General features: G+C 74.7%; 44 protein-coding genes (1 of these 44 running past the window's edge). 33 read left to right on the top strand and 11 right to left on the bottom strand.

The genetic code is table 11. The annotated features are described in order from the left end of the window. Positions 1-1,020: the 5' portion of an ATP-dependent DNA ligase gene (locus ACLFMI_RS09420; RefSeq protein ID WP_410947378.1), read on the bottom strand. The gene continues 543 nt to the left of window position 1, outside the view; only the first 1,020 of its 1,563 coding nucleotides appear in the window; its start codon is at positions 1,018-1,020; its stop codon lies off the left edge, out of view. A gap of 106 nt (positions 1,021-1,126) precedes the next feature. On the opposite strand from ACLFMI_RS09420, the gene ACLFMI_RS09415 reads away from it, so the two are divergent. Together ACLFMI_RS09415 and ACLFMI_RS09410 are read left to right on the top strand one after the other, a co-directional pair. Further along, positions 1,127-3,667: a DEAD/DEAH box helicase gene (locus ACLFMI_RS09415; RefSeq protein ID WP_410947377.1), complete on the top strand. Its 2,541-nt coding sequence runs from the start codon at positions 1,127-1,129 to the stop codon at positions 3,665-3,667. Positions 3,668-3,784: 117 nt separating this feature from the next. Continuing rightward, positions 3,785-5,917, top strand: coding sequence for a putative bifunctional diguanylate cyclase/phosphodiesterase (locus ACLFMI_RS09410; RefSeq protein ID WP_410947376.1), 2,133 nt, complete (start codon positions 3,785-3,787; stop codon positions 5,915-5,917). A gap of 4 nt (positions 5,918-5,921) precedes the next feature. Here ACLFMI_RS09410 and ACLFMI_RS09405 read toward each other — a convergent pair whose 3' ends face one another. After that, positions 5,922-6,710, bottom strand: coding sequence for an LLM class F420-dependent oxidoreductase (locus ACLFMI_RS09405; protein WP_410947375.1), 789 nt, complete (start codon positions 6,708-6,710; stop codon positions 5,922-5,924). A 114-nt stretch (positions 6,711-6,824) separates the two neighbouring features. Continuing rightward, complete coding sequence (locus ACLFMI_RS09400) at positions 6,825-7,766, bottom strand: alpha/beta hydrolase (protein WP_410947374.1); 942 nt, start codon at positions 7,764-7,766, stop codon at positions 6,825-6,827. 117 nt (positions 7,767-7,883) lie between these two features. Between ACLFMI_RS09400 and ACLFMI_RS09395 the strand changes: the two genes are divergently transcribed. Beyond that, positions 7,884-8,807: a hypothetical protein gene (locus ACLFMI_RS09395; protein ID WP_410947373.1), complete on the top strand. Its 924-nt coding sequence runs from the start codon at positions 7,884-7,886 to the stop codon at positions 8,805-8,807. Further along, on the top strand, positions 8,801-9,154 hold the full coding sequence (locus ACLFMI_RS09390) for a GntR family transcriptional regulator (protein ID WP_410947372.1): 354 nt from the start codon (positions 8,801-8,803) through the stop codon (positions 9,152-9,154). Before ACLFMI_RS09395 ends, ACLFMI_RS09390 begins: the two co-directional genes overlap by 7 nt. 6 nt (positions 9,155-9,160) lie before the next feature. Here the strand turns inward: ACLFMI_RS09390 and ACLFMI_RS09385 are convergent, their stop codons facing one another. After that, positions 9,161-10,399, bottom strand: coding sequence for an acyl-CoA dehydrogenase family protein (locus ACLFMI_RS09385; protein WP_410947371.1), 1,239 nt, complete (start codon positions 10,397-10,399; stop codon positions 9,161-9,163). A 186-nt stretch (positions 10,400-10,585) separates the two neighbouring features. Between ACLFMI_RS09385 and fdhA the strand changes: the two genes are divergently transcribed. Continuing rightward, the gene (fdhA, locus tag ACLFMI_RS09380; RefSeq protein ID WP_410947370.1) at positions 10,586-11,800 is read left to right on the top strand and encodes a formaldehyde dehydrogenase, glutathione-independent; all 1,215 of its coding nucleotides are present in this window, start codon (positions 10,586-10,588) and stop codon (positions 11,798-11,800) included. A gap of 85 nt (positions 11,801-11,885) precedes the next feature. Here the strand turns inward: fdhA and ACLFMI_RS09375 are convergent, their stop codons facing one another. Beyond that, positions 11,886-12,692, bottom strand: coding sequence for an NAD(P)-dependent oxidoreductase (locus tag ACLFMI_RS09375; protein WP_410947369.1), 807 nt, complete (start codon positions 12,690-12,692; stop codon positions 11,886-11,888). 92 nt (positions 12,693-12,784) lie between these two features. Here ACLFMI_RS09375 and ACLFMI_RS09370 point away from each other — a divergent pair, with 92 nt between their 5' ends. After that, complete coding sequence (locus ACLFMI_RS09370; protein WP_410947368.1) at positions 12,785-13,546, top strand: HpcH/HpaI aldolase family protein; 762 nt, start codon at positions 12,785-12,787, stop codon at positions 13,544-13,546. A gap of 128 nt (positions 13,547-13,674) precedes the next feature. Here ACLFMI_RS09370 and ACLFMI_RS09365 read toward each other — a convergent pair whose 3' ends face one another. Then, a complete protein-coding gene (locus tag ACLFMI_RS09365; RefSeq protein WP_410947367.1) occupies positions 13,675-14,361 on the bottom strand; it encodes a TetR/AcrR family transcriptional regulator in 687 nt (228 codons plus the stop codon). Positions 14,362-14,562: 201 nt separating this feature from the next. Between ACLFMI_RS09365 and ACLFMI_RS09360 the strand changes: the two genes are divergently transcribed. From ACLFMI_RS09360 to ACLFMI_RS09300, 13 genes are all read left to right on the top strand, one after another. Beyond that, on the top strand, positions 14,563-16,683 hold the full coding sequence (locus ACLFMI_RS09360; RefSeq protein WP_410947366.1) for an acetate--CoA ligase family protein: 2,121 nt from the start codon (positions 14,563-14,565) through the stop codon (positions 16,681-16,683). A 31-nt stretch (positions 16,684-16,714) separates the two neighbouring features. Next, positions 16,715-17,452, top strand: a complete 738-nt coding sequence (locus ACLFMI_RS09355; RefSeq protein ID WP_410947365.1) for an enoyl-CoA hydratase-related protein — start codon at positions 16,715-16,717, stop codon at positions 17,450-17,452. Between the two features lie 79 nt (positions 17,453-17,531). Next, positions 17,532-19,133: an ABC transporter substrate-binding protein gene (locus ACLFMI_RS09350; RefSeq protein ID WP_410947364.1), complete on the top strand. Its 1,602-nt coding sequence runs from the start codon at positions 17,532-17,534 to the stop codon at positions 19,131-19,133. Positions 19,134-19,163: 30 nt separating this feature from the next. After that, complete coding sequence (locus ACLFMI_RS09345; RefSeq protein ID WP_410947363.1) at positions 19,164-20,108, top strand: ABC transporter permease; 945 nt, start codon at positions 19,164-19,166, stop codon at positions 20,106-20,108. Next, entirely contained in the window at positions 20,105-21,013 is a 909-nt protein-coding gene (locus ACLFMI_RS09340) for an ABC transporter permease (RefSeq protein ID WP_410947362.1), read from the top strand. The genes ACLFMI_RS09345 and ACLFMI_RS09340 overlap by 4 nt, the downstream gene beginning before the upstream one ends. Then, on the top strand, positions 21,013-22,044 hold the full coding sequence (locus tag ACLFMI_RS09335) for an ABC transporter ATP-binding protein (RefSeq protein WP_410947361.1): 1,032 nt from the start codon (positions 21,013-21,015) through the stop codon (positions 22,042-22,044). Before ACLFMI_RS09340 ends, ACLFMI_RS09335 begins: the two co-directional genes overlap by 1 nt. Beyond that, positions 22,041-23,147 (top strand): ABC transporter ATP-binding protein, encoded by a 1,107-nt coding sequence (locus ACLFMI_RS09330; protein ID WP_410947360.1) that lies wholly within the window; start codon positions 22,041-22,043, stop codon positions 23,145-23,147. Before ACLFMI_RS09335 ends, ACLFMI_RS09330 begins: the two co-directional genes overlap by 4 nt. Beyond that, complete coding sequence (locus ACLFMI_RS09325) at positions 23,144-24,421, top strand: CaiB/BaiF CoA transferase family protein (RefSeq protein ID WP_410947359.1); 1,278 nt, start codon at positions 23,144-23,146, stop codon at positions 24,419-24,421. The genes ACLFMI_RS09330 and ACLFMI_RS09325 overlap by 4 nt, the downstream gene beginning before the upstream one ends. Then, entirely contained in the window at positions 24,418-24,588 is a 171-nt protein-coding gene (locus ACLFMI_RS09320) for a hypothetical protein (RefSeq protein WP_410947358.1), read from the top strand. The genes ACLFMI_RS09325 and ACLFMI_RS09320 overlap by 4 nt, the downstream gene beginning before the upstream one ends. After that, positions 24,585-25,568 carry an acyl-CoA dehydrogenase family protein gene (locus tag ACLFMI_RS09315; RefSeq protein ID WP_410947357.1) on the top strand — a complete coding sequence of 328 codons (984 nt, stop codon included), beginning with the start codon at positions 24,585-24,587 and terminating at the stop codon, positions 25,566-25,568. Before ACLFMI_RS09320 ends, ACLFMI_RS09315 begins: the two co-directional genes overlap by 4 nt. Next, positions 25,565-26,668 carry an acyl-CoA dehydrogenase family protein gene (locus ACLFMI_RS09310; RefSeq protein ID WP_410947356.1) on the top strand — a complete coding sequence of 368 codons (1,104 nt, stop codon included), beginning with the start codon at positions 25,565-25,567 and terminating at the stop codon, positions 26,666-26,668. Before ACLFMI_RS09315 ends, ACLFMI_RS09310 begins: the two co-directional genes overlap by 4 nt. Further along, positions 26,665-27,456 (top strand): enoyl-CoA hydratase/isomerase family protein, encoded by a 792-nt coding sequence (locus tag ACLFMI_RS09305; protein WP_410947355.1) that lies wholly within the window; start codon positions 26,665-26,667, stop codon positions 27,454-27,456. The genes ACLFMI_RS09310 and ACLFMI_RS09305 overlap by 4 nt, the downstream gene beginning before the upstream one ends. 165 nt (positions 27,457-27,621) lie before the next feature. Next, complete coding sequence (locus tag ACLFMI_RS09300) at positions 27,622-29,613, top strand: HNH endonuclease signature motif containing protein (RefSeq protein WP_410947354.1); 1,992 nt, start codon at positions 27,622-27,624, stop codon at positions 29,611-29,613. 53 nt (positions 29,614-29,666) lie between these two features. Here ACLFMI_RS09300 and meaB read toward each other — a convergent pair whose 3' ends face one another. Genes meaB through ACLFMI_RS09285 form a run of 3 tightly spaced genes read right to left on the bottom strand, consistent with a single transcriptional unit; the run spans position 29,667 to position 34,758 of the window. Next, entirely contained in the window at positions 29,667-30,647 is a 981-nt protein-coding gene (gene meaB, locus ACLFMI_RS09295) for a methylmalonyl Co-A mutase-associated GTPase MeaB (protein WP_410947542.1), read from the bottom strand. Positions 30,648-30,649: 2 nt separating this feature from the next. Then, the gene (gene scpA, locus ACLFMI_RS09290) at positions 30,650-32,842 is read right to left on the bottom strand and encodes a methylmalonyl-CoA mutase (RefSeq protein WP_410947541.1); all 2,193 of its coding nucleotides are present in this window, start codon (positions 32,840-32,842) and stop codon (positions 30,650-30,652) included. A 29-nt stretch (positions 32,843-32,871) separates the two neighbouring features. Then, positions 32,872-34,758, bottom strand: coding sequence for a methylmalonyl-CoA mutase family protein (locus ACLFMI_RS09285; protein ID WP_410947353.1), 1,887 nt, complete (start codon positions 34,756-34,758; stop codon positions 32,872-32,874). A gap of 271 nt (positions 34,759-35,029) precedes the next feature. Here ACLFMI_RS09285 and ACLFMI_RS09280 point away from each other — a divergent pair, with 271 nt between their 5' ends. Genes ACLFMI_RS09280 through ACLFMI_RS09265 form a run of 4 tightly spaced genes read left to right on the top strand, consistent with a single transcriptional unit; the run spans position 35,030 to position 38,425 of the window. Further along, a complete protein-coding gene (locus ACLFMI_RS09280; protein WP_410947352.1) occupies positions 35,030-35,551 on the top strand; it encodes a MarR family winged helix-turn-helix transcriptional regulator in 522 nt (173 codons plus the stop codon). 3 nt (positions 35,552-35,554) lie between these two features. Then, positions 35,555-37,051: an acyl-CoA synthetase gene (locus tag ACLFMI_RS09275; protein ID WP_410947351.1), complete on the top strand. Its 1,497-nt coding sequence runs from the start codon at positions 35,555-35,557 to the stop codon at positions 37,049-37,051. Between the two features lie 45 nt (positions 37,052-37,096). After that, positions 37,097-37,702 (top strand): molybdopterin-dependent oxidoreductase, encoded by a 606-nt coding sequence (locus ACLFMI_RS09270; RefSeq protein WP_410947350.1) that lies wholly within the window; start codon positions 37,097-37,099, stop codon positions 37,700-37,702. Between the two features lie 3 nt (positions 37,703-37,705). Then, entirely contained in the window at positions 37,706-38,425 is a 720-nt protein-coding gene (locus ACLFMI_RS09265; protein ID WP_410947349.1) for an FAD-binding oxidoreductase, read from the top strand. Positions 38,426-38,443: 18 nt separating this feature from the next. Here ACLFMI_RS09265 and ACLFMI_RS09260 read toward each other — a convergent pair whose 3' ends face one another. Then, the gene (locus tag ACLFMI_RS09260; protein WP_410947348.1) at positions 38,444-39,202 is read right to left on the bottom strand and encodes an SDR family NAD(P)-dependent oxidoreductase; all 759 of its coding nucleotides are present in this window, start codon (positions 39,200-39,202) and stop codon (positions 38,444-38,446) included. 173 nt (positions 39,203-39,375) lie between these two features. On the opposite strand from ACLFMI_RS09260, the gene ACLFMI_RS09255 reads away from it, so the two are divergent. The 10 genes from ACLFMI_RS09255 (at position 39,376) to ACLFMI_RS09210 (ending at position 56,792) form a co-directional block, all read left to right on the top strand. Then, positions 39,376-40,317, top strand: a complete 942-nt coding sequence (locus tag ACLFMI_RS09255) for an alpha/beta hydrolase (RefSeq protein WP_410947347.1) — start codon at positions 39,376-39,378, stop codon at positions 40,315-40,317. A 266-nt stretch (positions 40,318-40,583) separates the two neighbouring features. After that, the gene (locus ACLFMI_RS09250; RefSeq protein ID WP_410947540.1) at positions 40,584-45,065 is read left to right on the top strand and encodes a Pls/PosA family non-ribosomal peptide synthetase; all 4,482 of its coding nucleotides are present in this window, start codon (positions 40,584-40,586) and stop codon (positions 45,063-45,065) included. Between the two features lie 14 nt (positions 45,066-45,079). Continuing rightward, positions 45,080-45,826 (top strand): BPL-N domain-containing protein, encoded by a 747-nt coding sequence (locus ACLFMI_RS09245; protein ID WP_410947346.1) that lies wholly within the window; start codon positions 45,080-45,082, stop codon positions 45,824-45,826. A gap of 281 nt (positions 45,827-46,107) precedes the next feature. After that, positions 46,108-47,544 carry a heparan-alpha-glucosaminide N-acetyltransferase domain-containing protein gene (locus ACLFMI_RS09240; RefSeq protein WP_410947345.1) on the top strand — a complete coding sequence of 479 codons (1,437 nt, stop codon included), beginning with the start codon at positions 46,108-46,110 and terminating at the stop codon, positions 47,542-47,544. Positions 47,545-47,554: 10 nt separating this feature from the next. Then, on the top strand, positions 47,555-49,030 hold the full coding sequence (locus tag ACLFMI_RS09235; protein ID WP_410947344.1) for a M1 family aminopeptidase: 1,476 nt from the start codon (positions 47,555-47,557) through the stop codon (positions 49,028-49,030). A gap of 107 nt (positions 49,031-49,137) precedes the next feature. Beyond that, positions 49,138-50,646, top strand: a complete 1,509-nt coding sequence (locus tag ACLFMI_RS09230; protein WP_410947343.1) for a cytochrome ubiquinol oxidase subunit I — start codon at positions 49,138-49,140, stop codon at positions 50,644-50,646. Positions 50,647-50,655: 9 nt separating this feature from the next. After that, positions 50,656-51,690: a cytochrome d ubiquinol oxidase subunit II gene (cydB, locus tag ACLFMI_RS09225; RefSeq protein ID WP_410947342.1), complete on the top strand. Its 1,035-nt coding sequence runs from the start codon at positions 50,656-50,658 to the stop codon at positions 51,688-51,690. Next, positions 51,690-53,516 carry a thiol reductant ABC exporter subunit CydD gene (cydD, locus tag ACLFMI_RS09220; protein WP_410947341.1) on the top strand — a complete coding sequence of 609 codons (1,827 nt, stop codon included), beginning with the start codon at positions 51,690-51,692 and terminating at the stop codon, positions 53,514-53,516. Before cydB ends, cydD begins: the two co-directional genes overlap by 1 nt. Further along, positions 53,513-55,231 carry a thiol reductant ABC exporter subunit CydC gene (gene cydC / locus ACLFMI_RS09215; RefSeq protein ID WP_410947340.1) on the top strand — a complete coding sequence of 573 codons (1,719 nt, stop codon included), beginning with the start codon at positions 53,513-53,515 and terminating at the stop codon, positions 55,229-55,231. Before cydD ends, cydC begins: the two co-directional genes overlap by 4 nt. A gap of 217 nt (positions 55,232-55,448) precedes the next feature. Next, on the top strand, positions 55,449-56,792 hold the full coding sequence (locus ACLFMI_RS09210) for a GH39 family glycosyl hydrolase (RefSeq protein ID WP_410947339.1): 1,344 nt from the start codon (positions 55,449-55,451) through the stop codon (positions 56,790-56,792). A gap of 43 nt (positions 56,793-56,835) precedes the next feature. Here ACLFMI_RS09210 and ACLFMI_RS09205 read toward each other — a convergent pair. Further along, positions 56,836-57,671: hotdog domain-containing protein (locus ACLFMI_RS09205; RefSeq protein WP_410947338.1), on the bottom strand; the 836-nt coding region annotated here is incomplete at its 5' end.

Below are 57,671 nucleotides of genomic sequence, written 5' to 3'. Positions count from 1 at the left end.
GGGTGCCGGGGCCGAGCCGCCGTCGGGGCGCGCCGGGGCCGCCGCGGGCGCGCCCGGGTCGACCCCGGCCGCCAGGTCCTCGTCCTGCTCGTCCGGGGCGACCAGTCCCCGCCAGGACGGCAGCGCGAGCCGGCCCGCGGCCGTGCGGCCCCGGTACTCGACGGCGGCGACCAGGCCGGGCTCGAGCCAGCGGGCGTTCTCGGCGACCGTCTCCGGCACGTCGGACGGCGGCCGCTCGGTGCCGGGCGCTGCCAGCACGGTGCGGGCGTCGGCGTCCGCGGCACCGATCCCGACCCGGCCGACGTAGCGCGGCCCGTCCGGACCGGGCAGCGCGAGCAGCACCGCGGCGATCCGCTCCGGGCGACCGGCGGGCGCCCCCCGCGACGCCGGGACCCAGCCCGCGACCAGCACCTGCCGACGCCGGCGCAGCGGCACCCGCAACCAGTTCCGGGTCCGGCGGCCCGGCTGGTACGGCACGTCGAGCCGCTTGAGATGCAGCCCGTCCAGCCCGTACTGCTCGGCGGTGCGCACCACCAGGTCGGCCTCGTCGCGCCCGAACGAGGGCGGCACCAGGATCGCCGGCCCGCCCAGCCCGAGGCCCTCCAGGAGCTCCCGGCGGCGCCGGTAGGTCAGCTCCAACACCCGCCGGCCGTCCGCCCAGAGCAGGTCGGTGACGACGTAACCGACCGGCACCGCGGACCGCAGCGCGTCGTCCGGGGCGACCGTCGCGGTCCGGCGCAGCAGCGGCCCCTTCGACGGCCGGCCCGCCTCGTCCAGCGCGACGACGGTGCCGTCGAGCACCATCCCGCCGGGCGGCGCCTGCTCGCCCAGCACGGCCAGCTCCGGGAACGACCCGGTGATGCTGCGCGCGGTCGAGGACAGCAGCCGGACTCGGCCGGGGCGGGCGTAGGCCACGCAGCGGTGCCCCTCCCAGGCGAACTCCACGGCCCACCGGTCCGGGTCGGTCGCCTCGGCGAGCTCGCCGGCGGCGGGCAGCATGGGCGGCACGAGCTCGGGCATCCCCGACTCCGCCGACCCCCTGGCCCCCACCACGGGGACACCGTAGCCGGGCGTCCTGCGGAGGGCTCCGGGCCTCCGCAGGACCCCCGGGCACACTGGACCCATCATGACGCTCACCGACCGGCTCTCCCGCACCCCTGACGCCGACCCCGCCGACCTGGTCGAGACCTTCGCCGACTGGGCGTTCGACGAGCGGGGCCTGTCGCTCTACCCGGCACAGGAGGAGGCGCTGCTGGAGCTGGTCACCGGTGCGAACGTGATCCTCTCGACGCCGACCGGATCCGGGAAGTCGCTGGTCGCGATCGGGGCGCACGCCGCAGCGCTGTCCCGCGGCGAGCGCACCTTCTACACCGCGCCGATCAAGGCACTGGTCAGCGAGAAGTTCTTCGCGCTGTGCGAGGTGTTCGGCGCGGACAAGGTCGGGATGCTCACCGGCGACGCCGCGGTCAACGAGAAGGCCCCGATCATCTGCTGCACCGCGGAGATCCTGGCGAACCTGGCGCTGCGCACCGGCTCCGGTGCGGACGTCGGCTCGGTGGTGATGGACGAGTTCCACTTCTACGCCGACCCGGCCCGCGGCTGGGCCTGGCAGGTGCCGATCGTCGAGCTGCCGCAGGCGCAGTTCGTGCTGATGAGCGCCACGCTGGGCGACACGTCGTTCTTCGCCGAGGACCTGACCCGGCGCACCGGCCGGGAGACCGCGCAGATCACCTCGGTCCAGCGGCCGGTCCCGCTGCACTTCCGCTACGTCGTCGAGCCGCTGCACGAGACGCTGGCCGAGCTGCTGGAGACCCGCGAGGCGCCGGTCTACGTCGTGCACTTCACCCAGCAGGCCGCCGTCGAGCGGGCGCAGGCGCTGACGAGCGTCAACGTCACGTCCAAGGAGGACAAGGCCGCGATCGCCGAGACGATCGGGGCGTTCCGGTTCTCCTCCGGGTTCGGCCGGACGCTGTCCCGGCTGGTCCGGCACGGGATCGGGGTGCACCACGCCGGGATGCTGCCGCGCTACCGGCGGCTGGTGGAGACCCTGGCCCAGGCCGGGCTGCTCAAGGTCATCTGCGGGACCGACACGCTCGGCGTCGGGATCAACGTGCCGATCCGGACCGTGCTGTTCACGGCGCTCTCCAAGTACGACGGCCGCCGGGTGCGCCCGCTCAAGGCCCGCGAGTTCCACCAGATCGCCGGGCGGGCCGGCCGGGCGGGCTACGACACGGTCGGCACGGTCGTCGCGCAGGCCCCCGAGCACGACATCGAGAACGCCAAGGCGCTCGCCAAGGCCGGGGACGACCCGAAGAAGCGCCGCAAGGTTGCACGCAAGCAGCCCCCGGAGGGGTTCGTCGGCTGGTCCGAGACGTCCTACGAGAAGCTGCAGCAGGCCCGGCCCGAGGCGCTGACCAGCCATTTCGCGGTCACCCATGCGATGCTGCTGAACGTGGTCAGCCGCGGCGGCGACACCTACGCGGCGATGGAACACCTGCTCACCGACAACCACGAGCCGCGCAAGCGGCAGCGCACGCACATGCTCCGTGCGATCGCGATCTACCGGGCGCTGCGCACCGCGGGGGTCGTCGAGGAGTACGACGAGCCCGGCGCCACCCGCCGCCGGGTGCGGGTGGTCGACGAGCTGCAGCTGGACTTCGCGTTGAACCAGCCCCTGTCGCCGTTCGCGCTGGCGGCGTTCGAGCTGCTCGACAAGGAGTCCCCGGACTACGCCCTGGACGTGCTCTCGGTCGTCGAGTCCACGCTGGACGACCCCCGCCAGGTGCTGGCCGCGCAGCAGAACAAGGCGCGCGGCGAGGCGGTCGCGGCGATGAAGGCCGAGGGGCTGGAGTACGAGGAGCGGATGGCCCGGCTGGAGGACGTCACCCACCCGAAGCCGCTGGCGGAGATGCTCGAGGCCGCGCTGGAGTCCTACCGGCGCGGCGCGCCCTGGGTCGCCGACGCCGTGCTGTCGCCGAAGTCGGTGGTGCGGGACATGAGCGAGCGGGCGATGACGTTCACCGAGTACGTCTCGCACTACCAGCTCGCTCGTTCCGAGGGCCTGGTCCTGCGCTACCTGGCCGACGCCTACCGCGCACTGCGCCAGACCGTCCCCGAGCACGCCCGCACCGAGGAGCTCACCGACCTCATCGAGTGGCTGGGCGAGCTGGTCCGCCAGACCGACTCCTCGCTGCTCGACGAGTGGGAGAAGCTCGCCGCCGGGGCCGACAGCGAGGCCGCCGGGGGCGAGGTGACCCCGCCCGGGGCGGAGGTCGGCGTCGCGGCGCCGGCCGGGGTCTCCGGCAACGCCCGGGCGTTCCGGGTGCTGGTCCGCAACGCGCTGTTCCGCCGGGTCGAGCTGGCCGCGCTGGGCCGCTACGCCGAGCTCGGCGAGCTCGACGCCGACGCCGGCTGGTCCGCGCAGCGCTGGCGGGAGGCGCTGGAGCCCTACTTCGAGATCCACGACCGGATCGGGTTCGGCCCGGACGCCCGCGGCCCGGAACTGTTCGACCTCACCGAGGAGACCGACCGCTGGCTGGTCCGCCAGGTACTCGACGACCCGGCGGGCGACCGGGACTGGGCGATCACCGCCGAGATCGACCTGGCTGCCTCGGACGAGGCCGGGGAGACCGTCGTCTGGGTGACGGCGGTGACCGACCGGACCTGAACGGATCACTCGGGGAGGTGACACGCTCCCCCGGTCGGCCGCATCCGCACCCCGGGATCGGTTACGGTGTTCAGCGATCACGGGGCACTTCCCCACCGGATGAACGGGGGTCGGTGGATGCGCCACGCCGCGGACGGGGCCGCCGGAGGGGATCCCCTCGCCGGTGCCGCGCTCCCGGATCCGGACCTGCTGTGCGGACGCTGGTGCGCCGAGCTGGCCGGTCGCACCCCGCTGGCGCCCGGGGACCTGTCGCCGCTGGTCGGCCGGCTGGTCGCGGCCGTGCACGATGCCGCGGCGGCCCTCGAACACGATCCGTCGGGCCCCGCCGGGGCGGCCCGGGACCTGGTGCGATCCCGGCTCACCGACCCCGGCCTGCTGGAGGCCGTCCAGGTCCTGGTGGGCGACGCGCTGGCCCCGGCCGCGGACACCCCGGGCCGGGTCAGGCGACTGACCGCGGTGCAGGCCGCGCTCGCCGGCGGGTTCACCACCGCGCTGCGACTGCAGGTGCTGACCGAGCACGAGCAGATCACCGCCGCGGCGCTGGAGGCACGCACGGCCGCCGAGCAGGCCCGCGGCGAGTCCGAGTCCCGGTTCGCGGCGATCTTCGACTCGGCCGCGGTCGGGGTGGTCGTGTTCGACCCGCTCGGCCACTCGCCGGTGGCCAACGAGGCCGCCGCCGGCATCGTCGGCTACAGCCGCGAGCAGCTGACCCGGATGGCCGTGCACGACTTCATCTCCCCGGAGGACGCACCGGAGGTGTGGGCCGAACGGCCCCGGCTGCTGGACGGGTCGCTGGACCGGCTGCAGGTGGTCCTGCCGTTGCGGCGCGGGGACGACACCCGGATCTGGGTCGACGCCGTGGTCACCCCGCTGCGCGAGCCGGGCCGGCCGGCCACCCACCTGATGGCGGTGTTGCAAGACGTCACCGACCAGGTGGAGCTGAAGCAGCGGCTGGAGCACCAGGCCTCGCACGATCCGCTGACCGGGCTGCCCAACCGCTCGCTGTTCTTCGACCGGCTGGCCGCGGCGATCTCCGGGGTGCGGTCGGAACGGGACCGGCCCGGGGTCTGCTACCTGGACCTGGACGGGTTCAAGGTCGTCAACGACACCCTCGGGCACCAGGCCGGCGACCGGTTGTTGCAGGTGCTCGCGGAGCGGCTGCGCCGCACCCTGGAACCGGACGGGCACCTGGTGGCCCGGATGGGTGGCGACGAGTTCGTGGTGCTGCTCGAGTGCCCGGACCGGGCCGTGCTCGAGCAGGTCGCCGGCACCGCGCTGGACACCGTGCGGCGCCCGGTCCGGATCGACGGGCGCGACATCGTCATCTCGGCCAGCGTCGGCGTCGTCCGGCACGACGGTGAGCTGGGTCCGGACGAGATCATGCAGGCAGCCGACACCACCCTCTACTCCGCCAAGCGGGCCGGCCGCGGCCGCTACGTGGTCTACGACCAGGAGCGGCACCGCTCCGACGTCCGCCGGTTCGAGCTGTCGTCGCAGATGCCGGAGGCGTTGCGCCGCGACGACTTCGTGGTCGTCTACCAGCCGCTGGTGCGGCTGGCCGACGAGCGGACGATCGGGGTCGAGGCGCTGGTGCGCTGGCAGCGCCCGGACGGCGAGCTGCTCGGCCCGGACCGGTTCATCCCGCTGGCCGAGGAGACCGGCCTGGTCGTCCCGCTGGGCCGGCGGGTGCTCGACGAGGCCTGCCGGCAGGGCCGGGTGTGGGCCGACGCGCACCCCGAGCAGCCGCTGCTGATCAGCGTGAACGTGGCGGCCCGCCAGATCGGCGAGTCCGACCTGGTCGCCGACGTCGCCGCGACCCTGGAGCGACACGACTGGCCCGCCGAGCGGCTGCAGATCGAGCTGACCGAGAGCGACCTGATGGGAGGCTCCGGGCGACCGTCGGCCACGCTGCGCGAGCTGGACCGGATGGGCGTGCGGATCGCGATCGACGACTTCGGCACCGGCTACTCGAACCTGGCCTACCTGCGCCACCTTCCGGTGCGCGTGCTCAAGCTGGCCGGGCACTTCCTGGCCGGGTCGGCCGAGCGCGACGACGTCATCCTGCGCACCCTGATCCAGCTCTCCTCGGCACTGGACCTGGAGGTCACCGCGGAGGCGGTGGAGACCGCCGAGCAGGCGAAGCTGCTGCGCGACTACGGCTGCGCGAACGCGCAGGGCTGGTACTACGCCCCCGCCGTGACGCCGGACCGGGTCCCGGACCTGATCCGGGACCCGTTCCTGGGCTCCTGACCGTTCAGCCGTTGCGCTCGTCGCGCCAGGCGATCCACTCCTTGAGCAGGCCCAGGTCGTAGCCGGGCCCGTCGCCGTCCTGGCCGACGGTGAACAGCCGGACGCCGGCGTCGTGCAGCCCGGGGCCGACCTCCTCCGGGGCGCCCTCGACGGCGGCCGAGCGCTCGATCTCCGCGGGGTCGCGCCCGATGTCACGGCAGTGCCCGTCGAGCACGGCGCACTTGTGCGTGACGGTCTCCGCGTCGCCGAAGCCGTGCCAGATGGTGGCGTGCTCGGCGGCGTAGCGCAGCGTCTTCTTCTCGCCCCCGCCGCCGATCAGGACCGGGATGTCCCGGGTCGGGGCCGGATTGAGCCTCTGCCAGCGGGAGCGGATCCGGGGCAGCGCCGCGCCCAGGTCGTTCAGCCGGCCGCCGGCGGTGCCGAACTCGTAGCCGTACTCGTCGTAGTCGCGGCGGAACCAGCCCGACCCGATGCCCAGGATCAACCGGCCGCCGGAGATGTGGTCGACGGTGCGGGCCATGTCGGCCAGCAGATCGGGGTTGCGGTAGCTGTTGCACGTCACCAGGGCGCCGATCTGCACCCGCGAGGTGGCTTCCGCCCAGGCGCCGAGCATGGTCCAGCACTCGAAGTGCTTGCCGTCGGGCTCGCCGTAGAGCGGGAAGAAGTGGTCCCAGTTGAACACCACGTCGGCGCCGGCCTCCTCGGCGGCGGCGACGGTGCGGCGGATGTCGGCGTAGTCGGCGTGCTGGGGCTGCAGCTGCAGCCCGATCCGGACGGGACGGGAGTCGTTCATGAGCCCATCCTCGCCCCGGCCCCTGCGGCCCGCAGGTCCGGAGCCGTCACCCGGAGATCGCCGGGATCGTGCCCGGAGCATCGGTGTGCGGCCGCCCCGTCACGACCCCGGCGATCACGGCGCGGGCGGCGACAGCAGGGCGGCGACAGCGTCCAGGGACTTCTCGGCAGCCGTCTCGGCGGCCTCGACCGCGCCGAGGAACGCGACGTAGCCGTGGATCAGCCCGGGCCCCTCGACCCGGGTGACCGGCACGCCCGCGGCCGCCAGCGCGTCGGCCCAGTCCCGGCCCTCGTCGTGCAGCGGGTCGAACTCCGCGGTCGCCACCACCGCGGGCGCGACGCCGGACGGATCGGCCGAGGTGTCGGAGCCCAGCGGCGCCACCTCCGGGTCGGCCACGGCGTCGCCGGAGAGGTACAGCTCCCAGAACCAGCGCATCGCGTCCGCGGTGAGGAAGTAGCCCTCGGCGTTGTCCTGCATGGACGGTGTCGCGCAGGCCGGGTCGAGTGCCGGGTAGAACAGCAGCTGCGCGGCCAGGTCCGGGCCTCCGCGGTCCCGGGCGCGCAGCGCCAGCCCGGCGGCGAGAGACGCGCCTGCACTGTCCCCGGCCACCCCGAGCGGCCGGTCCGGATACCGGCCGGCGACGGCCAGCAGGGCGGCCCAGGCGTCGTCGATCGGGGCGGGGTGCGGGTGCTCGGGCGCCAGCCGGTAGTCCACCGCGACGACCACGGCGCCGGTCGTGTTGGCCACCCGCCGGCACACCGGATCGTGAGTGACCAGGTCGCCCAGCACCCAGCCGCCGCCGTGCAGGTAGAGCAGCACTCCGCCACGGTCGTCGGTCGGGACGTAGGTGCGCACCGGAACCGGCCCCGCGGGCCCCTCGACGGTCCCGTCGGTCACCGCGGCGACCTGCTCGGGCACGAAGTCCGGGCCACGCCGCGCGGTGGCCAGCGCCCGGTAGTGCTTCCGGGTGGTGACCGCGTCCTCGCGGACCAGCGGCAGCGCGCCGGCGCTCTGCAGGGTGTCCAGCACGGTCCGGAACTCGGGATCCAGCGGCATGATCCGCACGCTATCCCGCGACCGGCGGCCGCGGAAGTTCGTTTGTTCTAGTACATTGCAAACAAGTCAGCACTGCGTACCGGAACTCAGCACTGCGCACCGGAACGAGGACCTGCGATGGCCGACCCGGAAGTCCGCACCACCCGCCGTCGCACGCTGGTGGCGATCGTCGGCGCAGGGGCAGGCATCATCGCCGGGCTCGGCACCGCCGCGGCCGCCGGCGACCGGGGGCAGACCGGCCCCGCCTCCACGGTGGCGCTGCTGATGGTCGTCCTGTTCGGCACCGGGCTGGTCTTGGCCGTCGCTCTCGGTGCGGCCCATCAGCGCGAGCAGGCGGCGTCGACGTGGGGCCTGGTGCCGCTCGGCGTCTGGTGGCCCGGTGCGGAGCTGGTCGACCTACCGGTGGCGTGGTGGGTGGTCCTCGTCCCGGTCGCCTCCGGCGTGGCGTACCTGCTCGGACGGTTCCTGGCCGGCCCCGACCCCGTTCGGCCGGCGTCCGGACGGCCGCCCGCGGACGCCGTGCGGGTACCGGTGTCGTCCGGGGAACGGTTGGTCTGGGCCCGCTCGCTCACCTCCCGGCCCGCCCTGCTGCTCGCCGCGTTCGTGGCGGCCGCGGCCGCGGTGCAGTTCTGGTCAGCCGCGTACGGCACCCCGCAGAGCGCCGTCGCGGGCGCGTTCATGACAGCCGCGGCGTGCTGGGCCCTGCTCACGTCGTACGCCCGGGTCCGGGTCGGCGCCGACGGAGTGCGGGTGGAGCAGCCGCTGCTGCGCCGCGACCTCGCCACGGCCCCGATCGGCGAGGTCGTGCAGGCACGGGCGGTGCAGCTCGACCCGTACCGGCTGCGCTGGAACGAGTACGGGGTGCTCCGGTCCCGCGGCGTCTCCGGGTTCCGCGCCACGCGCCGCGGCCGGGCGCTGGCTCTCGATCTGACCGGCGGCCGGGAGTTCCTGGTCACCGTGCCGGACGCGGACACGGCCGCCGGCCTGATCAACGCCGAGCTGGACCGCCAGCGGTCCGGGGAGGGGGATCTCCGGTGCTGATCCGGGTGGACCCGTCGTCCCCGGTCCCGCTCGGCGACCAGGTCGCGGCCTCGGTGCGGCGTGCCGTCGCCGACGGGCACGCCGCACCCGGCGACCGGCTCCCGCCGGCCCGCGAGGTGGCCGCGTCACTGGAGATCAACGTGCACACAGTGCTGCGCGGCTACCAGCAGCTGCGCGACGAGGGGTTGGTCGACCTGCGCCGCGGCCGGGGTGCGGTGCTGACCGCCCGGGCGACCGGCGAGCGCGCGGAGCTGGACCGCAAGGCTGCCGAGCTCGCCGCGCTGGCCCGCCGGCTCGGGCTCGGCGAGTCCGATGTGCTCGGTGCGGTCCGGGCCGCGCTCCGCTGACCGGTCTCATCCCAGCGGGCTGCGCGGCAGCAGCCGGTCCGCGATGATCTTGCGCTGGATCTCGCTGGTGCCCTCGAAGATCGTGGTGAGCCGGGCGTCCCGCCAATGCCGCTCGACCTGGTGCTCGGTGGTGTACCCGTTCCCGCCGTGCAGCTGGATGCCGTCCGCGGTGACCTCCGCGGCCATCTCGGTAGCCATCAGCTTCACCATCGCGGCCTCCCGAGCGCCCGCCTCGGCTGCCTCGGTGCTCGCTCCGCCTGCGCTCCGCTCGGTATCCAGCCGGTGCGCCACGTGCTGGTAGAAAGAGCGCGCCTGCTCGACCCGGGCCGCCATCGTGGCGAGAGTGAACCGGACCGCCTGGAAGTCGCTGATCGGGTGCTCGAACTGACGGCGCTGCTGCAGGTAGACGACGCAGTCCTCGACCGCGGCGCGGGCCAGTCCGACCGCGCGGGCCGCGGTGTGCACCCGCGCGATGTTCAGCCACGCCTGCGCGTCGGCGAAGCCCTCCCCACCACTGCCGAGCTGGTTGGCCACCGGGACCCGCAGGCCGTCGAACTCGAGGTCCCAGGTGACGAACCCGTGGTAGCCGATCTTGTCGATCGTGGTGCCGGTGAGGCCGTCCGGGAAGCTGTCCCGCTCCTTCTCGACGACGACCGTGGCCAGTCCCGCCGAGCGCTTCTCCCCCGGCTCCGGGTCGTCGGTGCGCACCAGGACCTGGATGAAATCGGCAGCCCGGGCGTTGCCGGTCCAGCGCTTCCGGCCGGTGATCACGAAGTCGTCGCCGTCCCGGACGGCGCGGGTCTCCACCGCGGCCAGGTCCGAACCGGCGTCCGGCTCGGAGAGCGCGATCGCGCCGATCCACTGCCCGCGGGCGCTGCGCCGCAGCAGCTCGGCGCGGCGGTCGGGATCCGCGACACCGGTGCCGGCGCCCTGCGCGCGGGCGATGATCGACCCGACGCTCATCCAGGCCCTGGCCAGCTCCTCGGCGACCATGCAGTACTCGAACGCGCCCAGGCCCAGCCCGCCGTGCCCGGTCGGCACGGTGATCCCGAAGAATCCGAGCTCGCCCATCTCGTCGAGCAGCGAGCGTGGGATCTCGCCCTTGCGCGGGTCCAGCTCGTCGGCGACCGGGAGCACCCGGGACATCGCGAACTCCCGGGCTCGCTGCTGCAGTGCCTCCCGCTCGGGGGTGTGGTGCGGCGTGGCCAGGACCGGGATCGGCGGTTCGATGAACTCGTCGGTCATCCGGGCAGTATCGGGCCCCGGGCTCCCCTCTGCCGACCCGGAGCGCGGAGCGGCCGGTCCTCGCCACGAAGGTGTGGTCTGTGCCACGGTCGGACATCGGCGGTGCGGCCGGAGGGCAGGCGGGCCCCGGCGCGACGCCGGCCGGTCCGTGCCCGCGGCCCGGCGCCCGCAGCGAAGGGATCGGACATGTCCGACAACCGTGTCGTCGTCTACAAGGGACCGGGCGAGGTCGCCGTCGAGTCGATCGACTATCCCCGGCTCGAGCTCCCGACCGACGTCGTCGACGGCCTGAAGATCAAGCGAAAGGCCCCGCACGCCGCCATTCTGAAGATCGTCACCACGAACATCTGCGGCTCCGACCAGCACATGGTCCGCGGCCGCACCACCGCCCCGGTCGGGCAGACGCTCGGCCACGAGATCACCGGTGAGGTCGTCGAGGTCGGTGACGACGTGCTGTTCGCGAACGTCGGCGACATCTGCTCGGTGCCGTTCAACATCGCCTGCGGGCGCTGCCGGATGTGCGACGAGGGCAAGACCGGGGTCTGCCTGAACGTCAACCCGGCCCGGCCGGGCGCCGCCTACGGCTACGTCGACATGGGCGGCTGGGTCGGCGGCCAGGCCGAGTACGTGATGGTGCCGTTCGCGGACTTCAACCTGCTGCGGTTCCCGGACCGGGACCAGGCGCTGGACAAGATCCTCGACCTGACGATGCTGTCCGACATCTTCCCCACCGGCTACCACGGCGCGGTCACCGCCGGCGTCACCACCGGGTCGACCGTCTACGTGGCCGGAGCGGGCCCGGTCGGGCTGGCCGCGGCACACGCCGCGCAGCTGCTCGGCGCGTCCGCCGTGGTCGTCGGCGACATGATCGGCTCGCGGCTGCAGCAGGCCCGCAGCTTCGGCTGCGAGACCGTCGACCTCTCCGCCGGCGGCACCCTGCCCGAGCAGCTGGAGCAGCTGCTCGGTGAGCCGGTGGTGGACGCCGCGATCGACGCCGTCGGGTTCGAGGCCCGCGGGCACGGCAGGGACGCCGGCGAGGCCCCGGCCACCGTGCTGAACTCGATCATGGAAGCCACCCGGGTCGGCGGCGGGCTGGGCATCCCCGGCCTGTACGTCACCGGGGATCCGGGCGCGGTCGACGACCACGCCAAGGAGGGCACCCTCGGCGTCCGGATCGGACTCGGCTGGGCCAAGTCGCACACGTTCGCGACCGGCCAGTGCCCGGTGAAGCAGTACAACCGGCAGCTGATGAACGCGATCCTCTCCGGCCGGGCCCGGATCGCCGAGGCCGTCAACGCCACGACGATCTCGCTGGACGACGCCCCGCGCGGCTACCGGGAGTTCGACGGCGGCGCCTCGCAGAAGTTCGTGATCGACCCGCACGGCTCGGTCGCGGCCTGATCCGTCCGCGCCTGCCCGGCGCCCCGGATGTCCCGAGGGGCACCCTCGCCTCCACCAGGCTCCGAGGGGCCTCTCGGGACCGGGGTCAGCCGCCGGCGCGCCGGTACAGCTCGGCGGCGGCGCGGGAGAAGCCGTCCGGGACGTCGACGGCGGCCAGCGCGTCGGCGGCCTCCTCCATCTCGCCCGCCCAGCGCCACCCCTTGGCCGCGGCCTTCGCCCGGACGTCGGCCAGCGCCGCCGCATGGCCGCCGGTGCGCTCCAGCTCGCCGTGCAGGGCCTCGGTGACGCCGAACCGGGCCGCGGCCTCCTCCATCGCCAGCCACACCGTGGGCAGGGCCTTGCTCTGCAGCGCGAAGCAGACCTTGAGCCCGCTCGCGGTGCCGACGTCGGCGGCGCCGGTGCCCAGCACCCGGGCCTCGAACGCGGAGCCCTCGAGCAGGTCCGCGACGGCGTCGGCACCCGGGCCGGACAGCCACAGCACGGTGGTGCCGCGTTCCCAGGCCGGCGGGCCGATCACCGCGGCGTCGCACACCCGGTCCGGGCCGAGCAGCGCGGCGATCTCCCGGACGGTGTCCGGCGCGACCGCGTTCGCGTCGACGTACAGCGGCGGGTCGGGGCGCCCGGCGGCGCCGGCCGCCACCTGCTCCGCGACCTCGCGTGCGGCGTGCGGCGGGCAGATCGAGACGATCACGTGCGCCCGCCGGGCCAGCTCCGCGACGTCCGGCACGGCGATCAGGTCCGCGAGCTCGGCCCGCTTGGCCGTCGCGTGCGAGCGGCCGGCGTCGGCCCAGATCACCGCTCCTGCGCGGGTCTTCAGCGCGGAGCCCAGTGCGGCACCCATCGCGCCCGGGTGCAGGATCCCGATCACCGGGCGGGACGGCAGCGTCGGCATGGGAACCGATGATGCCGTCCGGACCGCGGGCGGCGGGCGCCGGCCCTGGTCCCGCACTGGCGCGCCGCGGCCGTACGCGGCACGGTCGGTCCATGAGCGACGCGCGCACCCCGGGACCCGATACCACGTTCACCGGCGACGCCGTCGGCGGCTGGCTGCAGCTCCCCTCCCCCGCCGTTGCCGAGGTGATCGGCTCGGTCGGGTTCGACCTGGTCTGTGTCGACACACAGCACGGCCTGATCGGCGACGACACCGTCCTCGGCATGCTGCAGGCGCTGACCGCGACCGGCACCCGCTCCCTGGTGCGGGTACCCGGGCACGGCCCGGAACCGGTCGGGCGGGCGCTCGACCGGGGCGCCGACGGCGTGATCGTCCCGCTGGTGAACACCGCCGAGCAGGCCTCCGCCGCGGTCGCAGCCTGCCGGTTCCCGCCGGACGGCGGTGTGCGCAGCTTCGGCCCGGTGCGCCCGTCCTGGCGGGGTGGCGACCCGCTCGCCCCGGGACGCTGCGTGGTGATGGTGGAGACGACCGAGGCCGTCAGGAACCTGGACGCGATCCTCGGCGTCGAGGGGGTGGACGCGGTCTTCGTCGGCCCGTCCGACCTCGCCCTGGCACACGGGATGCCGATCGCCGCGCAGCACGACGGCGGGCCGGGCTCGGCCGAGTACACCGACCTGCTCCGGGGGATCTTCGACCGGTGCGCCGCGGCGGGCGTCCCGGCCGGGATCTACTGCGACACCCCGGAGCACGTGCACCGGTTCCGCCGCCTCGGCGCCACCTTCGCCTTCCTCGGCGCCGAGCAGGCGATGCTGCGCGCCGCCGCCCTCGACGCCCTGTCAGCGAGCCGCGCCTGAACGATCCGCTGCGTCACACCCGTTCGCCGCACCACACACCCGCTGCATCAGGCGAGTCGAGTAGCGATCGGGGGTGAGGCCTACAAGACGAGCCGGGTGACCGGCTGCCCCCGATCACGCCGCCCGGTTCAGGGGAGGGGCAGCCCGAGCGATCGCCCCCACAGCCGGGTCAGCACGGCGACCGATTCCTCCTCATCGTGCTCCTGTCCGAGCACCAGCCAGAAGTACACGTACTGGGTGACCATCGAGTTGAGCGCGTGCGAGGCCAGCACCGGGTCGAGATCTACATCGGCGAGCCCCCACTCCTGCAGCCGCCGGATCCCCGTCTCGGCCCGGGACACCGAGCGTGCCCGCAGCTCGAGCCGGTAGCGACGCATCTCCTCGTCGAACGAGGCGACCTGCTCGAACAGCGCCAGAAGCTTCCGGTCCCGGCGGAACAGGCCCAAGTAGCGGCGGTTCCCGCGTTCGATCCGGTCCCATGCCTCATCGACCGTCGGTACCCGGCCGTCGTGTGGGTGCGCCGGCCGTTCCGGCGCGTAGAGGCCGGTTTCCATCACCTCGTTGACAAGGGTGCGGAACACGTCGGATTTGGAGTCGAAGTAGGTGTAGAAGCTGCCGTGGCCGGTTCCCGCGGTCGCGGCGACGTCGGCCACTCGAGCGTCGAGGAACCCGTCCCGTTCGAAGACCGTCCGTGCCCCGTCGAGCAGCAGCGATCGGGTCCGGCGACCGCGTGCGGTGCTCGGCATCGCCCCGACGTGCGCCCTGCGGCGGCTGCCCACCCCGCTACCGGTGGGGCTCGACGCCTGCTCGGTCACCTGTTACTCCCCTCGGCCGCGCCGAGGATGGCACAGGGATCCGTCATCCGAAAGACTTGTAGTCGATATCGACGTCAACTTACGGTGAGACCGGGGTCACTGGTCCGAACGACCGCATCGGTGCCCCACCGGCACGCACGTCGATCCACCCGTCCGGACGACGGGCGTGCGGCGGTGCCCTGCGACGAGGAGGTCCAGGAAGTGACGGAGTCCGTCGACGCCACCCGGCCGGATGCGACCGGTGACCCCATCGTGTGGGACCGCGTGTTCCGGCCCCGATCGGTGGCCGTGCTGGGGGCCACCGGGCGTCCGGACAGCCCGATGGGACGGCCGTTGCGCTGGCTCGCCGAGCGGGGGTTCGACGGGGCGATCTGGCCGGTCAACCCGAAGTACGACGAGCTGGCCGGCCTGCCGTGCTACCCGTCGCTGTCCGCGCTTCCCGGTCCCGTCGACCTGGTGCTGGCCATGGCCCCGGCGACGCAGGCACCGGGGGCCGTACGGGACGCGGGTGCCGCGGGTGCGGCCGCAGTGATCGTCTTCGCCTCCGGCTTCGCCGAGGTCGGGCCGGACGGTGCGGCGCTGCAGCGTGAGCTGGTCCGGGCCGGACGTGAGTCAGGGGTGCGCGTGCTCGGCCCGAACTGTCAGGGGGTGCTCTACACGCCCGGTCGCCTGTTCGCGACGTTTACCGCCGCGGCCGAGCGCCCGCTGGAGGGCAGCTCGGGTATCGCCTACGTCGGTCAGAGCGGCGCCGTCGGGGGCTCGGTGCTCGACATCGCCGCCGCGCAGGGACTCGACCTGACGGCCTGGGTGAGCACCGGCAACCAGGCCGATGTCGACATCACCGAGATCGGCCGGTACCTGGTCCGCGAGTCCGAGGTGTCGGTGCTCGCGGTCTACCTGGAGTCGATCCAGGACGGCGCCGCGTACGAGCGGCTCGCCGTGGAGGCGGCGCGGGCCGGTACGGCGCTGGTCGTGCTGCGTTCCGGACGCTCGGACGCCGGCCGGCGCGCCGCCGTCTCGCACACCGGGGCGATGCTCGGCGACGGCACCGCGTTCCGGCTGGTCTCGGTGCGGAACGGCGTCGTCCTGGTGGATGACGTGGAAGAGTTGCTCGCCGCCGCGACCGCGCTGCGCGGGCAGCCCCGCCCGGCCGGGCGCCGGGTCGCCGCGGTGACCACGTCCGGCGGGGCCGGGATCCTCGCCGCCGACCGATGCGCGGGCCATGACCTGACGCTGCCCGAGCTGGCGCCGGAGACCCGGGAGAAGCTCGCCCGGATCGTTCCCGCGTTCGGGGCGCTGGCCAATCCGGTCGACGTCACCGCCCAGCTGTTCATCCAGGAGGGCCGCGCGTTCGGCGACGTCTGCTCGATCGTCTGCGCCGACCCGTCCGTGGACGCGCTGATGGTGCTGCTGACGATGGTCGTCGGCGACGAGGGCGTCGAGCTCGCCGAGGACCTCGCGGGGGCGATGGCCGGGAGCGACGTGCCCTGTTCGGTGGTGTGGCTGGCGGGCCCGGACCGGACCACGGCCGCCCGTGACGTGCTGCGCGCCGCCGGGATCCCGGTGTTCTCCTCGATCGCGGTCGCTGCGAAGGTCGCGGCGGAGCTCGTCCCGGAGCCGGTCGCACCCGGGCCGACGACGGTGTCCCCGCCCGCCTCACCGCCCGTGTCCTCCGCCGCAAGCTCGGTCCCGGACGGCTGGGGCCTGCTCGAGGAGATCGGCGTCCGGACACCTCGTGCGATGCCGGTGCAGACCAGCGACGAGGCTGTCCACGCCGCGCGCGAGCTGGCCGGACAGGACGGGAGTGTCGTCCTGAAGGCGGTGGCGCCCGGGGTCGAGCACAAGACCGAGGCCGGCGGCGTGCGGCTCGGCGTGCCGGTCGACCGGGCCGCGGAGGTGGTCGACCAGCTCGCCGCCGGAGTTCCCGGACTGGAGTCGGTACTCGTGCAGGAGGCCGTCCGGCCCGGGCTGGAACTGCTGGTCGGCGTCGCCGGCGGCCACGACGGGTGGCCGCCGGTGCTCACCGTCGGGCTCGGCGGCACCGCGACCGAGGTGCACCGCGACGTCGCCACCGCGCTCGCGCCGATCTCCCCCGACGACGCCCGTGCGCTGCTGTACCGGCTGCGCTCCTGGCCGCTGCTCGCCGGGCACCGCGGCACCCCGCCCCGCGACGTCGACGGCGTCGTCGACGTGCTGGTGCGGCTCGGCGCCGCGGTCGCAGAACGGACGGACATCGCCGAATTGGAGATCAACCCGCTGATCGTCGGCCCGGCCGGGGACGGCGCCGTCGCCGTCGACGTGCTGGTCACCCTCACCGCCTGACCCACCCACAACCACCCTGGAGGACCACACGATGGGCTCGATCGTCCTGGACAAGACCGACGGGGTCGCGACCCTGACCGTCGACTCTCCGGAGGTGCGTAACGGCCTGACCCCGCAGATGGGACGCGAGCTGGTCGCCGCCTGCGAGGACATCGACGCCGACCCGCAGATCGGCGCCGCCGTCGTGCGCGGGGCGGAGGGCACGTTCTGTTCCGGGGCGGACCGACGCACCTGGAAACCCGGCGCCGACCAAACCGAGGACTCCACGTTCCGGGACACCGGGGCGGTGTACAGGTCCTTCGTGCGGGTCGGGAACCTCGAGGTGCCGACGATCGCCGCGGTCCGCGGGGCCGCCGTCGGGGCCGGGATCAACCTGATGCTCGCCACCGACCTGCGGATCGTCGCCGAGGACGCCCGCTTACTGGCCGGGTTCCTGCGGATCGGGCTGCACCCCGGCGGAGGGTTCTTCACGATCGCCGGGCGCACCGCGGGCCGGGAGGCGACCGCGGCGATGGGCCTGTTCAGCCAGGAGGTCGACGGCCTGCGCGCCGCCGAGATCGGCCTGGCCTGGGCTGCGGTCCCGGACGCCGACGTCGAGGACACCGCACACCGGCTCGCCGCCGAGCCGGCCAAGGACCCGGCACTGGCCCGCGAGGCCGTCCGCTCGTTCCGTACCGAGCTGGGCCCTCCGGGACTCGGCTGGGATGCGGCCGTCGAGTTCGAGCGGGCGACCCAGATGTGGTCACAGCGCCGCCGCAACGCCCGCTGACCCTCGAGCGCGGCAGCCGATGCCGCGCCCGGGTGTGCCACGCAGGACTCGTGTGCCGCGCAAGGACAGGGAGGTCCCCGTGCGCAGTCCCCTCATCCACCGGCCGGCCCGTCGCCGGGTCGCGCTGCCGGCCGCCCTGCTGGCCCTGCTCCTGCTGAGCACCGCCTGCGGCGCCGGTACCGGCGCGCTCCCCCAGGCCGACCCCGGCCCGGTCCCGTGCCCGCCGGTCGCCCAGGGCTACGACCGCGACGCGGAGCTGACCTGGATCTACTCGGTCGACAACACCAGCTTCGACCCGGACACAATCACCTCGAACAACAGCCAGATGTACCTCTACCCGGTCTACGACAGCCTCGTGCACCTGAACGAGCAGGGCCGGGTGGAGCCGATGCTCGCCGAGTCCTGGACGCTGTCCCCGGACGGGCGCAGCGTGACCATGCGGCTGATCGACGACTGGACCTATCACGACGGCGCCCCGTTCGACGCCGAGTCGGTGCGCGCGAACCTGCTGCGCCACCGCGACATGGAAGGCTCGTTCAACGCCAACCGGCTGGAGTCGCTGGTCGACGTGCAGGTGCTCGACGAGCGCACCGTCCGGCTGGTCACCGATTCCTCGGCCGGCCCGCTGGTCTCGGTGCTCGGCGGCTCGGCCGGGATGATGATGAGCCCGGCCGTGTTCGACCAGCCGGGCCAGGACATCGCGCCCACCGGCGGCTCGGGGCCGTACCGGATGACCGGCTACGTCCCCGGCGACCGCGTCGAGTACACCCGGGTGCCGGGCTACTGGGACCCCGAGGCCGCGAAGGTCGCGAAGATGACCTACCTGATCTCCGGTGACGACAACGCCCGACTGAACGCGGTCACCACCGGCGCCGCCGACGTGACGTTCCTGCGTGCCAGCATGCTGCGCGCAGCCCAGGAGTCCGGCATGGTCATCTGCCAGCAACCCAGCCTGTCGCTGTACACGATGAACCTGAACACCAGCAGGTCCGAGTTCGGCAACCAGAAGGTGCGCCAGGCGATGACCACGGCCATCGACCGCCGCTCGATCAGCCTGCTGGTCAGCGGGCTGTGCCAGCCCACAGGGCAGATGTTCCCGGACTTCTACTACGCGGCGTCGCCGAACGTGAAGCCGCCCGCGTACGACCCGGAACGGGCGCGGGCGCTGCTGGCCGAGGCGGGCCTGCCGGACGGGTTCTCGTTCGAGCTCGAGGTGGTCAACCTGGACGTCTACCAGCAGATCGCCCAGGTCATCCAGGCGAACTTCGCCGAGGTCGGCATCGAGATGTCGATCACGCCCGTGGACCTCAGCACGCTGGCCGAGAACTTCTCGGTAGCCAAGAGCGCGGACGCGATCCTGTTCGAGCAGAAGGCCGAGTCCGATCCGAGCGTGGCCACCGCCGAGTACTACCGGCCGGACGGCTTCAACAACCCGGGCGGGTTCCGCGACCCGGAGATCCTGGCCGCCGAGGACGCGGCGTCCCGCGGCGCCACCCCGGACGAGCGGGCTCCCGCCTACACGCGGCTGTTCGACGCCGTCGCGCAGGCCCAGGCGCCGCACATCCCGCTGTGCAACCTGACCACGCCGTTCGTGCAGCGCCCGGACGTGGGCGGGGTGGAGATCTACGCCGACGCCGCCCGGCAACTGCGCGGCGTCGCCGTCAACGGTCCCCGTCCCTGACGACCGGCACACCTCGGAGAGGAGGTACCCGTGTTCGCGTTCCTGCTGCGGCGGCTGGCGGTCGCCGTCCCGATGCTCGTGGTCGTCAGCTTCTGCGTGTTCAGCCTGATCGTGCTCGTGCCGGGCGACCCGGCCGTGTCACTGGCCGGGGAGAACCCCGACCCGGAGCAGATCCAGGCCGTCCGGGAGCGGCTCGGCCTGGACGACCCGTTCCTGGTGCAGTTCTGGAACTGGTTCACCGGTGTCCGCCAGGGTGACCTCGGCGAGTCGCTGTTCTCCAGCCAGTCCGTGGCCGGCGCGGTGCTCGCCCGCCTGCCCACCACGCTGTCGCTGGCCGGGCTGAGCCTCGCGGTGGCGCTGCTGCTCGGGGTCTCGGTCGGGGTACTGGCCGCGATGCGCCCGGGCACGTGGGTGGACCGGCTGGCCACGTTCGGGGCCAGCCTCGGCATCGCCGTTCCCTACTTCTGGGTGGCGATGCTGCTGGTGCTGCTGCTGGCCATCAACGTCTCGATCTTCCCGGCCGTCGGCTACATACCGCTCTCGGAGAACCCGTGGCAGTGGTTCCTGCACCTGGTGCTGCCGGCGAGCGCGCTCGGGCTGGCCCCGGCAGCGGTCATCGCCCGCCAGACCCGGGCGGCCATGACCGGCGTGCTGGGCGAGGACTACGTCCGCACCGGGGTCGCCAAGGGGCTGCCGCCGTCGCGGGTGGTCGGCAAGCACGCGCTGAAGAACGCGGCGGTCCCGGTGGTCACCGCGTTCGGCCTGGAGGCCAGCAGGCTGATCGGCGGCACGGTCGTGATCGAGCAGCTGTTCGCGCTGCCCGGGCTGGGCAACCTGGCCTACAGCTCGGTGTTCGCCCGGGACGTCCCGATGGTGCAGGGGGTGCTGCTGACCGTCGCGGCGCTGGTGCTGCTGATCAACCTGCTGATCGACCTGTCCTACGGCTACTTCAACCCGAGGATCCGGCAGTCATGACCACCTCCGAGAACGCCACGGCCACCGCCCCGCCCGCCGCGGACACCGCGCCGCCACGGTCACTGGCCCGGGCCGGGTTCTGGCGACGCTTCCGGGCCAACCGGACGGCGTTCGTCGCGCTGATCGTCCTGGCCGTGATCGTGCTGGCCTCGCTGGCCGCGCCGCTCATCGCGCCGTACTCGCCGGAGGCGATCGACGTGCCGCGACGGCTGTCGCTGTCCACCCCGGCGCACTGGCTGGGCACCGACGGGCTGGGCCGGGACACGTTCAGCCGGCTCCTGCACGCCGGGCGGGTCTCGCTGTTCGCCGCCGCGTTCGCGGTCGCCATCGCTACCGCGATCGGGGTGCCGCTGGGGCTGCTCGCCGGTTACGTCGGCGGGAAGGTCGACTGGCTGCTCGGGCGTGCCGGTGACGTCCTGATGACGTTCCCGGCCATCGTGCTCGCGATCGCGATCATCGCGGCGACCGGGCCCGGGCTGCAGAACGCCATGATCGCCCTCGGGTTCGTCTACGCGCCGCGGCTGTTCCGGGTCACCCGGGCGGCGACGCTGTCGGTGCGGGCGGAGACCTACGTCGAGGCGTCGATCAGCATCGGGACCCCGGCGCGGCGGATCATCCCGCGCCGGGTGCTGCCCAACGTCGCGTCCCCGGTGCTGGTCCAGGTCTCGGTGATGCTGGCCGCGGCGCTGCTGGCCGAGGCGGCGCTGAGCCTGCTCGGCCTCGGAGTCACCCCGCCCACGGCCAGCTGGGGCGTGATGCTCGGCAGCGGTTTCAAGGAGATCCGCAACGCGCCGCTGCTGGTGTTCTGGCCGGGTGTGGCGATCGCGCTGGCCACGCTGGCGTTCAACCTGATCGGGGACGGCCTGCGCGACGCGCTCGGCAGGCAGAGCAGGAAGGCGAGCTGATGGAGGAGCAGGCGTCCACGACCACGACCGCCGACGCCGGCACGGCCGTACCGCTGCTGGAGGTGGACGGGCTGCGGGTCGAGTTCGCTACCGACCACGGCTGGGCCACCGTCGTCGACGGCACGTCGTTCCGGCTGGGTGCACGGGAGATCGTCGGGCTGGTCGGCGAGTCCGGCTCGGGGAAGACCGTGACCGGGCTGTCGGTGCTCGGTCTGCTGCCGCGCGGGGTGGGCCGGGTGGGCGGTGGCCGCATCGAGCTGGCGGGCCGGAACCTGCTGGGGCTCTCCGAGCGGGAGCTGCGCTCGATCCGCGGCAACGACGTTGCGATGATCTTCCAGGAGCCGATGACCAGCCTCAACCCGGCGTTCCGGGTCGGTGACCAGATCGCCGAGACGGTCCGGCTGCACCGCGGCGGGAGCCGGCGCGCCGCCCGCGAGCGGGCGATCGAGGTGCTGGGCCTGGTCGGCATCCCGCAACCCCGCAGGCGGGTCGACGACTACCCGCACGAGTTCTCCGGCGGGATGCGCCAGCGCGCCATGATCGCGATGGCGGTGAGCTGCGAGCCCCGGCTCCTGATCGCGGACGAGCCGACGACGGCGCTGGACGTGACCATCCAGGCCCAGGTCCTCGAGCTGCTCGCCGACATGCAGTCCGAGCTCGGGATGTCCGTGCTGCTGGTGACCCACGACCTGGGCGTGGTCGCCGAGGTCTGCGAGCGGGTGATCGTGATGTACGCCGGGCAGGTGGTCGAGCAGGCCGGGGTCACCGAGCTGTTCGACCACCCCCGCCACCCCTACACCGAGGGCCTGCTGGCCGCGATGCCCCAGCTCGGGACGCGCGAGCGGCGACCGTCCTCGATATCCGGGCGGACGCCGGAGCCGTGGGCGATGCCGCCGGGCTGCCGGTTCGCGCCGCGCTGCTCCTACGCGCTGGCCGGCTGCGAGGTGCCACCACCGCTGGTGCGAACCCGGCCCGACCACCTGACCCGCTGCATCCGCCACGACGAGCTGACCCTGGAGGCCGCGCGATGAGTGCACCGACCGGGATGACCGCCGACACCGGCACCGGGACCGGCGCGCTGCTCGAGCTCGAGGACCTGCACGTCAGGTTCGGCTCGCCGGGCCTGCGCGGGCGCGGACGGGTGCTGCGCGCGGTGAACGGGGTGACCCTGTCGATCGGACGCGGTCGCACCCTCGGGCTGGTCGGCGAGTCCGGGTCGGGCAAGTCCACGCTCGGGCGGGCGGTGCTGCGCCTGGTCCCGGTGCACGCCGGGCGGGTGCGCCTCGGCGGGCGCGAGCTGACCGGGCTACGCGGGCGGGAGCTGCGCGCGGCACGGCGGGACATGCAGATGGTGTTCCAGGACCCGTACTCGTCGCTGGACCCGAGCTCGCTGGTCGGCGACAGCATCGCCGAACCGGTGCGCGAGCACGAGGGGCTGTCCCGCCGGGACGCCGAGGTACGCGTGCGCGAGCTGCTCGAGGTCGTCGGGCTGCCCGGTGGGCACGCCGACCGCTACCCGCACGAGTTCTCCGGTGGCCAGCGCCAGCGGGTCGCGATCGCCCGCGCCGTCGCGCTGAACCCGAGCCTGGTGGTCTGCGACGAGGCGGTGTCCGCGCTGGACGTGTCCACTCAGAACCAGGTGATCAACCTCCTGGAGGAGCTGCGCAGCCGGTTCGGGCTGTCGTACCTGTTCATCGCGCACGACCTGGCCGTGGTGCGGCACATCGCGCACGAGGTGGCGGTGATGTACCTCGGGAACGTGGTGGAGACCGGGCCGACCGACCGCGTCTACGACTCCCCCGCGCACCCCTACACGCAGGCTCTGCTCTCGGCGATCCCGGCCTCGCACCCGCGCCGCGCCGGAACGGGGACGCGGATGCTGCTCTCCGGTGACCTGCCGGACCCGGCGAACCCGCCCGCGGGCTGCGCGTTCGTGACCCGGTGCCCGTTCGCCATGGACGTCTGCCGGGAGGTACCACCGGCCATGACGCCGGTGGACGGCGGTGGCGAGGTGGCCTGCCACCTGCAGACCACGGGGCCGGTCCTGGCCGGGCGCCCGCTGGACGCCGGCGGTGTCCGGGTCGGCCGCAGCGGCGGGCCGGACGTCGTGCCGGCTTCGGTGGAGGCTCCGTGACCGGCGCGCTGGACGGGATCACCGTCGTCGAGTTCGGGCAGTTCGTCTCCGTGCCGTTCTGCGGCCAGCTGATGGCCGACGCCGGTGCCCGGGTGATCAAGGTCGAGCCGCCGGGCGGGGACTCCTACCGCCGGTCGCTGCAGCTCGCCCCCGGGGAGAGCCGCCAGTTCGCGATCAAGAACCGGGGTAAGGAGTCCGTCGCGCTGGACCTCGGGCACCCGGACGCGGCGGCACTGGTGGACCGGCTCGCCGGGGTGGCGGACGTGGTGCTGGTGAACATGAGCCCGGCCGCGGTCGCCCGCCGCGGGCTGGACTTCGCCACGCTGTCGGCACGCCACCCGCGGCTGGTGCACGGGATGGTCACCGGCTACGGCACGGTCGGGCCGGACGCCGGGCTGCCCGGCATGGACGTGGTGATGCAGGCGCACTCCGGGCTGGTGGCCGCGCTCGGCGCGGAGTCCGACGGCGTCCCCCGGCACAGCGAGGTGCAGGTCGCCGACTACGCGTCGTCGTTGCTGCTGCTTGCCGGGGTGTCGATGGCCCTGGTGGCCCGGGACCGCACCGGGCGCGGCCAGCAGGTCGACGTGTCGCTGCTCGGCGCCGCGCTGACCGTGCAGAACAACCAGTTCTCGCACGTCGAGTCCGTCGACGGGTGGCGGGAGGGGTTCGTCGCCGACGAGCTGCCGCGGCTGCGCCGCGAGGGCGCGGACCGGGACCGGATCAACGCGGCCCGGGCCGCGCACCAGAGCGACAAGCTCACCCTGATCGGGCACTACCGGGTGTTCGGCACCGCGGACGGCGCCGTCTCCGTCGGTGCCGGCAGCCCGCCCACCCAGGAACGGCTGGCCGCGATCGCCGGGCTGCCGGTCGAGGTGCTGCGTACCGACCCGGACACCACCCGGGCACGACTGACCGAGCTGTTCGCCACCCGCACCAGCGCCGAGTGGGTCGCCGAGCTGCGCGCCGCGGAGATCCCGTGCGGCGAAGTCCGGGCCCTGGACGAGGTGCTGTCCGACCCGCACGTGGAGGCCGAGGGCCTGGTCGCCGACGTCGAGCACCCGGCGATCGGGCGTTACCGCGGGCTGGGCACCCCGATCCGGTTCGGCGACACCCCGTCCGACCCCACCCGGCCCTCGCCCGCGTTCGCCGCGCACACCACCGCCGTGCTCGACGAGCTCGGCGTCAGCCCCGACGAGATCGTCCGCCTGGTGCGCTCCGGTACCGCCGTGGCCGCGCCGGCACCGGACTCGACCGACCGGAGGAGCACCGCATGATCTTCACCCCGACCGTGCTGAGTCCGGAGGAGGAGCGCCTCCGGCGCGAGGTACGGGAGTTCCTGGTCGCCGAGCTCCCACCGGACTTCCGGCCGGCCTGGGCCTGGGTGGCGGGCACGACCCGGAGTTCTCCCGCACCCTCGCCGCCCGGGGTTGGGTCGGGATGACCGTCCCCCGCGAGTACGGCGGCCGGGGTGCGACCCCGGTCGAGCGGTTCGTGGTGGTCGAGGAGCTGCTCGCCGCGGGCGCACCGATCGTCGCGCACTGGGTGGCCGAGCGGCAGACCGCGCCGACGCTGCTCGCGTTCGGCACCGAGGAGCAGCGCCGCTGGTTCCTGCCGCGGATCGCCGCCGGCGAGTGCTGGTTCTCGCTGGGCATGAGCGAACCGGACGCGGGCTCGGACCTGGCGTCCGTGCGCACCGCAGCCACGAAGGTCGACGGCGGCTGGGTCCTGAACGGCACCAAGATCTGGACCAGTGCGGCGCACCTGAACCACTTCTTCGTCGTGCTCTGCCGCACCTCGCCGTCGGAGGACCGGCACGGCGGGCTGTCCCAGCTGATCGTCGACCTGCAGGCGCCAGGGCTCACCGTGTCCCCGATCCGCTTCCTGGACGGCGGCCACCACTTCAACGAGGTGGTGTTCTCCGACGTGTTCGTGCCCGACGACATGGTGCTCGGCGATGTCGGCTCGGGCTGGCACCAGGTCACCTCCGAGCTGGCCTACGAGCGGTCCGGGCCGGACCGCTACCTGTCGGCGTTCGGGCTGCTCAGCGCGTTCGTGCGGGAGTTCGCGGACGGGTTCGACGACGCGCGGCGCGCAGCGGTCGGGCGGGCGTCGGCAAAGCTCTGGACGATCCGGCAGCTCTCCCTCGCCGTCGCCCGGTCGCTGGAGCGGGGCGCGGCACCCGCGGTGGAGGCCGCGCTGGTCAAGGACATCGGGACGGTCTACGAGCAGGAGGTGGTGGAGATGCTGCGGCACGTCGCCGGTCAGGAGATCGACCCGGACGCGTCCGGGCTGTTCGAACGGCTGCTGGCCGAGGCGGTGCGCACCGCGCCGTCGTTCACGCTGCGGGGCGGCACGACCGAGGTGCTGCGCGGCATCGCGGCCAAGGGGCTGTCCGCCGGGTATGCGGGGGCCCGGCGGTGAGCGCCGGGGCGAACTCCCCGGGACGCTCAGCGGGAAGCGATCTGGATCTGGTCGGCGAGGCCGTCGGCGAGGTGCTGCGGGACCGCTGCACGCCGGAGGTCGTCGACGGCGCCGAGGAGACCGGGTGGGCAGCCGGGCTGTGGGACGCCGTGGCCGCCGGCGGCTTCCCGTGGGTCTCGGTCCCGGAGCGGGCCGGTGGGCCCGCGGTCGGCGGCTCGGTGGCCGAGGCGTGCGCGGTGCTGGAGCAGGTCGGCCGGTTCGCGGCGCCCCTGCCGGTGGCCGAGACCGGCCTGCTCGGCGGGTGGCTGCTGGACGCGGCCGGGCTGGCGGTCCCCGACGGCCCGGTGACGACGGCCGCAGGGCCGGTGACGCTGCGCCGCGCGGCGAACGGGTGGGTGGCCGACGGCCGGGTCGCCCGGGTCCCGTGGGCCCGGGTCGCCGCGCGGGTGGTGTTGCTCGCCGAGGGCCCCGACGGGGTCGCGGTGGTCGCCGTCGATCCCGCGCGGGCGGGCATCGAACCCGGGGTGAACCTCGCCGGCGAGCCGCGCGACACCGTGCACCTGGACGGGGTTGCCGTCGACGAGATCGCGGCGGCCCCCGACGGCCCCGACGCGCTGCGGCGGCGCGGTGCGCTCTCCCGGGTCGCGCTGATCGCCGGGGCGTGCGGCCGGATCCTGGAACTGACCGTGGCCTACACCAACGACCGGCACCAGTTCGGCCGCCCGGTCGCGCGCTTCCAGGCCGTCGCCGCGCATCTGGTTCGCCTGGCCGAGCAGACCGAGGCGGTGCGGGTGGCCGCGCGGGTCTGCGCGGCCAACGCCGGGGCCGGGGACGACCGCACGCCCTCGGCGTTCGACGTCGCGGCCGCGAAGTCGGTCGCCTCCGAGGCGGCCGGGACGGTCGCCGCCCTCGCGCACCAGGCCACAGGGGCGATGGGCATGACCCGCGAGTACGAGCTGGGCAGGCTCACCCGCCGTCTGTGGTCCTGGCGCGAGGAGTACGGCGGGGAGCGGGAATGGAGCACCCGGCTCGGAGCGTCGCTGGCCGCCGACGGGGCGGACGCGCTGTGGCCGACGATCGCCCGGGGGGCCGTGGCATGACCGACCGCACCGGGAACGGGCTCGTCGTGCAGGTGCGCGACCGCGTCGCCACCGTCACCCTGGACCGCCCGGAGCGGCTCAACGCCCTGTCCAGCGGCCTGCAGGCGGATCTGGTGCGCGCCTTCGACGGCTTCGACACCGACGACGACGTCTGGGCGGTCGTGCTCACCGGCGCCGGCTCGAAGGCGTTCAGCGCGGGCATCGACCTCAAGGAGGTCCGCGAGCACGACAGCGGGGCGTCGAGCGGGCTGCGACCGATGGCCGGGCTGTCCCGCAACGTGTTCGAGACCGTCCTGGAGTGCGGCAAACCGACGGTCGCCGCACTCAACGGATGGGCGTTGGGCGGGGGCTGCGAGCTGGCGCTGGCCTGCGACGTCCGCCTCGCCGCCGACCACGCCCGGATCGGGCTGCCGGAGGCCAAGCGCGGAATGGGAGCGAACTTCGGGACGCACCTGCTCGCCCGGATCGTGCCCCGCGGGATCGCCTACGAGCTCCTCTACACCGGTGACGACATCGACGCCGCCGAAGCACACCGCTGGGGGCTGGTCAACCGCGTCGTGCCCGGTGAGGAGCTGGCCGCGCATGCCGGCGCGCTGGCCCGGCGGATCGCCGGGAACGCGCCGCTGACCGTGCGCCGGTACAAGGCGGCGATCGGACGAGGCGGTGAGCTGCCGCTGGCGTCGGCTCTCCGGCTGTCTGTGGGGCCCGACCCCTACACCAGTGAGGACCGGGCCGAGGGAGTGGCCGCGTTCGTCGAGAAGCGGGCGCCCGTGTGGCGGGCGCGGTGACCTGGGCTCATCCCTGCTGCACGCCGGCGGTCACGCGCGAGGCGCAAGCCGACATCGCCATCGAGCGCGCGGCGGCGCGCGGCCCACCCCGTGTCTGCGGCGGGCTCGATGTCAGGAGCCGCCGTCGTCACGGAAACTGTCGGGGGTCGACGGTATGTTCGAATCATGGAGGCAGCGGAGGTACCCGAGGAGCTGGCGGCGATGCCCGCCGGCGCCGAGCTGGCCGCCGCGCTGCACGCCGTGCCCCTGGCCGCGGTCCCGAACGACCGGATGCTCGACGTCCTGCGGGCGCACTACCGCCAGCTCTGTCACGAGCAGGCTCGGTTCGCCGCGGCGATGGTCGAGGTGGCCCGCTGCGACGGCATCCCGGGCCCGGGCGCGGTCGCGCGGACCGCCGGCCCGGACCGGTACGCCGAGCACGAGTCCCGGGCCGCCCTGCGCTGGACGCGTTCGGCCGCAGAGGCCGAGCACGCCATGGCCGAGTTCGTGCACGGCGAGCTGCCCGTCGTGTTCGCCGCCTGGCTGGCCGGGGACCTCGACCGCCCCCGGGTCCGGATCTTCGAGCAGTACCTCTTCGGGCTCAGCGCCGACCAGATCGACGCCGTCTGTGCCACGGCCGTCCCCCGGGCACCGGGCCTGACGACCGGGCAGCTGGCGGCGCTGCTGCGACGCATGGTCATCGCGGTCGATCCCGACGCCGCCGCCCGCTGGTACCGCAAGGGGGTCCGCGAGCGCACCGTCACCGCCTACCTGGCCCCGGACGGCACGGCGACGATCTCCGCGAGGGGCTTGCCGCCGGACGAGGCCGAGGCCGCGTGCCGGCGCATCGAGGACCTCGCCGAGGCGGCCCGCCGCGCCGGCCACCCCGGCCGGATCGGCCAGATCCGCAGCGAGGTGTACCTGCGGCTGCTCGACGGCCGGTTCCACCACCTGACCCGCGACGAGATGATCGCCGCGCTACTCGCCGACCCACGGCCTGAGGACCGGAACCCCGCCGGTACCGACGGCAACACACCTGACGACACCGGGCCCGACGACACCGGGCCCGACGACAGGCCCGACGGCAATCCACCCGACAGCGGCCCCGGAGGCGGTCCGTCCGACGACCCGCCGGACAACCGTCCGCGGGGCAGCTCCCCGGCCGGCGATCCCGACAACGGCTCGCCCGACACCGACACGACCGAACGCAGCTCGCCCGGCGGCGACTCACCCGACGGCGATACCTCCACCGCCGCGCCCGACAGCGCGCCTGATACCGCGCCCCCGGCTCCTGCCGCCGGTGCCCGCCGGGACCAGCGCCAGGGAATCGAGATCCGGGTCGGGTTGTCGACCCTGCTCGGTCTCGACGACCACCCGGGCGAGATACCCGGGCTCGGCCCCGTCCTCGCATCCGTCGCACGGTCCCAGGTCGCTACGCAGCCCCGCGCCCGGTGGCGCTTCGCCGTCATCGGTTCGGCCGGTCAGCTGCTCAGCGAAGGACTGATCCGCCGCCGCCCGCACGGCACCTCGCGCTCCGGCCCGGTCGGCGGGATCGTCGAACTCCAGCTCCCCGAGGCCCTGCTCCGCGACCTCGCCGCCGACCCGGCCCGGGGCGGACGCTGGAGCGCCGTCGTCGCCGACATCGCGGCCCAGCACGCCCGCCGCGACCGCCACCTCCACGATCTCGACGCACGACCGGGCGACCGATTCCCCGGCGCCGGGTTGCGCCGGCACACCGAGATCCGCGACCGCACCTGCACGTTCGCCGGCGTCTGCCGTCGCCCCGCCCGCGCCTCCGCGCAGGACCACGCCCGCGACAAGGCCAGCCGTGGGCCGACGACACGATCGAACCTCGGGCCCGTCTGCCACTACGACCACGCCGTCAAGCACCGGGCGGGCTGGACGGTCACCCGCGACGACGACGCCGCGATCTGGCACAGTCCTCTCGGCGGCCACTATCCGGCCCGCGGGGAGTTCCTCCACCCCGACCTTCCCGTTCCCACTCCCGAACCCGACGCCCTCTGGACTCGGGACGCGCGGAACGATCCGGTCCCCCCGACCGGGGTCGACGAACAGCCCATCCTCTGTCGGCCACCGCCCAGCGGGACCGACGAGCCACCACCCGCCCCACCGGCGCCGCCGCAGGGGCCGCTCGACGACGACCCGCCACCGTTCTGACCCCAGGAACCGCCTGGCGGCGCCGTCTCCGGCCGGCCCGGCCGGACACCCGGCTATCCCAGCGCGTCCAGGATCGTCTGCGCCGCCAGGGTGGGCGTCAGCTCGCCCTGGCGGACATCGGCGGTGAGCCCGGGCAGCTTCTCCTTCAGGTCCGGGTCCTGGCGCACCCGGTCCATCAAGCGGTCGCGGACCATCTGCCACATCCACTCGACCTGCTGGTCGGCGCGGCGGGTGGCCAGCTCGCCTGCCTCCTCCAGCGCCACCCGGTGCGCGGTGACCTGGTCCCAGACCTCGTCCAGCCCCTTGCCGGTGTGCGCGGAGCAGGACAGCACGGGGGTCCGCCAGTTCTCCGACGTCGGCGTCATCATGTGCAGCGCCCCGGCGAGCTCGCGGGCCGCGGCCCGGGCGTCGCGCTCGTGGTTGCCGTCCGCCTTGTTGACCGCGACGACGTCCGCGAGCTCCAGGATCCCCTTCTTGATCCCCTGCAGCGAGTCGCCGGTGCGGGCGATCGTGAGGAACAGGAAGGTGTCCACCATCCCGGCGACGGTGATCTCGGACTGGCCGACGCCGACGGTCTCGACCAGCACGACGTCGTAGCCGGCGGCCTCCATCACGACCATCGTCTCCCGGGTGCGCCGGGCGACCCCGCCCAGCGTCCCGGCGGTCGGCGAGGGCCGCACGAAGGCGTCCGGGTCGTTGGACAGCTGCGGCATCCGGGTCTTGTCGCCCAGGATCGAGCCCCGGGTGCGGGTGGACGACGGGTCGACGGCGAGCACCGCCACCCGGTGCCCGGCGCCGGTGAGCCGGCCGCCCATCGCCTCGATGAACGACGACTTGCCGACGCCCGGCACCCCGGAGATTCCGACCCGGACGGCGCTGCCCGCCTTCGGGGTCAGCTCCAGCAGCAGCTCCTGGGCGGCCTTCTGGTGGTCGGGCCGGGTGGACTCGACGAGCGTGATCGCCCGGGCGAGCAGGGTGCGGTCACCGTCGAGCACACCCCGGGCGAGCGCGGCCGGGTCGGGGATGCGCGACACCATCAGTCGGCGTACACGCTCCCTCCCGGCTCCCCGGACCCGGACCCGGCTCCGGGCTCGGAGTGCCCGAGCACCGCGGACAGCTTCCCGAGCAGATCCACGGCGGCCTCGGCGATCACCGTGCCGGGCGGGAACACCGAGGCGGCGCCCATGTCCAGCAGGGCCGGGACGTCGGCAGGCGGGATCACGCCGCCGACCACGACCATGATGTCCTCGCGGCCGGCCTTCGCCAGCTCTGAGCGCAGCTCCGGGACCAGCGAGAGGTGGCCGGCGGCCAGCGAGCTCGCCCCGACGACGTGCACGTCGGACTCCACGGCCTGGCGCGCGACCTCCTCCGGGGTCTGGAACAGCGGGCCCACGTCGACGTCGAAACCGATGTCGGCGAACGCCGTGGCGATCACCTTCTGGCCGCGGTCGTGGCCGTCCTGGCCCATCTTGGCGACCAGGATCCGGGGCTGGCGTCCCTCGTGCTCGGCGAACTCGCCCACCAGCTCGCGGGCGCGCTCGATCGCCGGGCTCTGCCCTGCTTCGTCGGAGTACACACCGGAGATGATGCGCACCTGACCGGAGTGCCGCCCGAAGACCTTCTCCAGCGCGTCCGAGATCTCCCCGACCGAGGCCATGTTGCGGGCCGCGTCCACGGCCAGGCCCAGCAGGTTCTCGTCGTCGCCGCGCTTCGAGCCCTCGGCGATCTTCTCGGCCGCCCCGGTCAGCGCACGCAGCGAGGAGTCGACGGCCCGGTCGTCCCGCTCGGCGCGCAGCTTCTGCAGCTTCTCCAGCTGCTCGCGGCGCACCTGGGCGTTGTCGACCTTGAGGACCTCGATCTGCTCGTCGGCCTCGACGACGTACTTGTTGAGGCCGAACACCGGCTGGCGGCCGGAGTCGATCCGCGCCTGTGTGCGGGCCGCGGCCTCCTCGACGCGCATCTTCGGGATGCCGGCGTCGATCGCCTCGGCCATGCCGCCGGCCTTCTCCACCTCGTCGATGTGCGCCCAGGCCCGGCGGGCGAGGTCGTAGGTGAGCTTCTCGACGTAGTAGGACCCGCCCCACGGGTCGACCACGTTGGTGGTGCCGGACTCCTGCTGCAGCAACAGCTGGGTGTTGCGGGCGATCCGCGCGGAGAAGTCGGTCGGCAGCGCGAGCGCCTCGTCGAGCGCGTTGGTGTGCAGCGACTGGGTGTGCCCCTGGGTCGCGGCCATCGCCTCGACGCAGGTGCGGACCACGTTGTTGTAGACGTCCTGGGCGGTCAGCGACCAGCCCGAGGTCTGCGAGTGCGTCCGCAGCGACAGCGACTTCGCGTTCTTCGGATCGAACCGGTGCACCAGCTTCGACCAGAGCAGGCGCGCGGCCCGCATCTTGGCGACCTCCATGAAGAAGTTCATGCCGATCGCCCAGAAGAAGCTCAGCCGGGGCGCGAACGTGTCGATGTCCAGCCCGGCGTCCACCCCGGCCCGCAGGTACTCCACGCCGTCGGCGAGGGTGTAGGCGAGCTCGAGGTCGTTGGTCGCCCCGGCCTCCTGGATGTGGTAGCCGGAGATCGAGATCGAGTTGAACTTCGGCATCTTCGCGCTGGTGAAGCCGAAGATGTCGGAGATGATCTGCATCGAGGGCTGCGGCGGGTAGATGTAGGTGTTGCGGACCATGAACTCCTTCAGAATGTCGTTCTGAATGGTTCCGGTCAGCTTCTCGGGGCTCACCCCCTGTTCCTCGGCCGCGACGATGTAGAGGGCGAGCACCGGGAGCACGGCGCCGTTCATCGTCATCGACACCGACATCTTGTCCAGCGGGATGCCGTCGAACAGCTGGCGCATGTCCAGGATCGAGTCGATCGCGACGCCGGCCATGCCGACGTCACCGGCGACCCGCGGGTGGTCGGAGTCGTAGCCGCGGTGGGTGGCCAGGTCGAAGGCGATCGACAGGCCCTTCTGCCCGGCGGCCAGGTTGCGCCGGTAGAACGCGTTCGACTCGGCCGCGGTGGAGAACCCGGCGTACTGCCGGACCGTCCACGGCTGGTTGGTGTACATCGTCGCGTACGGCCCGCGCAGGTACGGCGTGATGCCCGGGTAGGTGCCCAGGAAGTCCAGCCCGTCCCGGTCGGCCGCCGTGTAGAGCGGCTTGACGCCGATCCCCTCGGGCGCCTCCCAGGTGGGCGCGGACCCGGTCCACTCGGCGGACGGGGTGGTGCCCGAGCGCAGCGGGACACCGGTGAAGTCGGGAATCTGAGTCACTTCGACCCCTCCAACGAGGCGTAGACGTCGTCGATGACGGCCAGGGCGTCGCACCCGGAATAGAGGTACCCGTCCACCCCGGGCACCTGCTCCTTGGGCCTGCCCGCCAGCAGGATCCGGGTCGCCCCCGCCGCCCGCAGCGCGGCCGCGGTCTCCGCGGCCCGCTCGTCGTAGAGCGCGTCCGACGAGCACAGCACGGCGACCGGCGTCCCGGAACCGCCGAAGGCGTCGACCACCTCCTGCACGGTCTTGGTGGGGCCGGCCTCGACGGCGTCGATCCCGCCGGCCCCGAGCAGGTTGCGGGTGAACCCGACGCGCGCGGTGTAGGTCGCGAGCGATCCCAGCGTGGCCAGGAACACCTGCGGCCGGTGACCGGTGCTCGCGAGCATCCGGTCGGCGGTGTCCCGGCGCTCCTCGTAGGCGGCGGCCGGGCGGTAGAGCGGCAGTCCCTCCCGCTCGAGCGGCTCCGGCAGCGGGATCCGTTCGACCGGCTTCTCCTCCAGGTCTGCGAACTCGGAGACCCCGGTCAGGGGGGCCTTGCGGCGGGCCACGTCGGACTCCCGCTCGGCCCGGACCTCCGCCACCTTCCCGGCGACGAGCCCGGAGTCCAGGGCCGCGAGGACGCCGCCGGCGCCCTCGACCTCCTGGAAGAACGCCCAGGCGGCCTCGGCGAGGTCCTCGGTGAGGTGCTCGACGTACCAGGACCCGCCCGCCGGGTCGATCACCTGGGCCAAGTGCGACTCCTCGATCAGCAGGCCCTGGGTGTTGCGGGCGATCCGGCGGGAGAACGGCTCGGCGATGCCGAGCGCCGCGTCGAACGGCGGCACGGTGACCGCGTCCGCCCCGCCGACGCCGGCCGCGAACCCGGCCACGGTGCCGCGCAGCATGTTCACCCACGGGTCGCGGCGGGAGAACAACGCCTCGCTGACGACGGCGTGCTGGCGCTGCGGGACCTCGGTCGTCCCGCTGGCCTCCAGCACCCGGGCCCACAGCCGGCGGGCCGCGCGGAGCTTCGCGATCGTCGGGAACTGGTCGGGGGTGGCGGCATAGCGGAACTCCAGCAGCCGGGCGGTGGTGTCGATGTCCAGCCCGGCGCCGGTCAGCGTCCGCAGGTAGGCGACCCCGGAGGCGAGCGAGAAGCCCAGCTCCTGGGCGTCCGAGCCACCGGCCTCGCGGATCGCGGTGCCGTCCACCGTGATCGCGGTGACCTTGCCGAACGAGCCGGCCACCCGCCGCGCGGTCGCCACCACGGAGTCCACCTCCGGTCCGGACCCGGCACGGGCGCGCAGCCCGACCGGGTCGAGGCCGAGGCTGCCGAGCAGCTCGGCGTCCTCGACGCCGAACCGCTGTGCCAGGTCCAGGTAGGCACCGGCGGCCTCGACGGCGTCGGCGCCGGCGTCCAGGGCGACCCCGGCGAGGTCGAGGTGCATGCCTTCCAGCGCGCGGGCCAGGTCCGCGACCGGGACGCCGCCCGCGCCGACCCGCAACCAGATCGAGTTGACCCCGGACTCCAGGTCGGCGAGCAGCGCCTCGCGGACCGCGGCGGGGTCGGTGCCGGCGTGCCGCTGCCGGACGTCCCAGCCCTCGGTCACGTGCCCGGCCGGGTTCGCCCCGCGGGTGAACGGCCAGGACCCGGGCACACCGGTCTCCGGCAGGTCGGTGACGTCCTCGGCGGCGTAGAGCGGGGCCACCCGGATCCCGTCCGCGCTGGTGCGGGTGAGCGTCTCGACGCCCGCGCCCAGCCCGGCGTCCTCGGAGATCCGGCCGGATCTGCGCGCCACACCGTCCGCGGCCTCGAGCCACTGCTCCCGGGTCACCGGGTCGAACCCACCGGCGAGCACCAGCTCGTCCGGCTCCACCGGGCCGTCGGAGTCGTCCGTCATGCGCTCTCGTCTCCTCACCGGCCTGCAGGCGGGCTCCGTCGCCCCGCCCGGCACGCCGTCCTGCATCGCCGAAGTGCAGCGGAGTCTAGTGAGAGGGTGCCCGGGCGGGCAGCGCCTGTGGCGAGGCGCGCACGGCGTGTGACACACCCGACGGACCCGACCGGCGGCGCGGGCGTACCCGGACCGGCGCCCTGCGCTCCCCGGACGGCGGTGTGCACGTGACCCGCGCGGCGGCACGCGGTCACCGGCACCGGTTGCCTAGGCTGACCGGGTGTCCGCCATCCCGTCCACGTTGTACCTGGTCAAGCAGCTGGAGCTGGCCGTGCGGTCGGTCCTCGACGACCTGCTGCGCCCGCACGGCCTGAGCGCGCCGCAGTACACCGCGCTCACCGCGCTGGCCGCGCGCGACGGGCTGACCTCGGCCCAGCTCGCCCGGCGCTCGTTCGTGACGCCCCAGACGATGCACGAGCAGGTGCAGGCGATGGAGCGGGCGGGACTGCTGCGCCGGGAGCGGGACACCGTGGACCGGCGGGTGATGCTGGTCCAGCTCACCGAGGAGGGACGGAACCTGATGCGAGCCTGCGCCCCGGAGGTCGCCCGGCTGGAGAAGCTGGTCGAACAGACGATGGACGGCCCGGAGCTGGCCGAGTTCCGGGACCGGCTCGGTACCGCACACGGCGCGGTGCTGCGCGTCGTGCGGGACGGGGCGGATCTCCCCGACCCTCCCGAGGCCGACGCCCCCGACACCGACACTCCCGAGGCCGCCGGCCCGGGCACCGCCGGGCGGGTCTGACCGGTGCGGGCGCTGCGTGACGACGGCCTGGGGTCCTGGCTGCACCGGCGGTCCCGCACCCGCGGCGGGCACCCGGCCTGGTCCGGCGACGACGGCGTCGCGGTCACCTACGCCGAGGCCGCCGCCCGTGCCGACCGGGTCGCGGCCGGGCTGCGCGGGCTCGGGGTGCGGCGCGGGGACCGGGTGGCGTACCTGGGCCCGAACGAACCGGCGTTCCTGGAGACGCTGTTCGCGGTCGCGTCGCTGGGGGCGGTGTTCGTGCCGCTCAACACCCGGCTCGCGACGCCGGAGCTGCAGTTCCTGCTCGACGACTCGGGCGCGGTCGTCCTGGTCACCGACGCCACCGCCACCGCTGGCAGCACGGCCCTGACCGGTCCGCGGACGGTGCGCCCGGCCGAGCTGTCCGCCGACCCGGGCCCGGCGGGGCCGCCGGACGTGCCGGTGACCCTGGACGACCCGGCGGTCCTGCTCTACACCTCCGGCACCACCGGGCGCCCGAAGGGCGCGGTGCTCGAGCACGGGCACCTGACCTGGAACGCGGTCGACGTGCTGCTCGACGTCGACCTGCGGGCCGACGAGCGGGCGTTGGTCTACACCCCGCTGTTCCACTCGGCCGCGCTCGGGATGGTGTCGCTGCCGGTGCTGCTGCGCGGCGGGGCGCTGCACCTGTGCTCGGCGTTCGACCCGGACACCGTGCTGCGCCGGGTCACCGAGGAGCGGATCACGGTCATGTTCGGCGTGCCCGCCACCTACGACGCCGTCGCCGCGCGCCCCGGGTTCGCCGGGGCCGACCTGACCTCGCTGCGCACCCTGCTGTGCGGTGGCGCGCCGGTCCCGGACGCGACGATCCGCACCTGGCTGGAGCGCGGGCTGGTGTTCCTGCAGGGCTACGGCATGACCGAGGCCTCCCCCGGCGTCCTGCTGCTCGACGCCGAGCACGCCCGGTCCAAGGCCGGCTCGGCCGGGGTCCCGCACTTCTTCACCGACGTCGTCGTGGCCGGCCCGGACGGCGAGCCGGTCCCGCCGGGCGGGCGCGGTGAGGTCCTGGTCCGGTCCCCGCACGTGATGCGCGGCTACTGGAACCGCCCGGACGCGACCGCGGAGGTGCTCGACGACGGCTGGTTCCGGTCCGGCGACGTCGCCACCGTGGACGACGACGGCTACGTCCGGATCGTCGACCGGATCAAGGACATGTTCATCTCCGGCGGCGAGAACGTCTACCCGGCCGAGGTGGAGAGCGCCGTCCACGACTTCCCGGGCGTGGCCGAGTGCGCCGTGATCGGGATGCCGGACGAGCGCTGGGGCGAGGTCGGGCGGGCGGTGGTCGTCCCCGCCGACGGTGTCCTGGTCGACCCGGAGGAGCTGCGGGAGTTCCTGCGCGGGCGGCTGGCCTCGTACAAGGTCCCGAAGTCGGTGGTGTTCACCGGGGCGCTACCGCGCACGCCGTCCGGCAAGATCCGCCGCAACGAGGTCGCCGGGGCCCAGCGCGGCTGCGGGTGAGCGCGGCCGGGGAACAGACCGGCGGCGTGCGGCGCTGATCGAGACATGTCCCCCGTGACCCGTGGCTTCGTCGGTCGCCGCCGTCGCGACCCGCGCCTGCCTCCCGGCCAGTACGACGTCGGCGACCAGTGGCCGGTGCTCACCGCCGAGCGCGCACCGAACCTGGACATCGCCCGCTGGACGTTCCTGATCGAGGGCCTGGTCGAGCACGAGGCCGAGTGGACCTGGGACGAGATCACCGCCCTGCCCCGGGAGCGGTGGGACGGTGACATCCACTGCGTCACCACCTGGACCAAGTTCGGAATGCGCTGGAGCGGGGTCTCGCTGGACACGCTGCTGGCGGCGGCCGGGCCGCTCCCGCAGGCCCGTTACGTCGTCGCGCACTCGCACTCCGGCTACACCACCGACCTGCCGCTGGCCGACGTCACCGGCGGGAATGCCTGGCTGGCGTTCGAGGCGCAGAACGCGCCGCTGACCCGCGAGCACGGCGGCCCGGCCCGGCTGCTGGTGCCGCACCTCTACTTCTGGAAGAGCGTGAAGTGGGTGGCGGGCCTGCGGCTGACCGCCGAGGACGAACCCGGGTTCTGGGAGCGCAACGGCTACCACGACCGCGGCGACCCGTGGGCCGAGCAGCGGTTCCAGGGCGACTGAGGCGTGCCGACGACCACCTCCCGCCGGACGCTGCGCTGGCAGGCCGCGAGCGTCCTGGAGATCCGCGACGAGGCACCGCGGGTGAAGACGTTCCGGTTGCGGTGCGAGCAGGTCTCGGAGCACCTGCCCGGCCAGTACTACGTGCTGAGGCTGACCGCCGAGGACGGCTACACCGCCCAGCGGTCCTACTCGGTGGCCTCGGCGCCGGACGGCACCGCGGAGATCGACCTGACCGTCGAGCGGCTGGACGACGCCGAGGTCTCGGAGTTCCTGCACGACGTCGTGGTTCCCGGGGACGTGCTGGAGCTGCGCGGCCCGGTCGGTGGCTGGTTCGCCTGGGACGGTTCCGGGCCCGCGCTGCTGGTCGGCGGCGGGTCCGGGCAGGTCCCGCTGGCCGCGATGCTCCGGCACGCCCGCGCGCTCGGCCGGCCGGACCTGGTCCGGATGCTGGTGTCGGTGCGCACCCCGGACGACCTGTTCTTCGGCGACGAGCTGTGCGGTCCCGAGGTCCGGCCCGCCTTCACCCGGCGGGCCCCGGACGGTGCGCGGCGACCGGCAGGCCGGCTGACCCCCGACGACGTCGCCCCGCTGGTGCGCGACGGGCAGACGGCGTACGTGTGCGGCTCCGCCGCCTTCGCCGGCGCCGCCGCGGACCTGCTGGCCGCGGCCGGCGTCCCGGACAGCCGGATCCGGATCGAGCAGTTCGGCCCGACCGGCACCTGAGATCACCGGTGGCCGGGATCACTGGGCCGCGTAGCCCCCGTCGACGAGGTGATAGCTGCCGGTGACGAACGACGCGGCGTCCGAGGCCAGGAACGCTACCAGGTGGGCCACCTCGTCCGGCCGGCCGAGCCGCCCGCTCGGGTGCAGCCCGGCCAGGCCGGCCCGCGCCTCGTCGTCGAGGTTCGCGGCCAGCAGCGGGGTCTCGATGAATCCCGGCCCGACGGCGTTGACCCGCACACCGGACGCCGAGTGCTCCAGGGCCGCGGTCCGGGTCAGCCCGACGACGCCGTGCTTGGCCGCGACGTACCCCGCCGAGCCGGCGAAGCCGACCGAGCCCAGCACCGACGCCATGTTCACGACCGCTCCCCCACCGTGCCCGGTGATCGCCGGGATCTGCGCCTGCATCCCGTGGAACACCCCGGACAGGTTCACCTCGATCACCGCGCGCCAGGCCTCCTCGGCGTGCTCGCCGACCGGCTCGCGGTCCCCGCCGCCGATGCCGGCGTTGTTCACCGCGACCCGCAGCGGCCCCAGCCGTTCCGCGGCGGCGACGGCGACGCGCGCGTCGCCGGGGTCGGCGGCATCCCCGACGAAGGCCTCGGCCGTCCCGCCCGCGTCGCGGATCCCGTGCGTCACCTGCCGGGCCGCTTCCTCCTGCAGGTCGTGGACCAGCACCGCGGCCCCGTTCGCGGCGAGCAGCCGGGCGATCGCGGCACCGATGCCGGACCCGGCCCCGGTGACGATCGCCGCACGGTCCCCGACGTCATAGGTTGCCATCGTCGACTCCCCCCTTCCGGGTGGCCGCGTCGCCGACCCGCCGCGTCACCGTCCCATCGCCGGCGCCGCCCGCGCACCCACCACCGCACCCCGTGTCTGGCCCGGGTGCCCGTGCGCCAGGATGGCGCTCCACCCGACCCGCACCGTGATCAGCGATTACCCCGGGAGCGCCGATGCCCGCCACCCCCGCCGAGACGTCGTTCACCAGCCACGGGACGCGCTGCGCGGCCTGGCACCTGCCGGCGGCCTCGGACACGCTGACCGGGGAGCGCGGCCGGCCGTGCGTGGTGATGGGCCACGGGTTCGGCGCCACCCGCGACTCCGGGCTGCTGCCGTTCGCCGGCCGGTTCGCCGACGCCGGCGTGGACGTGCTGGTGCTCGACTACCGCGGCTACGGCGCGAGTGAGGGCACCGAGGACCCCGCGCTGGCCCAGGACGTGCACCACCGCCGGCACCGGGCCGACTACCACGCGGCGATCGCGCACGCCCGCACGCTGCCCGGCGTCGACCGGGACCGGATCGTGCTCTGGGGCAGCTCCTACTCCGGCGGGCACGTGGTCCCGGTCGCGGCCGCCGACGGCCAGGTCGCGGCGGTGATCGCGCAGGGCGCGGCGATGGACGGGTTCGCGGCGTTGCGGGAGATCGCCCGCTACGCCGGTGCCGGGCGGCTGCTCAGGCTGACCGGGCACGCGCTGCGCGACCTCGCCGGGTCGGTCGCCGGCCGGGCGCCGCACCGGATCCCGGTCGTCGGGCCGCCCGGCAGCGTCGCGGCGATCACCAGCCCGGACGCCGTGGACGGCTACGCCGCGATCGCGGGCCCGTCGTTCCGCAACGAGATGCGGGCCCGCGGCGTGCTGCGGATCCCGCGCAACCGCCCGGTCGCCGCGGCGCCCCGGCTGCGCGCACCGATCCTGGTCGTCGTCGCGGCCCGGGACGCGATCGCGCCGCCGGCCTCGGTCCGGGCGGTCGCCGCGCGGGCCGGCGCCGGGTCGGAGGTGCTGGAGCTGGAGTGCGGGCACTTCGACCTCTACAGCGGCGACGCCTATGAACGCTCCGTCACCACCCAGGTCGACTTCCTGCAGCGGACGCTGCGGACGGTTCCGCCGACCGGCTGAGCGCGCGCCCGCCCCGACCTCCCTCCGACGCTGCCGACTCGGCTGCGCCGTCCGGCGTACGCCCTTGCCCGAGCCGGCTGCCCGGTCGGTGGCTTCGGCCACACTGCGTGATAACGATACCCTATCGCATGCATCTGCTCGTAACACGATCGGGCACCCGGTTCGAACCACCGGGCGCACCACGGCGTCGTGACCGGAACCGCTCCCCGCAGCTCCCACCTCCGGTCGGCCCGGCGCCGTTACGAGGAGAGTGACAGCACGTGACGATGTCCCCGCCCCGTGCGGGCGCCGCCGGCGTGCGCCGGTCCCCGCCCGGCGCGCCGCCCCCGCGGCACCCGGACCGGTTGCACCGGTTCTTCGAGGCGACCGTGGCCCGCCGGCCGGACGCGGTCGCGCTGCAGGACGGTGCCCTCGAGCTGACCTACGCCGAGCTGGACGCCCGGGCCACCCAGCTGGCCCGGTACCTGCAGGACCGCGGGTCCGGCCCGGGCCGGCGGGTCGGCATCCTGCTGCACCGCACCTGGCGCACCTACGCCGCGCTGCTCGCGGTGCTCAAGACCGGCGCCGCGTTCGTGCCGATCGACCCGGCCGCGCCGCCGGAGCGGATCACCTACATCCGTGACGACGCCGGGCTGGACCTGCTGGTCACCACCTCGGATCTGGCCGAGGGCCTGGCGCCGGCCGGGCTGGTGCAGCTGGACCGGTGCGTCGACGAGGTCGTCGCGCTGCCCCGGCATCCGCTGCCGCCGCTGCCTCCCGGGCCCGGCCCGGACGGCCGCCCTGCTACGGATGGCCCTGACCCGCTCGCCTACATCATCTACACCTCGGGCTCCAGCGGCCGGCCGAAGGGCGTCGCGGTCGCGCACCCGAGCATCTGCAACTTCGTGGACGTGATCACCCGGGTGTACGACGTCCGCCCGACCGACCGCGTCTACCAGGGCATGACGATCTCGTTCGACTTCTCGATCGAGGAGATCTGGCCGACCTTCGCGGCCGGCGCCACGCTGGTCGTCGGCCCGACCGACTCGCGGCGGATCGGCGCCGAGCTGGGTGACTTCCTCGCCGACACCGGCGTCACGGTGTTCTGCTGCGTGCCGACCCTGCTCGCCACGATCCCGCGCGAGCTGCCCGCACTGCGCACCCTGCTGGTCGGCGGCGAGGCCTGCCCGGCCGGGCTGGTGGAGCGCTGGGCGCGGCCGGGCAGGCGGATGCTCAACACCTACGGCCCGACCGAGGCCACGGTGACCGCCACCTGGGGCGAGCTGCACCCGGGCCGCCCGGTAACCATCGGCGTCCCGGTGCCGACCTACTCGGTCACGATCCTGGACGACGCGCTGCGCGAGGTCCCGCGCGGCGAGGTCGGCGAGATCTGCATCGGCGGCCCGGGCGTCGCCGTCGGCTACGTCAACCTGCCGGAGAAGACCGCCGACCGGTTCGTCCGGCACCCCGCGGCCCCGCCGAACGGCGACGGGCGGCTCTACCGCACCGGCGACCTCGGCCGGATCGACGAGCGCGGGGAGATCGTCTACCTGGGCCGCGCCGACGACGAGGTCAAGATCCGCGGCCACCGGGTCGACCTGGGAGAGATCGAGACCGTCGCGCTGGAGCTCCCCGACGTGGAGAGCGCGGTCGTCGCGCTGTCGAAGCCGGACGACGGCACCGGCGAGGAGCTGGCCATCTTCGTCGTGCCCGCGGGCACGGCGGGTGCCGCCGGGCCCGCGGGCGCGGTGGACAGCGCCGGGCTGCACGAGCTGCTGCGCACCCGGCTGCCCGAGTACATGGTTCCCGGTTACCTCGAGGTGCTCGACCGGCTGCCGATGATGCCCAGCGGCAAGGTGGACCGGCCGAAGCTGCCCGCCCCGTCCGGGCCGCGGATCGTGGTGGCGGCGGGACCGCTGGTGGAGCCCGGCACCGAGCTGGAGACCCGGGTGCGCGCGGTGCTGGCGGAGGCGCTGTCGCTGGGCCCCGGGCAGGTCTCGGTCGAGGCCGACTTCTTCGACGAACTCGGCGGGCACTCGCTGCTCGCGGCCCGGGTGGTCACCCTGCTGCGCGAGCGCGGCGTGGGCCGCTCCCCGGCGGTCCGCGACCTCTACGACAACCCGACCGTGCGCGGGCTGGCCGGCGCGCTGGACCCGGATGCGGGCACCGGCGACGGCTCGGTCCCGCCGCCCCCGCGGCCCGAGCCGCTGCGGCACTCCCGGCGCCGCTACTCGGCGGCCGGGTCCGCGCAGGCGGCGGCGCTGTTCGTGCTGATGCTGGTCATGACGCTGCCGGTGGCCGGGGTGTACGCCTGGCACGGCGGCCGGGTCGCCCCGGACGTGCTGGCCGAGCTCGCGGCCGGCGCGACGGCGATCTTCCTGCTGCAGCGCTGGCTGCTCGCCCCGCTCGCGGTGCGGGCGCTGACCGCGCGGGTCAGGCCGGGCCGGTACCCGATGTGGGGGCGGGTGCACCTGCGGCTGTGGGCGGCGGACCTGCTGCTGTCCATGTCGCCGCTGCCGGTGCTCTCCGGCGGCCCGCTCGCCGCCGGCTACCTGCGGATGCTCGGCGCCCGGGTCGGCCGCGGCACCCACGTCGGCACCTCGGTGCTCACGCTGCCCGCCCTGCTGCAGATCGGCGACGGCGCGACCGTCGGCTACGGCGCCGCGCTCCGGCCGTGGACCGCGGCGGACGGGTGGGTCACCGTCGCGCCGATCGCGGTCGGCGAGGGCGCGCACGTCGGCGCCAGCTCGGTGGTCGAGCCGGGCGCGGTGATCGGCGCCGACGCCGGGCTCGGCGAGCAGTCCGCGGTGGCCGCCGACCAGGTGATCCCACCCCGCGAGCACTGGGCCGGCTCGCCCGCGGTGCCGGACGCCGTCGACGCGGCGATCGCCGAGCTGGCCGAGCGCGGTCCGGCACCGTCCTGGACCCGCCCGCAGCTGGCGGCCGCGGCCGCCGGGGTGGTCGGGCTGGAGCTGGTCTCGCTGCTCTCGCTGGTCCCCGCGGTCCTGCTGGTGTGGGTCTCGTTGCTGGTGTTCGGCCCGAGGCCGGCACTGGCCGTCGCGGTCGCGGTCGGGCCGGTGTTCGTGCTGACGGTGTGCGTGCTGGTCGCGCTCGGCCGGTGGGCGGTGCGGCCGCGCACCGGACCGGGCGTGTTCCCCGCCCGCTCCGCGCTGGGCCTGCGCAAGTGGTTCGGCGACAAGCTGCTCGAGATGAGCCTGGCCCACACCAACTCGCTGTACTCCACGCTCTACACGGTCGGCTGGCTGCGGCTGCTCGGCGCCCGGATCGGCCGCGGCGCGGAGGTGTCCACCGCCTCGCACCTCGACCCGGAGATGCTGACGATCTCGCAGGGCAGCTTCGTCGCGGACATGGCCAGCGTCGGCAGCGCGACCTTCCACAACGGCTGGATGGTGCGCCGCCCGACGCTGGTCGGGCGCCGCGCGTTCGTCGGGAACGCCGCCGTCGTCCCGGCCGGGTCGTCGCTGGGTGACGAGTCGCTGATCGGGGTCGCGACCGTGCCGCCGCCGTCCGGGGTGCCGAACGAGACGACCTGGCTGGGGTCGCCCGCGATGCACCTGCCGATCCGGCAGGACTCCGGCGACCACCCGGAGTCGATGACGTTCCGGCCGTCCCGGGCCCGGGTCGCCGAGCGGCTGGGCATCGAGTTCCTGCGCGCCACGCTGCCCGCGTCGGCGATCTCGGTGTCGCTCTACCTGTTCCTGCAGGGCCTGTCCGACGTCGCGCGGGCCGCACCGGCCGGGGCGGTGGTGCTCGCCGCACCGGCGCTCGCTCTGGGCACCGCGCTGCTGCTGGTGCTGCTGGTCGCGGCGGTGAAGTGGCTGGTCGTGGGCACCTACCGGACGCGCACCGAGCCGTTGTGGAGCCGTTTCGTGCGGCGCTCGGAGTTCGTCACCGGGCTGTTCGAGGCCGCCGCGGTGCCCGGGCTGCTGAGCATGCTGTCCGGGACGCCGCTGCTGCCGCCGCTGCTGCGGCTGCTCGGTGCCCGGATCGGCCGCCGCACCTGCGTGTCGACCACCTACCTGACCGAGTTCGACCTGGTCGAGATCGGGGACGACGCCGTCGTCGGGCGGGACGTGTCGCTGCAGACCCACCTGTTCGAGGACCGGGTCATGAAGATGTCGACGGTGACCGTCGCCGAGGGCGCGAGCGTCGGTGATCGGTCGATCGTGCTCTACGACGCCGTGGTCGGCGCCGGTACCCGGCTGGATCCGCTGTCGCTGGTGATGAAGGGCGAGCGGCTGCCGGCCGGCACCCGCTGGCGGGGCATCACCGCCCGGTCGGTGCTCGAGCCGGCGGCGGTGCCGGCACACCCTCCGGCGCTGCCGGTTCCCGGCCCGCGCGTCCCGGACCGGGCCGCGGACGAGACCGTCGCGGTGCCCGCGGTACCCGCCCCGGTGCCCGCTCCGCGGGCTGGGTCCGCCGCGGGGACGACCGAGCGGCTGGCCGCGGTCGACCCGGAGCGCACCGTCGTCCTCAACCGGGTCGGCCCGGCCGACGACCCCGGCCACACCCTGCGGATGCGCTCGGTGTTGGCCGGCCGCTCGACGCCGCGGCGGTCCGGGGCCGGCCGGCACCGCATCGCCGGCCCGCGGGTGCTCGACCGCGCGGAGCCCGTCCTCACCGAGACGGCCCGGATCCGGACCGACCGGGGACGGGCCCAGCACCGGCTCGCCGACCGGGCCCCGGAGCACGCCGGGACCGCGGCCCCGCACGGGAGCGATCAGCGGCCCGGGCCGGGCGCCCGGTGATGCTGCGCGGACGGATGGGACTGGGCGGACGGATGGGACTGGGCAGGCCGATGGGACTGGTCCGCTCCCGCACCCCGGACGCCCGGCCGACCCGTGCGGCCGGTGGCCGCCCGGTGGCGCTGGTCTACCGGGGGCCGGCGTCCCGGCCGACCGGGTGCGCCGAGTCGGTGGCCGCGCTGCTGGCGTCCGGGCGGCACGGTTTCGACGTGCGCTACGTCGGGCCGCGCGAGGAGCTGCCGCTCACCGCGGCGACGCTCGCCGGGGTCGCGCTCTACGCCCAGCCCGGCGGCGGGACCCTGGCGTCGGCGTGGCGGGTGATGCGCACGGCGCGCGACCCGCTCCGCGCGCACGTCGCCGCCGGCGGCCGCTACCTGGGGTTCTGCCTCGGTGGCTACCTGGCCGGGGCGACGCCGGGCTTCGGGCTGCTCCCCGGCGACACCGACCGGTGGATCGACTCGGCCGGCGCGACCGTCGGCCACGACGGCGACGCGCTGCTCCGGCTCGACTGGCGCGGCCGCGAGCGTGAGCTGTTCTTCCAGGACGGCCCGCACTTCCTGCTCGACCCGGACGCCGGCGGCACCGTCCTCGCCCGGTACCCGAACCGGGAGGTCGCCGCCGCGGTGACCCCGTTCGGGGCCGGCCGGGTCGGTGTCGTCGGGCCCCATCCGGAGGCGGGTCCGGACTGGTTCTCCGACGCCGGGCTCCCCGGGGCCGACGCCCGCGACCTGGGCCTCCAGCTGATCGACGAGGTGATGGCGTGACCCGACCGACTCCCGGCCCCGACCGGACGACGCCGACGGCGGCCCACCCGTCGGGCCCGGAGTACCGGGGCCAGGACACCGCGGCCCGGCCGTCAGCCGTGCCGCGCCAGGCCGCTGCGGCCCGACCGTCACCCGTGCCGCGCCAGAACACCGCGGCCCGGCCGTCACCCGTGCCGCGCCCACGCCCGGCGCGACCGGTGCCGGAGCGTCCCCGCCCGGAGCCCCGGCCGGCCGTGGCGCACCCGTCGATCCCGACTCCGCGCGCGCAGGAGGTGCCGACCGTGAGCCGGCCGGCCCGGTCACCGGCTCCCGGTACGACACGAGCGACGGCCCCCGCCCCCGATCGGCAGTACGGATCCGCCGCGCGGCCGCGCCCGGACTCCGAGGCCACCCGCACCGACCGGTTCGCCGCGCCGGCGGCCACCGGCTGCCACCCGGCACCACCACCGGCCGCGACCGACACCACGGCCGGATCGGCAGGTCCCCGGCCCGGGGGACGGCTGCTCGGCGTGGACGCCACCCGCGGGCTCGCACTGTTCGGGATCATCGCCGTGCACGCGCTGGTCGAGACCACCGAGGAGGGTGTCCCCACCGCCAGCTACCTGGTCTTCGGCGGACGCTCGGCCGCGCTCTTCGCGCTGCTGGCCGGCGTCTCGTTCGCGTTCATGACCGGGCGGGCCCGGGTGCGTCCCGGACCGGAGCTGTCCGCCACGGCGGCGATGCTGGCGACCCGGGCCGGCGTCCTGCTGCTGCTCGGCCTGGCGCTGAGCTGGACCGACCCGACGATCGCCACGCTGATCCTGCCCTACTACGCGATCGCGTTCCTGCTGGCGATCCCGCTGGTCGCGCTGCCCACCCGGGTGCTGGCGCCGCTGGCGGTGGCGCTGTGTGTCGGGGTGCCGGTGCTCTCGCACCTGCTCCGCCCGTTCCTACCGCAACCCGACCTGACGAACCCGTCCGTGACGGAGCTGTTCACCGACCCGCTCGGCCTGCTGTCCGAGCTGGCGGTCACCGGGGCGTATCCGGCGGTGATCTGGCTGGCCTACATGGCGGTCGGGCTCGTCGTCGGGCGGCTGCGGCTGTCGTCGGTGCGCACGGCGGCCGCCCTGGTGGCCGGCGGGACGGCGACCGCGCTCGCCGCGACCGGCGTCTCGATGGGGCTGCTCGGCCCGGCCGGCGGCTACGCCGCGATCGCGGCGGCGAGCCCGCCGCAGCTGCTGGACACCGCCCCGACGATCGCCGACGTCGTCACCGGTTCCCCGGGCGGCGTCGCCCCGACCACCACCTGGTGGTGGCTGGCGACCGTCGCGCCGCACTCGGGCACCCCACTGGACGTCCTGCAGACGACCGGCTCGGCGCTGGCCGTCCTCGGCGCGATCCTGCTGGCCGCCGGGATCACCGCCGGCGGCCCGGCCCGGGCGCTCGGGCCGCTGCTGCGCCCGCTCGCCGCGGCCGGCTCGATGACCCTGACCTGCTACGTCGGGTCGGTCCTGTTCATGAACTCGCCGCTGGACGTGTTCGGACCGGTGGAGGGCTACCTCTGGCAGATCGGCGTGGCGACGGCGGCCGCCGTCGCCTGGCGCCGGGCCGTCGGCCGGGGGCCGCTGGAGACACTGGTGTCGGCACCGGCGCACGCGGTGCGGACCCGGATCCGCGATCGGGTGGCGTCGGCGGAGCACCCCGGCACGCCGGTCGCAGCGGGGCACCGACGTCGCTAGCCTCGCCTCCATGATCGATCCGACCCGGCGGTGCCGCGCTCTGGCCGGGGTCGCGGTCGTGCTGGCCGTACTCGCCGGCTGCTCCGCCGGGGTCCCGGGTACCGAGCGCGCCGCGCCCCGGCCGGAGCGCCCGGTCGTCGACGCCACGCTGGACATGGCACCGGACCTGTCGTCGGCGAACGGCACCCAGACGGTCCGCTTCACCCCGGACACCCGGGTCTGCGAGCTGGTGTTCCGGCTCTGGACGAACCGGCCGAGCGCCGTCCGCGCCGGGAACTCGGCGGAGATCACCAGCGCCGCGGTGGACGGTAACCCGGTCCGGCCACGGACCGAGCCCGCCGGGGCCCCGGACGGCGCCCCCGGCACGCTGGTCGAGCTCCCGCTGCCGGCCTGCGCCGAGGCCGGGTCCCCGGTGACCGCCGAGCTCGGCTTCCGGATCACCCTGGGCGCCGACTCGCGCGAACGGATCGGCCACTCCCCCGACGCCGGGACCGCCTGGCTCGGCACCGCGCTGCCGGTGCTGGACCGGGTCCGCGACCGCGGCTGGGTCCGGACGCCGGCGGTCGGGATGTCCGGCGAGACCGTCGTCGCCGAGGACTTTCGGCTGAACTCGCTCGCGGTCACCGCGGACGACGACCAGCAGGTGGTGGGCGTCGGCACCCCGACCGGCAGCACGACGCCGTCCCCCGGGCGCAGCACCCGCACGTTCACCGCCGACGCGATCCGGGACGTCGCGGTCGCGGTCGGCGACTACCGGATCACCGAGACCACCGTCGGCTCGACCCGGGTGCACGTCGCGCTGCCGACCGCAGGCCGGGCCGGCGCGGACGAGGACGGGGCGAGCGAGGACGGGGCGAGCGAGGACGGCGCGCTGCGCGGGACCGCCCGGGAGTGGTCGGACGAGGTCGCCGCGTCGCTGCCCGCCCTGGAACGGCTGCTCGGCCCCTACCCCTACCCCGACCTGTGGCTGACGGTCGTCCCGACCCTGAGCGACGGCGTCGAGTTCCCGACCCACCTGCAGTTCGGCGACGTCCGGGACGGCACCCGGGGATCGCTGGTCGCCCACGAGCTCGCACACATGTGGTTCTACGGGCTGGTGGGCAACGATCAGGGCCGCGACCCGTGGCTGGACGAGGCGTTCGCGACCTACGCCCAGGCCGTCGTCGCCGGGCAGCGCGACCAGTACCGGATCGAGGACTTCGGCCCGGGTGAGGTCGCCGGCCCGATCGGCGCGCCGATGTCCTACTGGGACTCGCGTGGCGGGTTCAGCGCGCTCGTCGACGGCGTGTACGACCAGGGCGCGGCCGCCCTGCTGGAGGGCCGCGACGCCGCCGGTGAGCAGCGGTTCGACGAGGCGATGCGCGGCTACATCGCCGAGAACGCGCACCGGGTCGCGGCGCCCGCGGACGTCGAGGAGGCGTTCGCCGACTCCCCCGAGGTGCTGCAGGTACTGCGCGAGCACGGCGCCTTCGCCTTCTCCCGGTAGCCCGGCGCGCGCACGTGTCCGTCGTTACCCGGCCACACTTCGCGTCGATCTTCTACTTCCGGTAGAACTACTACTGGGAGTAGAAGTTCGCGGAGGGCGGGACCGGAATGGACGCGCTGGACCTGGCACGCTGGCAGTTCGGGATCACGACCGTCTACCACTTCCTCTTCGTGCCGCTGACGATCGGCTTGTCGGTGATCGTCGCCGCGCTGCAGACGGCGTGGTACCGCACCGGACGCACCGAGTACCTGCGGGCCACGAAGTTCTTCGGCAAGCTGTTCCTGATCAACTTCGCGATGGGCGTGGTCACCGGGATCGTCCAGGAGTTCCAGTTCGGGATGAACTGGAGCACCTACTCCACCTTCGTCGGCGACGTCTTCGGCGCCCCGCTGGCGATGGAGGCGCTGGTCGCGTTCTTCCTGGAGTCCACCTTCATCGGGCTCTGGATCTTCGGCTGGGACCGGCTGCGCCGGGGCGTGCACCTGGCCTGCATCTGGGCCGCCGCGATCGGCTCGAACCTCTCGGCGTACTTCATCCTGGCCGCGAACGCCTGGATGCGGAACCCGGTGGGTCACCAGGTCGACCAGGCCACCGGCCGCGCCCGGCTCACCGACATCGGCGCGGTGCTGGCCAACCCGCAGGCCTGGTCGACCTACTTCCACGTCGTCGCGGCGGCGTTCGTCATCGCCGGGCTGTTCGTGGCCGCCGTCAGCGCCTGGAAGATCGCCCGCGAGAAGTGGCCCCGCAACCACGACACGGCACCGCACACCTCCGAGCGGGAGCTGTTCCGCACGAGCCTGCGCGCCGGGTTCCTGGTCACCGCGATCGCCGGCGTGCTGCTGGTCGCCTCCGGTGACCACCAGGCGAAGCTGGCCACCGAGCACGAGCCGATGAAGATCGCCGCCGCCGAGGCGTTGTGGCAGACCGAGGAGTCCGCCGGGTTCTCGCTGTTCGCGGTGGGTGACATCCACGGCAGCCGCAACCACATCAACGTGCAGATCCCCGCCGTGCTCAGCGTCCTGGCCACCGGCGACCCGTGGGGCACCGTGCAGGGCATCGAGAACGTCCAGGCCCAGTACGAGGCGTTCTACGGCCCCGGCGACTACCGGCCCAACATCGCCGTCCTGTACTGGTCGTTCCGGCTGATGATGGGCCTCGGCCTGAGCGGGGTCGCGGTCGCGGTCGCCGGGTTGTGGCTGACCCGCCGCGGGCGGCTACCGGGCCGCCGGTGGATGTACCGGGTCGTCGTCGCGGCGTTGCCCGCCGCGCTGGCCGGCAACATCTTCGGCTGGATCCTCACCGAGATGGGCCGCCAGCCCTGGACGGTGCACGGCGAGCTGCTGACCGCGGCGAGCGTCTCCCCCGGCGTCAGCCTGGGCCAGGTGGCGTTCTCGCTGACCGCGTTCACGCTGCTCTACGGCGTGCTGGCGGTCGTCGAGGTGGCGCTGCTGTTCCGCTACGTCAAGGCCGGTCCGGCGGCCGCCGTGCCCTACACCGACGAGCCCTACACCGACGAGCCCTACACCGACGAGCCCTACACCGACGAGCCCGACACCGAGGCACCCGACGGCTCCGGCTCCGGCTCCGACCGCCACGATCCGGCCTTCAGCTACTAGGAGCACACGATGGACCTGCCCACGATCTGGTTCCTGGCCGTGACCGTGCTCTGGACCGGCTACCTGGTCCTGGAGGGCTTCGACTTCGGCGTCGGGATGCTGGTGCGCGGTCTCGGCCGCACCGAGGAGGACCGGGAGGTCGCGCTCGGCGCGATCGGCCCGGTCTGGGACGGCAACGAGGTCTGGCTGATCACCGCGGTCGGCGCCATGTTCGCCGCGTTCCCGGCCTGGTACGCGGCCACCTTCTCCGGCTTCTACCTGCCGGTGCTGTTCGTACTGCTGGCGCTGATCGTGCGCGGGGTCGGGCTGGAGTACCGGCACAAGCGCGAGGACGCCGCGTGGAAGGCCCGCTGGGACGCCGCCATCGGGATCGGCTCGCTGGTCCCGGCGTTCGTCTGGGGCCTGGTGCTGGCCAACCTGGTCCGCGGGCTGCCCACCGTGGCGGGCCCGGCCGGGAACGGCGCGAACACCGTGGTCACCGCCGGGCTCGGGGACCTGTTCAACGGCTACGCCGTGCTCGGCGGCGTGGTCACCACGGCGCTGTTCCTGCTGCACGGCGCCGTGTTCCTGGCGCTGAAGACCGACGGCCCGGTCCGGTACCGGGCCCGGCGGCTGGCGGTGCGCGCGGTCGTCCCCGTGCTGCTGCTGACGGTCGCCTTCCTGACCGCCACGCTGGTCCTGCGCGATCCGTCCTGGACCACTCCGGTGGCCTGGGCGTCCGGACTGGCGCTGGCGCTCGCCGGGTTCGCCCTGCTCCTCGGCCGTGAGGGCTGGGCGTTCACCGCCACCGCGACGGCGGTCGGCGGGCTGTCGGTGGTGCTCTTCGGTCAGCTGCACCCGGAGCTGCTGGTGAGCACCACCGACCCGGCGCAGACCCTCACGGTGGCCGGGGCGGCGTCCGCGCCGTACACGCTGACCGTGATGAGCTGGGTGGCCGGGGTGTTCCTGCCGCTGGTGCTCGTCTACCAGTCCTGGAGCTACTGGGTGTTCCGCAAGCGGCTCGGCGGCCCGCGGGTCGACCCGGCGGCGGTCCCGGCACCGTGATGAGCACCCCCGCCGCACCGGTCACCGGGGGGCCACCGGTCGACCCCCGGCTGCTGCGCACGGCGAGCGCGGTCCGGGTCCAGCTGCTGGTCGCCGTGGTCTGCGGGACGGCGCTGACCGGGCTGATCCTGGCCCAGGCGTGGCTGCTGTCCCGGGCGGTCGCCGGGGCGACCGCCGGCGCACCGGCGGCCACCCTGGTCCCGCTCGCGCTGGCCGTCGCCGGGGTGGCACTGGCCCGCGCGGTACTGGCCTACGGCGCCGAGGCCGCCGCGCTGCGCGGCGCCGCGCGCGCCAAGTCCCAGCTGCGGATGCGGCTGGTCCGCCGGCTGGCCGCGGGCCCGCCGGACCCGAACCGCTCGACCGGGGAGACCGTCACCCTGGCCACCCGCGGCCTGGACGCCCTGGACGACTACTTCGCCCGCTACCTGCCCCAGCTGGTGCTGGCGGTGCTGGTCCCGGTGGCCGTGCTGGTCGTCGTCGCCGGGGCGGACTGGCTCTCGGCGCTGGTCGTCGCGGTCACGCTGCCGCTGATCCCGCTGTTCATGGCGCTGGTCGGGATGCACACCCGGGCCCGCACGGAGCGGCAGTGGCGGCTGCTGTCCCGCCTCGGCGGGCACTTCCTCGACGTCGTGCAGGGGCTGCCGACGCTGGCGCTGTTCCGGCGGGCCACCGTCGTCGCGGGGAAGGTCCGGGAGACCACCGACGAGCACCGCCGGGCCACCATGGGCACCCTGCGGGTCGCGTTCCTGTCCGCGTTCGTGCTGGAGCTGGTGGCCACCCTCGCCGTCGCGCTGGTCGCCGTCGAGGTCGGCCTGCGCCTGCTCTACGGGAACCTGGACTACGCGACCGCGCTGTTCGTGCTGGTCCTGGCCCCGGAGGCGTACCTGCCGCTGCGCGAGGTCGGCTCCCGGTTCCACGCCAGCATGGAGGGCGTCGCCGCCGCACGGCAGGTCTTCGACGAGATGGACCGCCCGGTCACCGGGGCCGCGGGCGGCCGCACCGCTCCTCCGGCCGCACCGGCGGCAGGCCGTGGGCTGACGGTCGACGGGCTGCGGGTCCGCTACCCCGGGGCACCCGCCGACGCGCTGGCCGGGCTGTCGCTGACCGTGCGCCCCGGCGAGTCGGTGCTGCTGGCGGGGGCGTCCGGATCGGGCAAGTCCACCCTGCTCGGCGTGCTGCTCGGGTTCGTCGCCCCGACCGGCGGCTCGGTCACGGTCGACGGCACGGTCGACGGCACGGAGCGGAGCTCCGGCGGAACGAGCATCGGTACCGACCTGGGCGAGCTCGACCTCGACGCGTGGCGGCGCACCGTCGCCTGGGTCCCGCAGCGACCGCACCTGTTCGCCGGGTCGGTCGCGGACAACGTCCGGCTCGGGGCGGGCGGGTACGGCGCCACGGTCTCCGACGCCGACGTCCGGGAGGCGGCGCGCCGGTCCGGGCTGGACGCGGTGGTCGCGCGGCTGCCGCAGGGCTGGGACACCCCGCTCGGGGAGGGCGGCAGCCGGCTGTCGTCCGGGGAGCGGCAGCGGGTCGCGTTGGCCCGGGCGTTCCTGCGGGGCGCGCCGCTGGTGCTGCTCGACGAGCCGACCGCGCACCTGGACCCGGACTCGGCCGAGGCGGTCCGGTCGGCGGCCGCGGAGCTGCTGCGCGGCCGGACCGCGCTGGTCGTCGCGCACGACGCCGGCTGGGACCGGCACACCGACCGCGTGGTGCGGCTGCACGAGGGCCGGGTCGCCGAGCAGGACGGCCCCGGATCCGCAGCTCCCGGCACGGGGACAGCCGCGACCGGCCCGGCCGCGACCCGGTACGCGGAGGCCCGCCGATGAACACCCGGACCGCCCCGTCCGGCCCCTGGGCGCTCGCCCGGGAGGCGCTGCGCCCGCGGGCCCGCGGCGTCCTCGGTGGAGCGCTGCTCGGCGCGCTGGCCACCGCCTGCGGCGCCGGGCTGCTCAGCCTGGCCGCCTGGCTGCTCGCCACCGCCGCCCAGCACCCGTCGGTGACGGCGCTGAGCGTGGCCGTGGTGCTGACCCGCGCGCTCGGCGTCGGCCGCGGGGTCGCCCGCTACCTCGAGCGGCTGGTCGGGCACGACGCCGCGCTGCGCGCGCTGGCCGACATGCGCGACCGCGTCTACGCCCGGCTGGCCGCGACCGAGCCGGTCCGCCGGTTCCGGTCCGGCGACCTGGTCTCCCGGCTGGTCAGCGACACCGACTCGGTGCAGGACCTGGTGGTGCGGGCCACGGTGCCCGCGGTGTCCGCGGCCGTGGCCGGCACCGGCGCGGTGCTGCTCGCGACCGCGCTGGCCGTCCCCGGCGGGCTGCTGCTCGCCGCCGGGCTGGTGCTGGCCGGTCTCGCCGTCCCGGCCATGGCCGCGGCGCTGTCCCGCGGACCCGCCGCCCGCGCCGCGACGGCCCGGACCCGGCTGGCCACCGACCTGGTCGACCTGCTCGACGGCGCCCCGGACCTGATCGCGAACGGCGCGATGGACCGGGCGGTCGCCCGGGTCGCCGACGCCGACGCGGAGCTCACCCGCACCGCCCGCCGGGACGCCGCGACGCTCGGCCTCGGCGCCGGTGCCGGAGCCCTGGTCGCCGGGCTCACCCTGGCCGGGACGCTGCTGCTCGGCGTGGCCGCGGTGGACGCCGGCACGCTGGCCGCGGTGCCGATGGCGGTGCTGGTGCTGACCGCGCTGGCCGCGTTCGAGATCGTCGCTCCGCTGCCGGCAGCCGCGGCCCGGCTGGCCGCGGTGCGGACCGCGCTGGCCCGGCTGGTGCCGGTGCTCGGCGCGGAACCGTCCGTACGTCACCGCGCACCAGGGGCCCGCCCGCTGGCCCGGCGCGGCGACCTGCGCATCCGCGGCCTGACCGTCGACCACCCCGGCCACCGGGTACTGGAGGGCGTCGACCTCGACGTCCCCGCCGGCGAGGTGGTCGCGCTCGTCGGGGCCAGCGGCTCGGGCAAGTCGACGCTGGCGTCGGTGCTGTTCCGCTTCCTCGACCCGGTCGCCGGGTCGGTCACGCTGGGCTCGGGTGCTTGCGACGGCGAGGAACTGCTGACCCGCCCGCCGGACGAGGTCCGCGCGGTGATCTCCGGCGTCCCGGCCGACCCGCACGTGTTCGACTCCACGGTCCGGGAGAACCTGCGGCTGGCCGCGCCGCAGGCCGACGACACCGCCCTGGCCGCGGCGCTGCACCGGGTCGGCCTGACCGGGCTCGGCCTCGACGACCGGGTCGGCGCGCACGGCGGCCGCCTCTCCGGGGGCATGCGACGCCGGCTGGCCCTGGCCCGCGCCCTGCTCGCCGACCCGGCGGTGCTGGTGCTCGACGAGCCCACCGCACACCTGGACCCGGACACCCGCGACGCCGTGCTGGACGACCTGCTGGCCGCCGCGCGGGGCCGCTCGGTGCTGCTGATCACCCACGACCCGGTGGTGCTGGACCGGGCCTCGGCGGTGTACACGCTGCGCGACCGGCGGCTGACCAGGGGTACCGGGGCTGCCCGCGAGGCACCCGAACCTCCCGCCTACCCTGCTCCGAACGCCTGAACGCACCGCCCGCGGACGCTCTCAGGTCGATCTCAGGGGGCCGCTGCCACCCTGGGATCCGGTCAGCTCGCAACACGGTCTCGCGGGCGGGCCGACCACCGTGTCCCGACCGTGTCAGAACGTGAGGTCCCCCGTGCGAGCGTCACGCCGTCCCCACCCGACGTCGTCGCCGGAGTCACCGGCGACCCGGCCCGGCCGGTCCCGCCGTGTCACCGGCGTGGCCGCCGGCGTCGTCGCGCTGCTGGCCCTGGCCTCGTGTTCCACCGGCACCGGCGGCTCCGGGCCGGACGGCGCACCGGCCTCGGCGCTGGAGGCCTCGGCGGGCGCGCTGGACCTGGACAACGGGTGGAACTGGTCGCCCCAGCCGAACCCGATGGAGATCGGCGTCACGCACACCCAACGGAGCCTGGACGACACCGAGAACCCGGAGGCCCGCCAGCGCGGCACCGAGATCCTCTCCAGCCTCGGGCAGGAGTACCAGAACCACCACCTCATGGGCTTCGGGACGCTCAACCCGGAGCCGGCGCCCGACCAGTACGAGTGGGACTCGCTGGACCGCCGGATGCAGCTGACCGAAGAGACCGGTGGCAAGGCCATGCTCACGCTGTGCTGCGCCCCGGACTGGATGAAGGGCGGCCCGCCCGGCGTCACCAACTGGGACAAGCTCGAGGACGACGTCCGGCCGGAGTACTTCCGTGACTACGCCGAGCTGTCCGCCGAGGCGGTCAAGCGCTACCCGCAGGTGGACCGGGTCCTGGTCTGGAACGAGCTCAAGGGCTTCTACAAGCAGGACGAGAACCGCTGGGACTACGAGGGCTACACCGCCCTCTACAACGAGGTCTACCGGGCGGTGAAGGAGGTCCGCCCGGACGTCCAGGTCGGCGGCCCGTACCCGGTGATGTCCAGCGTGCCCCCGGACTCGCCGGACGCCTCGGACATCCGCGGCCCGTGGGGGGCCCTGGACCAGCGCCCGCTCGACGTCCTGGAGTACTGGCTGGCCAACAACGTCGGTGCCGACTTCATCGCCGTCGACGGATCGACCACGAACCGCGGCGAGCAGGACGCGATCTCGCCGGTGGACGTCGGCGCGCAGAAGTTCGCGGTGATCGACGACTGGATCAAGCAGCGGACCCAGCTGCCGATCTGGTGGGCCGAGTTCTACGCCAACGTCCCGGCCGACGCCCAGGCCGGCTACGACAGCCCGGCCAGCACGGTCTCCACGCTCGCGGTGCTGCAGGCGATGGCCCGCTCCGGCAGCTCCGGGGCCCTGCTCTGGGGCCCGGAGGGCAGCGACGACCTGGAGTACTCGTCGCTGTGGACCCCGGCCGTCGAGGCCTCCGGCGGGCAGCCGACGCCGCTGACCGACGCCTGGCGCTGGCTGATCCCGCGGCTGCGCGACGGCGACGTCGAGCTGGGCCGGATGCAGGGCACCACGCTCGGCGCGTTCCGGGCCCCGGACGGCTCCGCGTTGATCATGAACCTGAGCGCGGACCCGGTTCCGGTGCCCGGCCAGGAGGACCTCCCCGGGTGGGCCGTCGTCCCGCTGGAGAGTGCGGCGTGAACGCCCCGTGAGCGGATATCGCGGTCGTGACCGCGATATCCGCTCACGAGGCGTTGCGGGTCACCGTGGCGGTGGCGGCCGGTTTGCCGTCCGGGCGGACGACGGCGGCCCGCAGCACGCCGAACGACCGCCCGCCGTGCACCACCTCGACCGGCACCGTGTTGAGCTCGGTGGTGTCGGCCGGACGCAGGTAGGTGACGTGCAGCGACCCGGTCCGGTGCGGGTTCCCCGCCGGGCCGGGCAGTGCGGCCACCGCCGCGATCTCGCAGGCCGCGGCCAGCACCCCGCCGTGCACCGTGCCGCGCTCGTTGCCGAGGGCGGGCGAAGGCGCCATCGCCAGTACCCCGTCCGGACCGGGGGTCAGGCCGAGCACAGCGGCCGCGTCGCCGTCCGGGCCGGGACCGGGCGGCGGGCCGTCGTCGAGTTCCGGGACCTCGGGGATGAACCGGCCCCACTCGGTACCGATGCCGAGCAGGTCGCCGCCGGGCCCCCGGATCTCCCCGCGGGCCAGCACGGTCGCGCCGGCCGCGTGCACCGGCCAGGCCAGCACGGTCAGCGTGCCCTCGCCGGGCAGCGGGCCGAACAGGTCGATCGTCATCTCGGTGGTGACCGCCCAGTGCCCGTCCGGCCGGGCGTTGATCGTCGCCTGGCCGAGCGCGGCATCCAACAGCACGCCGAGCGAGCCGAGCCCGGGCCGTCCGTCCGGGCCTGTGCACCACGGGCCGGCTGCCATCGTCTGTTCCACGGCGGGGCCCAGGTGCCCGGCCCGCTCCGGGTCGGGCAGGTCCGCGCGGGCCAGCACCGGGCCGACCCGGAACAGCCGGTCCGGACCGCTCGGCGGGCACAGCAGCAGCGGCGGCCGGTCCGGACCGGCTGTTC

Source organism: Pseudonocardia nantongensis, from assembly GCF_046546495.1.
GTDB lineage: Bacteria > Actinomycetota > Actinomycetes > Mycobacteriales > Pseudonocardiaceae > Pseudonocardia > Pseudonocardia nantongensis.
This window is presented reverse-complemented; position numbering and strand designations above follow the sequence as displayed.

What these genes read in the sequence shown, in the direction of transcription:
- ACLFMI_RS09340 (WP_410947362.1), top strand. Translation starts at nt 20,105, where the DNA reads ATGACCACCTCCGAGAACGCCACGGCCACCGCCCCGCCCGCCGCGGAC.
- ACLFMI_RS09385 (WP_410947371.1), bottom strand. Translation starts at nt 10,399, where the DNA reads ATGACCGACGAGTTCATCGAACCGCCGATCCCGGTCCTGGCCACGCCG.
- ACLFMI_RS09245 (WP_410947346.1), top strand. Translation starts at nt 45,080, where the DNA reads ATGGGACTGGGCGGACGGATGGGACTGGGCAGGCCGATGGGACTGGTC.
- ACLFMI_RS09230 (WP_410947343.1), top strand. Translation starts at nt 49,138, where the DNA reads ATGGACGCGCTGGACCTGGCACGCTGGCAGTTCGGGATCACGACCGTC.
- ACLFMI_RS09395 (WP_410947373.1), top strand. Translation starts at nt 7,884, where the DNA reads ATGGCCGACCCGGAAGTCCGCACCACCCGCCGTCGCACGCTGGTGGCG.
- ACLFMI_RS09255 (WP_410947347.1), top strand. Translation starts at nt 39,376, where the DNA reads ATGCCCGCCACCCCCGCCGAGACGTCGTTCACCAGCCACGGGACGCGC.
- ACLFMI_RS09400 (WP_410947374.1), bottom strand. Translation starts at nt 7,766, where the DNA reads ATGCCGCTGGATCCCGAGTTCCGGACCGTGCTGGACACCCTGCAGAGC.
- ACLFMI_RS09260 (WP_410947348.1), bottom strand. Translation starts at nt 39,202, where the DNA reads ATGGCAACCTATGACGTCGGGGACCGTGCGGCGATCGTCACCGGGGCC.
- ACLFMI_RS09235 (WP_410947344.1), top strand. Translation starts at nt 47,555, where the DNA reads ATGATCGATCCGACCCGGCGGTGCCGCGCTCTGGCCGGGGTCGCGGTC.
- cydC (WP_410947340.1), top strand. Translation starts at nt 53,513, where the DNA reads ATGAACACCCGGACCGCCCCGTCCGGCCCCTGGGCGCTCGCCCGGGAG.
- ACLFMI_RS09285 (WP_410947353.1), bottom strand. Translation starts at nt 34,758, where the DNA reads ATGACGGACGACTCCGACGGCCCGGTGGAGCCGGACGAGCTGGTGCTC.
- ACLFMI_RS09335 (WP_410947361.1), top strand. Translation starts at nt 21,013, where the DNA reads ATGGAGGAGCAGGCGTCCACGACCACGACCGCCGACGCCGGCACGGCC.
- ACLFMI_RS09405 (WP_410947375.1), bottom strand. Translation starts at nt 6,710, where the DNA reads ATGAACGACTCCCGTCCCGTCCGGATCGGGCTGCAGCTGCAGCCCCAG.
- ACLFMI_RS09315 (WP_410947357.1), top strand. Translation starts at nt 24,585, where the DNA reads ATGACCGTCCCCCGCGAGTACGGCGGCCGGGGTGCGACCCCGGTCGAG.
- ACLFMI_RS09320 (WP_410947358.1), top strand. Translation starts at nt 24,418, where the DNA reads ATGATCTTCACCCCGACCGTGCTGAGTCCGGAGGAGGAGCGCCTCCGG.
- ACLFMI_RS09355 (WP_410947365.1), top strand. Translation starts at nt 16,715, where the DNA reads ATGGGCTCGATCGTCCTGGACAAGACCGACGGGGTCGCGACCCTGACC.
- cydB (WP_410947342.1), top strand. Translation starts at nt 50,656, where the DNA reads ATGGACCTGCCCACGATCTGGTTCCTGGCCGTGACCGTGCTCTGGACC.
- cydD (WP_410947341.1), top strand. Translation starts at nt 51,690, where the DNA reads ATGAGCACCCCCGCCGCACCGGTCACCGGGGGGCCACCGGTCGACCCC.
- ACLFMI_RS09250 (WP_410947540.1), top strand. Translation starts at nt 40,584, where the DNA reads ATGTCCCCGCCCCGTGCGGGCGCCGCCGGCGTGCGCCGGTCCCCGCCC.
- ACLFMI_RS09375 (WP_410947369.1), bottom strand. Translation starts at nt 12,692, where the DNA reads ATGCCGACGCTGCCGTCCCGCCCGGTGATCGGGATCCTGCACCCGGGC.
- ACLFMI_RS09305 (WP_410947355.1), top strand. Translation starts at nt 26,665, where the DNA reads ATGACCGACCGCACCGGGAACGGGCTCGTCGTGCAGGTGCGCGACCGC.
- ACLFMI_RS09370 (WP_410947368.1), top strand. Translation starts at nt 12,785, where the DNA reads ATGAGCGACGCGCGCACCCCGGGACCCGATACCACGTTCACCGGCGAC.
- ACLFMI_RS09270 (WP_410947350.1), top strand. Translation starts at nt 37,097, where the DNA reads ATGTCCCCCGTGACCCGTGGCTTCGTCGGTCGCCGCCGTCGCGACCCG.
- ACLFMI_RS09300 (WP_410947354.1), top strand. Translation starts at nt 27,622, where the DNA reads ATGGAGGCAGCGGAGGTACCCGAGGAGCTGGCGGCGATGCCCGCCGGC.
- ACLFMI_RS09415 (WP_410947377.1), top strand. Translation starts at nt 1,127, where the DNA reads ATGACGCTCACCGACCGGCTCTCCCGCACCCCTGACGCCGACCCCGCC.
- ACLFMI_RS09410 (WP_410947376.1), top strand. Translation starts at nt 3,785, where the DNA reads ATGCGCCACGCCGCGGACGGGGCCGCCGGAGGGGATCCCCTCGCCGGT.
- ACLFMI_RS09330 (WP_410947360.1), top strand. Translation starts at nt 22,041, where the DNA reads ATGAGTGCACCGACCGGGATGACCGCCGACACCGGCACCGGGACCGGC.
- fdhA (WP_410947370.1), top strand. Translation starts at nt 10,586, where the DNA reads ATGTCCGACAACCGTGTCGTCGTCTACAAGGGACCGGGCGAGGTCGCC.